The organism is Glycomyces endophyticus (assembly GCF_039531525.1).
Taxonomy (GTDB): domain Bacteria; phylum Actinomycetota; class Actinomycetes; order Mycobacteriales; family Micromonosporaceae; genus Glycomyces; species Glycomyces endophyticus.
Genome location: NZ_BAAAQF010000034.1, coordinates 57104 through 113429, shown reverse-complemented (window position 1 = coordinate 113429; position 56326 = coordinate 57104). Strand labels below are relative to the sequence as shown.

At 73.4% G+C, this 56326-nt stretch carries 51 protein-coding genes (2 of these 51 cut by a window edge); 27 read left to right on the top strand and 24 right to left on the bottom strand.

Annotation, left to right across the window (positions count from 1 at the left end):
• The 7 genes from ABD419_RS24380 to ABD419_RS24350 all read left to right on the top strand — a co-directional run.
• On the top strand, window positions 1-95 hold the end of the coding sequence (locus ABD419_RS24380; RefSeq protein WP_344492558.1) for a toxin-antitoxin system YwqK family antitoxin. 376 nt of this gene lie to the left of the window's left edge; only the last 95 of its 471 coding nucleotides appear in the window; the start codon falls outside the window, past its left edge; it ends in the stop codon at window positions 93-95.
• 264 nt (window positions 96-359) lie between these two features.
• Window positions 360-719, top strand: a complete 360-nt coding sequence (locus tag ABD419_RS24375) for a lactococcin 972 family bacteriocin (protein WP_344492555.1) — start codon at window positions 360-362, stop codon at window positions 717-719.
• A gap of 285 nt (window positions 720-1004) precedes the next feature.
• Window positions 1005-2684 carry an ABC transporter substrate-binding protein gene (locus tag ABD419_RS24370; protein ID WP_344492553.1) on the top strand — a complete coding sequence of 560 codons (1680 nt, stop codon included), beginning with the start codon at window positions 1005-1007 and terminating at the stop codon, window positions 2682-2684.
• A gap of 47 nt (window positions 2685-2731) precedes the next feature.
• Window positions 2732-3769, top strand: coding sequence for an ABC transporter permease (locus ABD419_RS24365; protein WP_344492551.1), 1038 nt, complete (start codon window positions 2732-2734; stop codon window positions 3767-3769).
• Between the two features lie 26 nt (window positions 3770-3795).
• Window positions 3796-4695, top strand: coding sequence for a carbohydrate ABC transporter permease (locus tag ABD419_RS24360; protein WP_344492704.1), 900 nt, complete (start codon window positions 3796-3798; stop codon window positions 4693-4695).
• 57 nt (window positions 4696-4752) lie between these two features.
• Complete coding sequence (locus ABD419_RS24355; protein ID WP_344492548.1) at window positions 4753-7107, top strand: beta-xylosidase/alpha-l-arabinosidase; 2355 nt, start codon at window positions 4753-4755, stop codon at window positions 7105-7107.
• Window positions 7104-7787 (top strand): hypothetical protein, encoded by a 684-nt coding sequence (locus ABD419_RS24350; RefSeq protein ID WP_344492546.1) that lies wholly within the window; start codon window positions 7104-7106, stop codon window positions 7785-7787. Before ABD419_RS24355 ends, ABD419_RS24350 begins: the two co-directional genes overlap by 4 nt.
• A 5-nt stretch (window positions 7788-7792) precedes the next feature.
• Here ABD419_RS24350 and ABD419_RS24345 read toward each other — a convergent pair whose 3' ends face one another.
• Window positions 7793-8305, bottom strand: coding sequence for a winged helix-turn-helix transcriptional regulator (locus ABD419_RS24345; protein ID WP_344492543.1), 513 nt, complete (start codon window positions 8303-8305; stop codon window positions 7793-7795).
• Window positions 8306-8387: 82 nt separating this feature from the next.
• Here ABD419_RS24345 and ABD419_RS24340 point away from each other — a divergent pair, with 82 nt between their 5' ends.
• Window positions 8388-9743 carry an MFS transporter gene (locus ABD419_RS24340; RefSeq protein ID WP_344492540.1) on the top strand — a complete coding sequence of 452 codons (1356 nt, stop codon included), beginning with the start codon at window positions 8388-8390 and terminating at the stop codon, window positions 9741-9743.
• 30 nt (window positions 9744-9773) lie between these two features.
• On the opposite strand, the gene ABD419_RS24335 is transcribed toward ABD419_RS24340, so the two are convergent.
• Window positions 9774-10871 carry a hypothetical protein gene (locus tag ABD419_RS24335; protein ID WP_344492537.1) on the bottom strand — a complete coding sequence of 366 codons (1098 nt, stop codon included), beginning with the start codon at window positions 10869-10871 and terminating at the stop codon, window positions 9774-9776.
• A gap of 179 nt (window positions 10872-11050) precedes the next feature.
• Here ABD419_RS24335 and ABD419_RS24330 point away from each other — a divergent pair, with 179 nt between their 5' ends.
• On the top strand, window positions 11051-13168 hold the full coding sequence (locus tag ABD419_RS24330) for a BTAD domain-containing putative transcriptional regulator (RefSeq protein WP_344492534.1): 2118 nt from the start codon (window positions 11051-11053) through the stop codon (window positions 13166-13168).
• Window positions 13169-13172: 4 nt separating this feature from the next.
• Here ABD419_RS24330 and ABD419_RS24325 read toward each other — a convergent pair whose 3' ends face one another.
• Together ABD419_RS24325 and ABD419_RS24320 are read right to left on the bottom strand one after the other, a co-directional pair.
• On the bottom strand, window positions 13173-14120 hold the full coding sequence (locus ABD419_RS24325; RefSeq protein ID WP_344492532.1) for a cation diffusion facilitator family transporter: 948 nt from the start codon (window positions 14118-14120) through the stop codon (window positions 13173-13175).
• Window positions 14121-14254: 134 nt separating this feature from the next.
• A complete protein-coding gene (locus ABD419_RS24320) occupies window positions 14255-15250 on the bottom strand; it encodes a LacI family DNA-binding transcriptional regulator (protein WP_344492529.1) in 996 nt (331 codons plus the stop codon).
• Window positions 15251-15353: 103 nt separating this feature from the next.
• On the opposite strand from ABD419_RS24320, the gene ABD419_RS24315 reads away from it, so the two are divergent.
• From ABD419_RS24315 to ABD419_RS24295, 5 genes are all read left to right on the top strand, one after another.
• Window positions 15354-17198: a glycoside hydrolase family 2 protein gene (locus ABD419_RS24315; RefSeq protein ID WP_344492526.1), complete on the top strand. Its 1845-nt coding sequence runs from the start codon at window positions 15354-15356 to the stop codon at window positions 17196-17198.
• 143 nt (window positions 17199-17341) lie between these two features.
• On the top strand, window positions 17342-18634 hold the full coding sequence (locus ABD419_RS24310; RefSeq protein ID WP_344492523.1) for an ABC transporter substrate-binding protein: 1293 nt from the start codon (window positions 17342-17344) through the stop codon (window positions 18632-18634).
• 66 nt (window positions 18635-18700) lie between these two features.
• A complete protein-coding gene (locus ABD419_RS24305; protein ID WP_344492520.1) occupies window positions 18701-19648 on the top strand; it encodes a carbohydrate ABC transporter permease in 948 nt (315 codons plus the stop codon).
• Window positions 19645-20559: a carbohydrate ABC transporter permease gene (locus ABD419_RS24300; protein WP_344492517.1), complete on the top strand. Its 915-nt coding sequence runs from the start codon at window positions 19645-19647 to the stop codon at window positions 20557-20559. Before ABD419_RS24305 ends, ABD419_RS24300 begins: the two co-directional genes overlap by 4 nt.
• On the top strand, window positions 20556-21161 hold the full coding sequence (locus ABD419_RS24295) for a hypothetical protein (RefSeq protein WP_344492514.1): 606 nt from the start codon (window positions 20556-20558) through the stop codon (window positions 21159-21161). The genes ABD419_RS24300 and ABD419_RS24295 overlap by 4 nt, the downstream gene beginning before the upstream one ends.
• A gap of 13 nt (window positions 21162-21174) precedes the next feature.
• On the opposite strand, the gene ABD419_RS24290 is transcribed toward ABD419_RS24295, so the two are convergent.
• On the bottom strand, window positions 21175-21633 hold the full coding sequence (locus ABD419_RS24290) for an aminoacyl-tRNA deacylase (RefSeq protein ID WP_344492511.1): 459 nt from the start codon (window positions 21631-21633) through the stop codon (window positions 21175-21177).
• Between the two features lie 24 nt (window positions 21634-21657).
• The gene (locus tag ABD419_RS24285; protein WP_344492508.1) at window positions 21658-22107 is read right to left on the bottom strand and encodes an Lrp/AsnC family transcriptional regulator; all 450 of its coding nucleotides are present in this window, start codon (window positions 22105-22107) and stop codon (window positions 21658-21660) included.
• Window positions 22108-22223: 116 nt separating this feature from the next.
• Here ABD419_RS24285 and ABD419_RS24280 point away from each other — a divergent pair, with 116 nt between their 5' ends.
• Complete coding sequence (locus tag ABD419_RS24280; protein WP_344492505.1) at window positions 22224-23606, top strand: tryptophanase; 1383 nt, start codon at window positions 22224-22226, stop codon at window positions 23604-23606.
• Here the strand turns inward: ABD419_RS24280 and ABD419_RS24275 are convergent.
• The gene (locus ABD419_RS24275; protein WP_344492502.1) at window positions 23603-24598 is read right to left on the bottom strand and encodes a helix-turn-helix transcriptional regulator; all 996 of its coding nucleotides are present in this window, start codon (window positions 24596-24598) and stop codon (window positions 23603-23605) included. The two genes, ABD419_RS24280 and ABD419_RS24275, sit on opposite strands and share 4 nt — an antisense overlap.
• Before the next feature lie 62 nt (window positions 24599-24660).
• On the opposite strand from ABD419_RS24275, the gene ABD419_RS24270 reads away from it, so the two are divergent.
• The 3 genes from ABD419_RS24270 to ABD419_RS24260 all read left to right on the top strand — a co-directional run bounded on the left by ABD419_RS24270 (window position 24661) and on the right by ABD419_RS24260 (window position 27854).
• Window positions 24661-26892, top strand: a complete 2232-nt coding sequence (locus ABD419_RS24270; protein ID WP_344492499.1) for an ATP-binding cassette domain-containing protein — start codon at window positions 24661-24663, stop codon at window positions 26890-26892.
• Between the two features lie 120 nt (window positions 26893-27012).
• Window positions 27013-27435 (top strand): hypothetical protein, encoded by a 423-nt coding sequence (locus ABD419_RS24265; protein ID WP_344492496.1) that lies wholly within the window; start codon window positions 27013-27015, stop codon window positions 27433-27435.
• Window positions 27432-27854 carry a hypothetical protein gene (locus ABD419_RS24260; protein ID WP_344492494.1) on the top strand — a complete coding sequence of 141 codons (423 nt, stop codon included), beginning with the start codon at window positions 27432-27434 and terminating at the stop codon, window positions 27852-27854. The genes ABD419_RS24265 and ABD419_RS24260 overlap by 4 nt, the downstream gene beginning before the upstream one ends.
• Here ABD419_RS24260 and ABD419_RS24255 read toward each other — a convergent pair.
• Entirely contained in the window at window positions 27843-28085 is a 243-nt protein-coding gene (locus tag ABD419_RS24255; RefSeq protein ID WP_344492491.1) for a hypothetical protein, read from the bottom strand. The two genes, ABD419_RS24260 and ABD419_RS24255, sit on opposite strands and share 12 nt — an antisense overlap.
• A gap of 129 nt (window positions 28086-28214) precedes the next feature.
• On the opposite strand from ABD419_RS24255, the gene ABD419_RS24250 reads away from it, so the two are divergent.
• Entirely contained in the window at window positions 28215-28784 is a 570-nt protein-coding gene (locus ABD419_RS24250; RefSeq protein ID WP_344492488.1) for a dihydrofolate reductase family protein, read from the top strand.
• A 31-nt stretch (window positions 28785-28815) separates the two neighbouring features.
• Here ABD419_RS24250 and ABD419_RS24245 read toward each other — a convergent pair whose 3' ends face one another.
• Window positions 28816-29289: a carboxymuconolactone decarboxylase family protein gene (locus ABD419_RS24245; RefSeq protein WP_344492485.1), complete on the bottom strand. Its 474-nt coding sequence runs from the start codon at window positions 29287-29289 to the stop codon at window positions 28816-28818.
• A gap of 211 nt (window positions 29290-29500) precedes the next feature.
• Here ABD419_RS24245 and ABD419_RS24240 point away from each other — a divergent pair, with 211 nt between their 5' ends.
• The 3 genes from ABD419_RS24240 (at window position 29501) to ABD419_RS24230 (ending at window position 33189) form a co-directional block, all read left to right on the top strand.
• Complete coding sequence (locus ABD419_RS24240; protein ID WP_344492482.1) at window positions 29501-29731, top strand: hypothetical protein; 231 nt, start codon at window positions 29501-29503, stop codon at window positions 29729-29731.
• Between the two features lie 5 nt (window positions 29732-29736).
• Window positions 29737-30495: an ABC transporter ATP-binding protein gene (locus ABD419_RS24235; RefSeq protein WP_344492701.1), complete on the top strand. Its 759-nt coding sequence runs from the start codon at window positions 29737-29739 to the stop codon at window positions 30493-30495.
• A 219-nt stretch (window positions 30496-30714) separates the two neighbouring features.
• Window positions 30715-33189 carry an ABC transporter permease gene (locus ABD419_RS24230; protein WP_344492480.1) on the top strand — a complete coding sequence of 825 codons (2475 nt, stop codon included), beginning with the start codon at window positions 30715-30717 and terminating at the stop codon, window positions 33187-33189.
• A 13-nt stretch (window positions 33190-33202) separates the two neighbouring features.
• On the opposite strand, the gene ABD419_RS24225 is transcribed toward ABD419_RS24230, so the two are convergent.
• The 4 genes from ABD419_RS24225 to ABD419_RS24210 form a co-directional block, all read right to left on the bottom strand.
• Window positions 33203-34207 carry a CobW family GTP-binding protein gene (locus tag ABD419_RS24225; protein ID WP_344492479.1) on the bottom strand — a complete coding sequence of 335 codons (1005 nt, stop codon included), beginning with the start codon at window positions 34205-34207 and terminating at the stop codon, window positions 33203-33205.
• Between the two features lie 120 nt (window positions 34208-34327).
• The gene (locus ABD419_RS24220) at window positions 34328-34594 is read right to left on the bottom strand and encodes a DUF2277 domain-containing protein (RefSeq protein ID WP_344492477.1); all 267 of its coding nucleotides are present in this window, start codon (window positions 34592-34594) and stop codon (window positions 34328-34330) included.
• A gap of 85 nt (window positions 34595-34679) precedes the next feature.
• Window positions 34680-35327, bottom strand: coding sequence for a phosphotransferase (locus ABD419_RS24215; RefSeq protein ID WP_344492475.1), 648 nt, complete (start codon window positions 35325-35327; stop codon window positions 34680-34682).
• 21 nt (window positions 35328-35348) lie between these two features.
• Window positions 35349-37859, bottom strand: coding sequence for a tetratricopeptide repeat protein (locus ABD419_RS24210; RefSeq protein WP_344492473.1), 2511 nt, complete (start codon window positions 37857-37859; stop codon window positions 35349-35351).
• Window positions 37860-38006: 147 nt separating this feature from the next.
• Here ABD419_RS24210 and ABD419_RS24205 point away from each other — a divergent pair, with 147 nt between their 5' ends.
• Entirely contained in the window at window positions 38007-39257 is a 1251-nt protein-coding gene (locus ABD419_RS24205) for an MFS transporter (protein ID WP_344492471.1), read from the top strand.
• Window positions 39258-39616: 359 nt separating this feature from the next.
• Here the strand turns inward: ABD419_RS24205 and ABD419_RS24200 are convergent, their stop codons facing one another.
• Entirely contained in the window at window positions 39617-40366 is a 750-nt protein-coding gene (locus ABD419_RS24200; protein ID WP_344492468.1) for a hypothetical protein, read from the bottom strand.
• 191 nt (window positions 40367-40557) lie between these two features.
• On the opposite strand from ABD419_RS24200, the gene ABD419_RS24195 reads away from it, so the two are divergent.
• Both ABD419_RS24195 and ABD419_RS24190 read left to right on the top strand, forming a co-directional pair.
• Complete coding sequence (locus tag ABD419_RS24195; RefSeq protein ID WP_344492466.1) at window positions 40558-43341, top strand: tetratricopeptide repeat protein; 2784 nt, start codon at window positions 40558-40560, stop codon at window positions 43339-43341.
• Entirely contained in the window at window positions 43338-44351 is a 1014-nt protein-coding gene (locus ABD419_RS24190) for a LacI family DNA-binding transcriptional regulator (protein WP_344492463.1), read from the top strand. Before ABD419_RS24195 ends, ABD419_RS24190 begins: the two co-directional genes overlap by 4 nt.
• A 189-nt stretch (window positions 44352-44540) precedes the next feature.
• Here ABD419_RS24190 and mnhG read toward each other — a convergent pair whose 3' ends face one another.
• Genes mnhG through ABD419_RS24160 form a run of 6 tightly spaced genes read right to left on the bottom strand, consistent with a single transcriptional unit; the run spans window position 44541 to window position 50550 of the window.
• On the bottom strand, window positions 44541-44945 hold the full coding sequence (mnhG, locus tag ABD419_RS24185; RefSeq protein WP_344492460.1) for a monovalent cation/H(+) antiporter subunit G: 405 nt from the start codon (window positions 44943-44945) through the stop codon (window positions 44541-44543).
• A complete protein-coding gene (locus ABD419_RS24180) occupies window positions 44942-45205 on the bottom strand; it encodes an MrpF/PhaF family protein (RefSeq protein WP_344492457.1) in 264 nt (87 codons plus the stop codon). The genes mnhG and ABD419_RS24180 overlap by 4 nt, the downstream gene beginning before the upstream one ends.
• Window positions 45202-45765 (bottom strand): Na+/H+ antiporter subunit E, encoded by a 564-nt coding sequence (locus tag ABD419_RS24175; protein ID WP_344492454.1) that lies wholly within the window; start codon window positions 45763-45765, stop codon window positions 45202-45204. The genes ABD419_RS24180 and ABD419_RS24175 overlap by 4 nt, the downstream gene beginning before the upstream one ends.
• Window positions 45762-47288, bottom strand: coding sequence for a Na+/H+ antiporter subunit D (locus ABD419_RS24170; RefSeq protein ID WP_344492451.1), 1527 nt, complete (start codon window positions 47286-47288; stop codon window positions 45762-45764). The genes ABD419_RS24175 and ABD419_RS24170 overlap by 4 nt, the downstream gene beginning before the upstream one ends.
• Entirely contained in the window at window positions 47285-47728 is a 444-nt protein-coding gene (locus ABD419_RS24165) for a Na(+)/H(+) antiporter subunit C (RefSeq protein ID WP_344492448.1), read from the bottom strand. The genes ABD419_RS24170 and ABD419_RS24165 overlap by 4 nt, the downstream gene beginning before the upstream one ends.
• The gene (locus ABD419_RS24160; protein WP_344492445.1) at window positions 47725-50550 is read right to left on the bottom strand and encodes a Na+/H+ antiporter subunit A; all 2826 of its coding nucleotides are present in this window, start codon (window positions 50548-50550) and stop codon (window positions 47725-47727) included. The genes ABD419_RS24165 and ABD419_RS24160 overlap by 4 nt, the downstream gene beginning before the upstream one ends.
• A gap of 220 nt (window positions 50551-50770) precedes the next feature.
• Here ABD419_RS24160 and ABD419_RS24155 point away from each other — a divergent pair, with 220 nt between their 5' ends.
• On the top strand, window positions 50771-53077 hold the full coding sequence (locus ABD419_RS24155; RefSeq protein WP_344492442.1) for a M28 family peptidase: 2307 nt from the start codon (window positions 50771-50773) through the stop codon (window positions 53075-53077).
• 30 nt (window positions 53078-53107) lie between these two features.
• Here the strand turns inward: ABD419_RS24155 and ABD419_RS24150 are convergent, their stop codons facing one another.
• On the bottom strand, window positions 53108-54151 hold the full coding sequence (locus tag ABD419_RS24150; protein ID WP_344492439.1) for an aldo/keto reductase: 1044 nt from the start codon (window positions 54149-54151) through the stop codon (window positions 53108-53110).
• Between the two features lie 89 nt (window positions 54152-54240).
• Here ABD419_RS24150 and ABD419_RS24145 point away from each other — a divergent pair, with 89 nt between their 5' ends.
• Window positions 54241-54849: a TetR/AcrR family transcriptional regulator gene (locus ABD419_RS24145; protein WP_344492436.1), complete on the top strand. Its 609-nt coding sequence runs from the start codon at window positions 54241-54243 to the stop codon at window positions 54847-54849.
• Between the two features lie 2 nt (window positions 54850-54851).
• Here ABD419_RS24145 and ABD419_RS24140 read toward each other — a convergent pair whose 3' ends face one another.
• The 3 genes from ABD419_RS24140 to ABD419_RS24130 all read right to left on the bottom strand — a co-directional run.
• Window positions 54852-55415, bottom strand: coding sequence for a hypothetical protein (locus ABD419_RS24140; RefSeq protein ID WP_344492433.1), 564 nt, complete (start codon window positions 55413-55415; stop codon window positions 54852-54854).
• A gap of 130 nt (window positions 55416-55545) precedes the next feature.
• Window positions 55546-55887 carry an antibiotic biosynthesis monooxygenase family protein gene (locus ABD419_RS24135; RefSeq protein ID WP_344492430.1) on the bottom strand — a complete coding sequence of 114 codons (342 nt, stop codon included), beginning with the start codon at window positions 55885-55887 and terminating at the stop codon, window positions 55546-55548.
• Window positions 55888-55990: 103 nt separating this feature from the next.
• Window positions 55991-56326, bottom strand: partial view of a MarR family winged helix-turn-helix transcriptional regulator gene (locus ABD419_RS24130; protein WP_344492427.1) — the 3' portion only. Its footprint extends 165 nt past the window's final position; only the last 336 of its 501 coding nucleotides appear in the window; its start codon lies off the right edge, out of view; the stop codon is at window positions 55991-55993.

Here is a 56326-nt window from a genome sequence, read left to right as displayed (position 1 = left end):
AGCCGATGCGCCAGACCCTGGAGGTCCTGCGCGCCCGCGTCGCCATCGGCCCGGTCCTCGGCCCCGAGCACGCCGCCGACCTGAACCGCCACTAAGGACGAGTCGAGGGCCCCGAGCGGATCGGCCGCCAGGCGCTCCGCGGGCAGGCCCGTCTCCCGCCCGAGCGCCTGCACCAGGCCGCCGCGCGTGGCGCACCCGGAGGCGCGCGCGGCCGCGGCGCCGGTGCACCCCTCGTCTTGCGCGGGTCCCAGGCCCCGTCCCGCGAATCCGTCAAATGTGAATCGACAATCATTCCCACTGCTACCGTGTCCCCGACCCCGGTCCCTCACGACCGGGGCGCATCACGAAGGGGGCGTTCCATGCGGCGCGCAATGAGGCACGCGTTCGTCGTCGCGGCGGCGGCGGCGATGCTGGTCGGCGGGGGCGGTGCGGTCCAGGCGGATCCGGGAACCGTTCCGGAAATTCCGGAAGCCGGATACACCGAGTCCTGCCAGGACATCGGCGGCGGCACCTGGTGCACGGGCACGGCTTCGGGTTCGAACCCGTTCCGCGAGATCTGCTACTCGAACTACTTCCACCCGACCAACCGGCACAGCTCGACGGCGATGATGGCCGACGGCACCGACCGGGCCGTCGCCGAGGCGGGCCAGTGGTCCTACGCCAGCGTCGAGGCCGGGGCGGGCCACACCTGCTACACCAGGTACAACCCCGACGCATAGCGGCGGGAACGAGGGGCGGACCGACCGGTCCGCCCCTTTCGCGTTGCGTCCCACAGGTTCCCCGCAGCCACATGCTCCACTCCGGACTCAGGGCCGTGTTTACCGGTCAAGGTCTCGCATCGATAACGGACATGAGTTGTTGACACCACCGCTCGGGTGAAACTATGCTCTGGAAACTATCGGAAAAACCCTCGAAACTTTCGGACTGCAGGAGTGCGCGGGCGTCGGCGACGACCGCCGCGCCGCCCCCTGCGCGGAGCCCGGGGGATCTCAAAGAGGAGAGACATGTCAGACGTTTTCGGGCGGACCCCGTTCAGACCCACCCGCCGCGGGCTCATCGGCATCTCGATCGCCGCCTCCAGTGCCCTCGCGCTGTCCGCGTGCAGCGACGACGACGGCGGCGAGGTGGACCTCGACGCCCAGAACAAGGGGGCCATGGACGACTTCGCCGCCGACATGCAGTTCAAGGCGACCGAGCCGTTCACCCTGTCGGTCCTGTGGACCGAGTGGCCCGACCTTCCCATCACCGACACGTGGCAGTTCTTCAGCGAGATCGAGAAGCGTACGAACGTCAAGATGGAGGTCACCACCATCCCGTTCAGCGACGCCACCGACAAGCGCAACCTGCTGCTCAGCGCGGGCGACGCGCCCACGGTGATCCCGCTGGTCTACACCGGCGAGGAGAGCTCGTTCGTGTCCTCGGGCGCGGTCCTCCCGATGAGCGACTACGTCGACCGCATGCCCAACTTCCAGAAGTACGTGGAGGAGTGGGACCTGGGCGGGATGATCGACAACCTGAAGCAGGCCGACGGCAAGTACTACATGGTGCCGGGCCTCCAGGAGGTCTCGGTCCCCGTCTTCACGCTGGTCGTGCGCAAGGACGTCTTCGAGTCCGTCGCCGGGGGCCTGCCCGAGACCTGGGACGAGATGCGCGAGGCGCTGGTCAAGATCAAGGCCGAGTACCCCGACTCCAAGCCCCTCGCGGACGGGTTCGAGGCCCAGTCCATGCTCAACTTCGCCTCCCACGCCTGGGGTGCGCGCGCCGGCTGGGGCTTCGGCAACGGCATGGTCGACGACGGCTCGGGCAAGCTCGAGTACACCGCCGTCACCGAGGGCTACAAGCAGATGGTCGAGTTCTTCCGCGGCCTCGTCGCGGACGGGCTGGTCGACACCGACTCGCTCACCGCCTCCAACGACGGCAGCGGCGGCGGCAGCGTCGCCGAGAAGTTCGCCAACGACCTGGTGTTCGCCGCCTCCGGCTCGGCCGGGACGGCGATCGAGTTCGCGCAGGCCCTGAGCGCGACCGCCGGCGAAGGCAACTTCGAGGTCCTCCAGATCGCGCCGCCCGGAGGCCCGTTCGGCCAGGTGGTCGAGCCGCGCAACTTCTGGAACGGCTTCATGCTCAACTCCGAGATCCAGGACTCGGAGAACTTCCTCGCGATCCTCCAGTTCCTCGACTGGCTCTACTACAACCCCGAGGCCCGCGAGCTCATCCGCTGGGGCGTGCTCGACGAGACCTACACCAAGGCCGCCGACGGGACGATCACGCTCAACCCGGAGTACTCCCTCGACGCCTACAACCTCAACCCCGGGGCCCCCACCGACATCCAGGCCGACCTCGGCTGGTCGAACTCGGTGTTCGCCGACTCCACCGAGTCGCGCGCGCTCAAGGAGTCCTACAACGCGGCGGCCTTCGTCGGCTACATCGACTCGGTGCTGTCCACCCGCACCCCGCGCGAGCCCTCCCCGCCGGCGCCGCTCGACGAGATGGAGCTGGAGCAGTCCTCACTGCTCGCCACGCCCCTCAAGGACACCGTCGACACCAACACCCTGAAGTTCATCATGGGCGAGCGCGACATCGCCGAATGGGACGACTACGTGTCCGAGCTGGAGGCCCAGGGCCTCCAGCAGTACGTCGACCTCATCAACGGCGCCCGCGAGCGCTTCGAGGAGGAGAACTCCTGATCCGCTCGCCGGGGCGCGAACCCCGGAGCGGACGGGAGGGAGAACGCATGCCTCTCACACAGAACGAGCAGTCCCCGCGGGCGTCGGCCCGCGGGGCGGGCGGGAGCGACGGGTCCGACCGGTCCGCTCGCCCCCGCGAGGGAACCCCGGTGCGGCAGCCCCGGCGGCTCGACCGCAAGCGGCGCCAGACCTGGCGCGAGGCGTTCCGGCGCGACTGGCAGCTCTACAGCCTCGCGCTGGTCCCGCTGATCTTCTTCGCGATCTTCCGGTACGGGCCGATGATCGGCAACGTCATCGCGTTCCGGAAGTTCCGCCCCGGCGGGAGCATCTTCGGCGACGAATGGGTCGGCCTGCGCTACATCGAGATGTTCATCAACGACCCGACCTTCTGGCACGTGTTCGCGAACACCGCGATCCTCGGCGGGCTGACCCTCCTGGTCTGCTTCCCGCTGCCGATCGCCCTCGCGCTCCTGCTGAACGAGGTGCGAAAGCAGCACTTCAAGAAGATCGTGCAGTCGATCTCGTACCTGCCGCACTTCCTGTCGATCGTCATCGTCGTCGGCATGGTCATGCAGCTGCTCTCGCTGGAGGGCACGGTCAACCAGATCATCGGCGCGTTCGGCGGCGAGGCCATCCCGTTCGTCCAGCGGCCCGAGTGGTTCCGCACCATCTACGTCGGGTCCGAGGCATGGCAGACCGTCGGGTGGGGCACGATCCTCTACCTGGCGGCGCTCACCACGATCGACGAGTCGCTGTACGAAGCGGCGCGGATCGACGGCGCGGGCCGGTGGCGCCAGACCTGGCACGTCACGCTGCCGGGCATCCGGCCGACCATGATCACGCTCCTGGTCCTCAACATCGGGTCGTTCCTCAACGTCGGGTTCGAGAAGGTCTTCCTGCTCTACAACCCGCTGACGTACGAGACGGCCGACGTCATCTCGACCTACCTCTACCGGGTCGGCCTGATGTCGAACAATCTCAGCTACGCGGCGGCGATCGGCCTGTTCCAGGCCGTGATCGGCCTCGTGATGGTGCTTTCCGCGAACCTGGTCTCGCGGCGGATAACGGGGACGAGCCTGTGGTGACCGAGATCAAAGCCGACGACGCGGCCATGACCGCGCGGCGGCGCCCGCGGCGGCTGGAGTCGCGCGGGAGCCGCGTGTTCGGCGCCTGCAACGCCGTCTTCCTCGTCCTGCTGTGCCTGCTCATGCTCTACCCGTTCATCACGGTGCTCGCGCAGTCCTTCAGCGCGGCGGAGGCGATCAAGGCCGGCCAGGTCAGCTTCTGGCCCGTCGGATTCAACATCGACACCTACACCGCGGTGGCCAAGAACGAGCAGTTCTGGCGCAACTACGGCAACACGGTGCTGTACACCGTGGTCGGCACGGCGATCGCCATGACCCTGACCACGACCTACGCGTACGTGCTGTCGAAGAAGCACCTCAAGGGACGCAAGGCCCTCATCGGCATCGCCGTGTTCACGATGTTCTTCAACGGCGGCCTCGTGCCGAACTACGTGCTCATCTCCGGGCTCGGGATGAAGAACACCATGTGGGCCATCGTGCTCCCGGGCGCGATCTCGGTGTTCAACCTGCTGGTCATGAAGTCGTTCTTCGAGAGCCTGCCGACCGAACTGGAGGAGGCCGCGCAGATCGACGGGCTCGGCTGGTACGGCATCTTCGGGCGGATCGTGCTGCCGCTGTCCAAGGCGGTCATCGCCACGATGGTGCTGTTCTACTCGGTCGCGTTCTGGAACGACTGGTTCGCCGCGTTCCTGTACCTCGACAAGAGCGAGCTGTTCCCCGTCACGCTGTTCCTTCGCAACCTCATCGCGGGAGCCTCGACCTCGGCGTCCGAGGGCGCGGCGGCGGCGGGGACGACCACCGCGTCGGTCTCGGCCAACATCCAGGCGGTGACGATGATCCTCACCGTCATCCCGATCCTGTGCATCTACCCCTTCGTGCAGCGCTACTTCGTGTCCGGCGTCATGCTGGGCTCGGTCAAGGGATGACGCGGACCGGGGCCCGCCGTCGAGCCCGCGTCCTCTAGCAAAGGGAAACACCACATAATGACCATCCGCACCAACACCGCCGCGCCCGCCGGGACCGGCCTCCTGCCGTGGCACGACCACCGCCTCGGCCGGGCCGAGCGAGCGGCCGCCCTCATCGCCGCGATGACCCTGGAGGAGAAGGCGGGGCAGCTCGTCGGCCTCTGGGTCGGCGCCGACGCCTCCGGCGGCGACGTCGCCCCCCACCAGAGCGACATGAGCCGGGACGCCCCCGCGTTCGACGACGTCATCGCCGACGGCCTCGGGCAGCTCACCCGCCCGTTCGGCACCAGGCCCGTCGCGCCCGAGCCCGGCGCGCGGTCCCTCGAACGCGCCCAGCGCGCCGTCATGGCCGCCAACCGATTCGGCATCCCCGCGCAGGTCCACGAGGAGTGCCTCGCCGGCTTCGCCGCCTGGGGCGCGACCGCGTACCCGGTGCCGCTCTCGTGGGGCGCGAGCTTCGACCCCGACCTGGTGCGCGAGGTCGCCGGGCGCATCGCCCGGTCCATGCGCGCCGTCGGCGTGCACCAGGGCCTCGCGCCCGTCCTCGACGTCGTCCGCGACTACCGGTGGGGGCGCGTCGAGGAGTCGATCGGCGAGGACCCGTACCTCGTCGCCACCATCGGCGCGTCCTATGTGGCCGGCATCGAGGGCGAGGGCGTCGTCGCGACCCTCAAGCATTTCGCCGGGTACTCCGGCTCGCGCGCCGGGCGCAACCACGCCCCCGTCTCCGCCGGGCCGCGCGAGATGGCCGAGGTCTTCCTGCCGCCGTTCGAGACCGCGCTGCGCCACGGCCGCGCCCGCTCGGTCATGAACTCGTACGCCGAGGTCGACGGGATGCCCGCGGCCGGCGACCGCCGCCTCCTCACCGACCTGCTCCGCGGCACGCTCGGCTTCGAGGGCGTCGTGGTCGCCGACTACTTCGCCGTCGCGTTCCTGCGCACGCTCCAGCGCGTCGCCGCGACCGACGGCGAGGCCGCCGCCCGCGCGCTCTGGGCCGGCATCGACGTCGAGCTCCCCTCGGTCGCCGCGTTCGGCGCCCCGCTCATCGAGGCCGTCCGCTCCGGCGACCTCGACGAGGCGCTCGTCGACCGCGCGCTCCAGCGCGTGCTCGAGCAGAAGATCGAACTCGGCCTCATCGAGGCCGACTACGACCCCGCCCCCGCGGGCGGCGCGCCCTTCGACGACGCCGAGTCCCGCGGCCTGGCGCTGCGCCTCGCCCGCGAGGCCGTCGTCCTGGTCGACAACGACGGCACGCTCCCGCTCGCCGCCGGCACCCGCGTCGCCGTCGTCGGCCCGCTCGCCGACGACCCGATGGCCATGCTCGGCTGCTACTCGTTCCCCGCGCACGTCGGCGTCCACCACCCCGAGACGGGCCTGGGCATCGACATCCCGACCCTCCTCGACGAACTGTCCGCGCGCCGCGAGGTCGCCGCGACCGCCCCCGGCTGCGACGTCATGGCACCGGGCCGGGACGGCTTCGCCGCCGCGACCGCCGCCGCCCGCGGCGCCGACGCCGTCGTCGTCGCCCTCGGCGACCGGGCCGGGCTCTTCGGCAGGGGCACTTCCGGAGAGGGCTGCGACGCCGCCGACCTGCGGCTCCCGGGGGAGCAGCAGGCGCTCCTCGAAGCGCTCCTCGACACCGGCACGCCCGTCGTGCTCGTCCTGCTCACCGGCCGCCCCTACGCGCTCGGCGCCGTGGCCGACCGGTGCGCCGCGATCGTGCAGGCGTTCTTCCCCGGGCAGCGGGGCGCGCGGGCGCTCGCCGAAGTCCTCGCCGGCGAGGTCAACCCCAGCGGGCACCTGCCCGTCGGCATCCCGCGCGACCCCGGCGGCCAGCCGTCCACGTACCTCGCGCCCCCGCTCGGCCGCGCCAACGACGTGTCCAACATCGACCCGACGCCGCTCTACCCGTTCGGGCACGGGCGCTCCTACGCCGAGCCCACCTGGCTGCCGGTCGCGGCCGACGCCGAGGACTGGGCCGGCGACGGCGCCACCGCCGTCTCGGTGGTCCTCGCCAACGAGACCGGCGTGCGCGCCGACGACGTCGTCCAGGTCTACCTCCACGACCCGGTCGCGCAGGTGACCCGCCCCGAGCACCGGCTCATCGCCTACCGGCGGGTCTCGCTCGCACCGGGGGAGCGCGCCGAGGTCCGGTTCCGCCTCCACGCCGACCTGACCTCGTTCGTCGGCGTCGAAGGCCACCGGATCGTCGAGCCCGGCGCAGTCGAGCTCCGCATCGCCCGGTCCAGCGCCGACGTGCACGCCGCCGTTCCGCGGCGGATCACCGGACCGGAGCGCCGCGTCGGCGCCGACCGGACCCTGATCGCCGACGTCGAGGTGCGCCTTTCGCAAGCGACAGAGGAGGACTCATGACCCCGACCTACGCCGGCGAGATCGGCCCGGGCGCGCTGTCCCGGCTCACCGCCGCGGTCTACCGGTACCTCGTCCTAGGCGTGTTCCTCGCGCTGGCGGGCCTGCCGACCCTCGCGTTCTGGACGGTCCTCGCGCCCGAGCCCGCGAACACGGCGCTGTTCACCGCCGCGCTCCTGCCCGTCGCGCCCGCGCTCTCGGCGGCGCTGTACGCGCAGCGGGCCTGGGCCGCCGAACCGGACCTGCGCCCGGCGAAGCCGCTCCTGCGCGGACTCCGGCTCAACCTGCGCGACACCCTCATGTGGTGGGTCCCGGTCCTCGCGGTCGCGACGGTCCTCGCGGTGAACCTCGTGTTCGCCGGCCAGATCGCCGGGGGCGCGGCCCTGCGGCCGGTCAGCGCCGTCCTGCTGGCCGCCCTCGCCGTGTGGTCGGGCCATCTGCTGGTGGTGACGTCGTTCTTCTCGTTCCGGTTCAGGGACGTCCTGCGCGTGGCGGCCGCCGAGTGCTTCCTCGCCTGGAAGTCCTCGCTCGGCGTCCTCTCGGTGGTCTTGGTCGCGGCGGCCGTGGTCGCCGCGGCCTCCGAGGCCGTGCTGCTCCTGCTCGGCTGGGCGTTCGCGGGCCTGCTGTGGCTGGTCGTGAAGCCCGTCGCCGCCGACGTGACGAGGCGCTTCACCGCCGGGTGAGCCCCTTACTCGGGGACGACCGGCTCCAGGAGCCGGCGCGGGCGGTTCATGGCCCGGCTGACCGGGTCGGTGCGCTTGGGGCCGGGGCCGGGGTACATCTCGACCTCGCCCGGCGCGACCTGCCCGCACTGCGGGCAGTCGCTCGACGGCAGCAGGCCGCTGCCGCACTCGGCGTGGCGGAACAGCCGCGGCGGCTCGCCGCCGATGTTGCGGTGGCTCCACACGCTGAGCGAGTAGATCACCGGCCACAGCTCCACGCCCGCGTCGGTGAGCAGGTACTCGTACCGCGGCGGCGACGGCTGGTACTGGCGCTTGCGGAGCACCCCGCCCTCGGTCAGCCGGGTGAGCCGGTCGGAGAGGACCGCCTTGGGGATGTCGAGGCGAACCTGGAAGTCGCTGAAGCGCCGCACGCCGTACAGCGCGTTCTGCACGACCAGCAGCGTCCACCGCTCGCCGAGCAGCTCGAGGCCGCGCGAGAGCGAGCAGTCCTGCCCCAGGTAGTCCTTGCCGAGTGCCACCACCGCATCCTACCCCGGTTCGTTCATTGAACCAACACTGCTACGCTCCGGTGAGTTCACTGAACGAACCTAGGAGCGCCCCATGACGACCACCCTCGCCGCACCCAAGGCCCCCGCCCGCACCGGCCCGCTCCTCGCGGTCCTCTGCGCGGCCCCGCTGCTGGTCATCCTCAACTACTCGACCCCGCTCATCCTCGCCCCGCAGACCGCCGCCCACCTGCACGCCGGCGCCACCGGCCAGACCTGGATCATCAACGCCGTCTCGCTCGGCCTCGCCGTTCCCCTCCTCACCTCCGGCAGCCTCGCCGACAACCACGGCCGCCGCAAGGTCCTCACCGCCGGCGCCTGGCTCTTCGCCGCCGCGATCCTCCTCGCCGCCCTCGCCCCCAGCACGCTCGTCTTCGCCGTCGCCCGCGTCGTCCAGGGCGCCGCCTCCGCCGCCCTCCTCACCGCCAGCCTCGGCATCATGGGCGCGGTCTTCACCGCCCCCGACGAGCGCCGCCGGGCCACCGCCGCCTACGGCGCCATGATGGGCCTCGGCGTGGGCGCCGGCGCCGTCCTCGCCGCCCTCCTCGACGCCGCCCTCGGCTGGAACGGCCCCTACTGGCTCTACGCCGCGGCCGCCGCCGCGCTCGCCGTCGCCGCCCGCGCCGTCCTCCCCGAGTCCCGCGCCGAGCACCCCCGCCGCGCCGACGTCGCCGGGACCCTCACCCTCGGCCTCGGCGTCGCCGCCCTCATGTCCGGGCTGACGCTCGGCCGCCAGGACTGGAGCGACCCCCTCGTCATCGCGCTCCTCGCCACCGCGGCGGTCGCCTCGGCCGCGTTCGTCCTCGTCCAGTTCCGCAGCCGCGAGCCCATGCTCGACCCGGCCCTGTTCGCCCGCCCCGCGTTCCTCGTCGCCTCGCTCGGCGCCCTCGTCACCGGCATCGCCGTCATCAGCATGATGAGCTACCTCCCGACCGTGTTCCAGGCCGAGACCCACCTCGGGCCCGTCGCGACCGCCGCGGTGGTCGCGATCTGGTCCACCGCCGCCTTCGCGATCTCCTTGCAGGTCAAGCGCTTCGCGCTCAGCCCCGGCGTGCTCCTCACCCTCGCGCTGACCGTCGCCGGCGCGGGCTCCGCGCTCATGGTCGGCCTCGTCGACGGCTGGTCCTGGTGGCACGCCGTCCCCGCCCTCCTGGTCGCCGGCGCCGGCTACGGCGCGGCCAACCCCGCCCTGACCCGCCTCAGCATCGACAGCGTCCCCGCCGACCGCGGCGGCATGGGCTCGGGCGTCAACAACACCATGCGCTACATCGGCACCGCCGCGGGCATCCCCGTGGTCGCGACCTTCGTCGACGCCGTCGGCGCCGACGGCGCACTGTGGATCTGCGCCGCCCTCGCCGCCGTAGCGGCCGCCGGCTTCGCCCTCCTCACCCGCCGCGCGGACCGCTCGTGATCCACTGCCGCGGATCGCGACCGCACCGAGTCAGGCCGCGCCCACACACTCGGGGTGAACCGGCCCGCTCCGACAGTCGTACTTCGCATATGCGCCGTTGCTCGGGGCGTAGACCATCTGGAATCCGCTTTGCGGGTAACCGACCACCGGTATCGCGGCCTCCCCCTCCGCCGGCACCGCCAAGGTCTGCCACTCGTTGTCGTGTGAGTACTCGATGAGGGTCCGCACCAGGCACAGGCATTCGCCGGGCCAGAGGTTGACGGTGAGGAGCTCGTTGCCCCCCGGGGGGATCCCGATGTGGTTGGCGTCGAAGTAGCGACCCGGAAGCACGCATCCGCTCACCATCGTCGCGGCCTCGGGCGCGGCCTGGTTCAGGTCGAACGACAGGATCGTGTTCGGGTAGCCCGGTGTGCCGTGATTGAAGGGGATCCACACCGTTCCTGCCGGCATCGGCTGCCGGTCGACCTCGAGCGCCATGCCCTCCACGAGCACGGCGTGGTCGGTCGGGTTGCTGATGACGATGTCCAATGAGACCAGACCGGTCGTGTACGAGCCGGCAGCCGCGGCCGTGGTCGTGATCGTCGCGGGGTCCTGGTCGACCACCTCGGGATGGACCTGGTAGTGCAGGGGTCCGTATTCCCAGGTGAGCGCCGTTGCCGGCGAGTCGGCGGCATCCTCGGCCACCGCGGGCCCGGTCTCCTCGTCGCAGTCGACGGCCTGGCCGACCTCCCCGGGGCCCCCGGCCGGAGCCTCGGTGGGCTCCTCGGTCCCGGTCGCCTCCGGGTCCGCACCGTCCACGGCAGGTGTCTCCAACCGATACGTCGCTTCGACCGACGGTTCCTCGGCGGTGACCTCGCCGAAGTTCTTGACCGCGTCGTAGGCGTCGTTGGCGAACGCGACGGTCGCGGGGACGGCGACCGCGAGGGCGATGGCGCCCGCCACGATGATCCGCCTCCGGCTCTTTCTGCTGGTCGTCGTCTCCTTCGCGCGCCGGCGCATGCGCTTCGCGCCCGACAGACGCCCGCCGCTGGACACCGAAGCCGGTCTCCAGCGGGTTCGCCCGCGCTTGGTCCTGGTTCTCATTCGGTTGCCGCGGCGCTCTCCGCCTGCTCTGTTGGCTTCCGGCATGGCACTCCTCTGCATGCGATCACGACAGTCTACGAAGTGCACCGTGAGCACCGAGGACAGGCGGTGACCGGCCCTTCGGATCAGCGTCCTCCGATCCTTCGCGGGACCTGCGGATAAGCGGTCTTCGATACCCTGAGTTCAGGACCCCCTTGAGTCCCAGGGCATCGGGAGGCACAGGCTTGGAGTTTCGGATCCTCGGCGCGCTCGAAGTACTGCACGACGGCAGCGAAGTGCCGATCAGCGGCGCCCACCAGCGCAAGGCGCTCGCGCTGCTCCTGCTCGAATCGGGCCGAACCGTGTCGCTGCAGCGGCTCATCGAGGCCCTCTGGGACGGCGAGCCGCCCGCCACGGCGCGGCGGCAGGTCCGCAACATCGTCGCGGCCGTGCGCCGCGACATGGCCGCCGACGACCCGATCGAGCGCTCGGGCGACGGCTACCGGCTCTGCACCGACGCCACCGACTGGAACGAGTTCCGTGCCGAAGTGGCCCAGGCGAAAGCGTGCCGTGATCAAGCCGCGGCCCACCGCATCCTGGGTCGGGCCCTGCGGCGCTGGCGCGGCCCCGCGCTGGCCGGGCTCGACTGCGAGCTGATCGCCGCGGCGGTGCTCGGCATGGAGGAGCAGCGGCTCACCGCCCTGGAGGACTTCTACGAGGCGGGCCTCGCCATGGGCCTGCACCGCGAGACCGCGGGCGAGATCCAGTCCCTCGCGGCCGAGCACCCCTACCGGCCGCGCCTCAACGGCGTCCTGATGCTCGCCCTGTACCGCTCCGGCAACAGCGCGGCCGCCCTGCGGGTCTACACCGACCTGCGGGCGGAGCTCGCCGATGAACTCGGCATCGAGCCCGACCGCCGCCTCCGGGAGCTCTACGTCGCCATCCTCCGCGAGGAGCCCTCGCTGGACCTCGAACCGGTCGAGGGGCCGCGGCCCGCGGCCGTCCCGGCTCGGCCCCGTCCGGCTCCGGCGCGCACCGCGGCCGAGCCCCGCTCGCGCGCCCTGTCCCGCCTGCTGGTGCTCGCCCTCATGCTGCTCCTGGCCGGATTCGGGGCCGCCCGCGACGCGCCGCCGCCCCAGGCGCCCCCGGAGCGCCGATCCCCGAGCGCGAAGGCCGACGGCCTCACCGCTCCCCTGTGGACCTTCCCCGCACTGGAGCCCGGGAGTACCGCGACGCCCGTGGACGCGGGCATGCTCGTCCTCGACCACGACGAGCTCCGCCTCGAAGCGGACGGCGGCCTGGTCTGGTCGGCGTACCTCGACCCGCAGACGACCTCTGACCTGACCGTCGTGGACGGCATGGCGATCCTCAGCGTCTGCTCCCCGGGCGGGCAGCCGTGGAACGCGAGTTCGATGTCCGCCATCGACATCGCGACCGGAGAGGAGGCATGGCGGGAGTCCGACCGCTCGGTCGTCGGCGTCACCGGCGACGCGGTGATCACCCTCGGCTGCGCGCGGCTCGACGGCTCGGGCGACCTCACGCTCCGCGCCGTGGACCCCCGCTCCGGGGCCGAACTGTGGGAGGTCCCGCTCCCGGAGCAGATGCTGCCCCTGGACGCCGCGACCGCGCCCGCGGGCGCGCTGGACGAGGCCGTCCCCGCCGAGGTCCTGCTCCTGCGGACCTACGGGGACCTGCACCACGGCGCGGGGGACCTCCTGTACGCCTACGACGCGTCGACCGGCGCGCTGCTCAGCGAGTTCGAGTACGAAGGCGTCGTCGACCAGCGGGTCAGCGGCGGCGTGCTGCTGCTCCGGCAGCAGGCCCAGCGGGTCGAGGAGCAGTGCACGGCGTTCGTGACGGCCTACGACGTGGCGTCGGGCCGCCCGCTCTGGGGCCAGGCCGCCGACCTCCCCGCCGCCGGGGCCGCGGGATGCCGGGAGACGCCCGTCCTCGACCCGGTGAACGGCATGCTCCCCGTGACCAGCGGCGGCGTCGCGTCGCTGTTCCGGCTCCAGAGCGGCCAGATCGAATGGCGCGCGACCGAGCCCTCGGCGGCGCTCGCGGCCTCCGGCGACTGGATCGTGGCCGAGACCGCGACCGGCGACCTGTCGGTCTGGGACCGGCGGAGCGGCGAGCCGCAGTGGACGGTCGGCGCGGGCGAGGCGATGTGGGTGCGCGGCTCCACTCTCTGGGTCCTGGACGGCACCGCCGCCGGAGGCGGCTGCGGCGGCCTGATCGCCTACGACCTTGGCTCCCGTCGGGCGGCGTGCGCGCCCGGCGCCTTCGAGTACGCGGCCGAGGACGTGGTCGTCACCTCGCAGGACGGCGTCTGGCAGGCCTGGGACGCCGACCCCTGGGGCTGATCCGTCAGTCCGCCCGCGCCGCGGCGTCGCCGCCCGCCGGTGCGGGGCAGCGGCCCGGTTCGTCGCAGCCGGCGTGGACGGCCGGCTCGAGCTGGACGGTGGCGTGGGCGATGCCGTGGTCGTCGCGCATGAGGCGCTGGGCGCGGTCGAGGACGGCGTGGTCGTCGGCGCCGGGGGTCGTGACCAGGTGCGCGGTGGCGACGTTCATGCCGGAGGTGAGCGTCCACAGGTGCACGTCGTGGACGCCGCCGACGCCCTCGATCGCGGCGAGGTCGGCGGCCACCCGGGCCGGGTCGATCCCGCGGGGGGCGTGCTGGGCGAGCACGGCGAGGACCTGGCGGCCCAGCGGCAGGGCCCGGACCACCACGAACAGGCCGATGGCGAGGGCGATCGCGGTGTCCCACAGGGCGTCGCCGGTGACGGCGACGAGGACGCCCGCGACGACGACGCCGACCGATCCGGCGGTGTCGGCGACGACCTCCATGTAGGCGCCCTTGACGTTCAGGCTCTCGGCGGCCCCGGCGAGCAGGAGCCGCATGGCGATCAGGTTCACGGCCAGGCCGAGTGCGCCGACGACGAGCATCGGGCCGACCTGGAGCTCCGGCTGCCCGCCGATGCGGCCGATCGCCGCGGCGACGATGTAGACGGCCATGCCGAGCATGACCAGGACGGCGAACCCGGAGGCGAAGACCTCGGCCCGGTAGGAGCCGTAGGTGCGCCGCCCGGTGGTGTCCGGGCGGGTCGCCAGGCGGGTGGCGACGAGGGCGGTCGCGAGGGTGACGACGTCGGCGGCCATGTGGCCCGCGTCCGACAGCAGCGAGAGCGACCCCGACAGCAGCCCGGCGACCAGCTCGACGACGAAGAACCCGCCGACGAGCACCAGGGCGACGCGCAGCCGCCACGCGTGGCGGCCGCCCGCGTGCCCGGCGGCGTGGTCGTGACCGTGTCCCATTGCAACCCACTTTCAAAACCAATAATACATTGCAATCACTGCATGTATGGCCCGAACGGTACTCGACGGCCCGCGGCCCGTCAAGCCGGGGGTGTCGGAGGCCTCGCCGACCTGCGGTCGCGCCGCGGGCGGCGCTACCGCAGCACCAGCGAGAACGGGACCTCGTGGTGCCCGGGCGGGGTGCCGGGGTCGGCGATGATGTCGAGGACCCGGTTGGCGAGCGCCTCGCGGCCGGGCGCCACGGTGGAGAACGGCGGCATGGAGTAGCGGCCGTCGGCGATGTCGTCGAAGCCCATGACCCGCACCTGGTCCGGCACGGCCAGGCCCCTGACGCCCAGCGTGTACAGGGCGCCGAGGGCGAGCGAGTCGTTGAAGCACAGGAGGCCGTCGAACGCCGCCCCGGCGTCGACGAGGCGCTGCGCCGCGATCGCGCCCTCGGTGCGGTTGAACTCGCGCACGTGGCCGGTGAGGGCGTCGTCCATGGCGATGCCCGCCTCCCGCAAGGCGATCGCGTAGCCGTCGAAGCGGTCGCGGGAGGTCTCGGTCGCGCCCGCGTCCTGGACGCCGATCGTCGCGATCCGCCTGCACCCCTGGGCGATCAGCTCTGCGGTGGCCGCGATCGCGGCGGCGACGTTGTCGATGCCGACGTGGTGCTCGCGGTCCCCGGCGACGCGCTCGCCGTGCTCCCCGACGAGGACGAGCGGCACGTCCCGGCGGCGCTCCTCCACGTCGGGGGCCTCCAGGCCGAGCGGGCTCATGATGAGGCCGTCGATCGCGGGGAGGCGGAGCCCGTCGAGGGCCTCGACCTCGCGTTCGCGCTCGCCGCCGGTCTGGGAGACGAGCACGGTGAGGTTCCGGTCGTGCGCGACGTCGACGAACACCGAGGCCAGCTCGGCGAAGTACGGCTCGGCGAGGGTCGGCAGCGCGAGCGCGAGCACCCCGCTCGACCCCCGGCGCAGCTGGCGCGCGGCGAGGTTGGGGCGGTAGCCGAGCTCGTCGATGGCGGCGAGCACCTTCTCGCGGACCTCCGCGCCGACCCAGCCGGTGCCGTTCACGACGTTGGAGACGGTCTTGGCGCTGACGCCGACGCGTGCGCCTATGTCTGCGAGGGTGACTCGGGCTCGCGCCAACGGGGGCTCCCTGTGCTGGAGGGCGGCGATTACAGGCTCGATCATAGCCGCGACGGCTGGTACATTCAACGTTGAATCATACGCCTATGAGGGAGTTTCCAGCATGAGCAGCACGCCCCCCGTATTCGGCCTCCGCGCGAGCGCGCAGGAGGTCGCGCGCCCCCGCCCGCAGATGCTGCGGGAGTCCTTCCTCGACCTGAGCGGGACGTGGGGCTTCGCGCACGACGACGCCGACCTGGGCCTCGCCGAGCGCTGGTCGGACGGCCGCGCGCTCCCGCGCGAGATCACCGTGCCCTACCCGCCGGAGTCCCCGGCCTCGGGCATCGGCGAGACCGGCTTCCACCCCGTCGTCTGGTATCGCCGCGAGCTCACCGCCGCCGACCTCGCCGCCGCGGGCCACGCGCCCGGGCGGCGTCTGGTCATCCACTTCGGAGCGGTCGACTACCGGGCCCGCGTGTGGCTCGACGGCGCGGCCGTCGGCGCGCACGAGGGCGGCCACACCCCCTTCGCGATCGACCTCACCGACGCCCTCGACGGGGACGGCCCCCACGTGCTCGTCGTCCGCGCCGAGGACGACCCGCACGACGTCGCCCAGCCCCGCGGCAAGCAGGAGTGGCGCGAGTCCCCGCACGCGATCTGGTACCACCGCACCACCGGCATCTGGCAGCCCGTGTGGCTGGAGTCGGTGGCGCCCCTGCACATCCGGCGGCTCACGTGGACCAGCGACCTCACCCGCGGCACCGCGACCGCGCTGGTCGAGCTGAGCCGCCGCGCGGACGCGCGGGTGCGCGTGCGCATCGCCCACGAGGGCGCCGTGCTCGGCGAGGCCGAGGCGCACGCCGCCGGCACCGAGGTGAGCGTGACCGTGCCGCTGACAGGCCAGGAGAACGACCAGGAGTACGACGCGCTGCTGTGGCGCCCCGGCAAGCCGACCCTGCTCGACGCCTGGGCGAGCGTCGAGGCCGACGGCGGCGCCGAGGATGCCGTCGCCTCCTACCTCGGGCTCCGCTCGGTCCGCACCGAGCGCGGCCGGTTCCTGCTCAACGAGCGCCCGGTCGTCCTCCGCTCGGTCCTGAGCCAGGGCTACTGGCCCGAGTCGCACCTGGCCGCCTCCGAGGCGGAGCTGCGGCGCGAGGCCGAGCTCATCGGCGAACTCGGCTTCAACTCCGTGCGCGTGCACCAGAAGATCGAGGACCCGCGCTTCCTGTACCACGCCGACCGGCTCGGCCTGCTGGTCTGGGGCGAGATGCCCGCGGCCTACCGCTACTCGGCGACGGCGGTGCTGCGCACGACGGCGGAGTGGACCGAGGCCGTGCGCCGCGACGCGAGCCACCCCTCGATCGTGACCTGGGTGCCGCTCAACGAGAGCTGGGGCGTCCAGCACCTGGCGACGCGCGCCGACCAGCGCGCCTTCGCCGAGGCCCTGTACCACCTCACCAAGGCCCTCGACCCGACCCGGCCCGTGGTCTCCAACGACGGCTGGGAGCTCGGCACCTCGGACCTGTGGACGATCCACGACTACGAGTCCGACGGCGCCGTCCTCACCGGCCGGTACGACCTGTCCGAAGCGGACCTGCGCGCCTCCCTGGAGGACATCGGCCCGTCCGGGCGTCGCCTGCGCCTCGACGGGACCGCCGACGCGGGGGAGCCGGTGATGCTCACCGAGTTCGGCGGCGTCAAGTGGACGACCGGCCCCGCCGCGGCCGACGCCTGGGGCTACTCCGAGGCCGGCAGCGCCGAGGACTACGACCGCCGCGTCGGCGACATCCTCGGCGCCGTCCAGCGGGCCTCGATCGGCCACGGCGGCCGTCCGCACGGCCTCGCCGGATGGTGCTGGACCCAGCTGACCGACACGCTCCAGGAGACCAACGGCCTCCTCACCGAGCACCGCGAGCCGAAGCTCCCGATCGCCCGCCTGCGCGAGCTCGTGCGCGGCGACCAGGACTGACGCCCCCGAAAACCACGCCATTGCCCCATTCGCGGGGCCTGTGATAGCGTTCGCCAATAGTTCAGCGTTGAACTGGAGTCGCTAGTTCAACGCTGAACTAACCCCGGTCGGGCCCTCGCCCGACCATGCGACCAGGAGGATCCATGAGCAGCACCAAGCCGGCGGCGGCCCTCGCCGCGGCCGCACTCCTCGGACTCGCCGCCTGCGGAGGCGGCGGCACCCCGCACGAGGCGGCCACCGAGTTCGCCCCCGACACCGAAGCCGAGATCACCTTCACCTGGTGGGGCAACGACGAGCGCGCCGACTGGATGAACCAGGCCCTCGACCTGTTCAACCAGGAGTACCCGAACGTCGAGGTGGTCCGGAACTTCAACGCCTGGGCCGACTACTGGACCGCCCGCAACACCGAGGCCGCCGGCCAGGCCCTCCCCGACGTCCTCATGATGGACGCCGGCTACCTCGGCGAGTACGCCGACAAGGGCCTCTTCCTCGACCTCGGCGCCTACGAGGGCGGCCTCCTCGACACCGCCGGCTACGCCGACACCCTCCTGGAGTCCGGCACCGTGAACGACCAGCTCGTCGGCGTCCCCATGGGCTACAACGCCTGGTCCATGATGTACAACAAGGACCTCCTCGACGAACTCGGCGTCCCCTACCCGACTGCCGACATGACCCTCGACGACCTCGAGGCCTACGTCCTCCAGGTCAACCAGGCCGGCGCCGCCCAGGACCCGCCCGTCTACGGCGCCTCCGACTACACCGGCAGCTTCCCCGGGTTCATCTACTCCCGCATGCAGGAAGGCGAACCCGTCTTCACCGAGGACGGCCGCCCCGCCTTCGAAGAGGACGACGTCGTCGACTACCTCGACTCCGTCGCCGGCCTCCGCGACGCCGGCGACTTCTACCCCGTCGAACGCACCGTCGCCCTCGACCCGCTCGGCGGCTTCCTCGGCGGCGAGGCCGCCCTCTGGTTCAACTTCTCCACCACCGTCGCCCAGGCCATGAGCGACATCGGCACCGAGAACATCGGCATGGTCCAGGCCCCCACCGCGGACGGCACCCACGTCCTCGCCGACCACCCGAGCATGCTCCTCTCCGTCGCCGCCAACACCGACCAGCCCGACGCCGCCGCCGTCCTCGTCGACTTCCTCGCCAACTCGCCCGAGGTCAAGGCGATCTTCGGCGCCTCCCTCGGCGCGCCGCCCACCGAGGAAGGCCGCGCCGCCGTCGAGCAGTCCGCCTCCGACGGCGTCGACTTCGCCTACCTCGACGCCATCGACGCCGAGATCACCGAGAGCTACCCGCTCCTGCCCTCCGGCTACGGCTCCATCGAGGCCAAGTGGGGCGAGCTGCACGAGCAGCTCCTCTACGGCGACATCGACACCGAGCAGCTCGCACAGGAGCTCTTCTCCGAGATGGACATGCTCCTCGGATGACCGCCAGCGCGGCCCGGGCGACCGCCCGGGCCGCCCCGAACCCTTCGCCTCAGAGGAGATCGGCACATGGCCGACACCACGATCGCGCGAGACCCCGTCCGCGCCCGGGCGCGCCGCCGCAGCCGGGACCGCTCGACCCGGGCCGGGTACGCCTTCCTGTCCCCGTGGCTCATCGGATTCCTCGGCCTCACCGCCGGGCCGATGATCGCCTCGCTCTACCTGTCCTTCACCGACTACAACCTCTTCACGCCGCCGGTTTTCACCGGACTGGAGAACTACCAGCGGCTCCTGACCGACTCCAACTTCCTCCAGTCCGCCAAGGTCACCGCCCTCTACGTCGTCTTCGGCACCCCGGTCAAGCTGGCCGCCGCGCTCGCGGTCGCCATGCTGCTCCACAGCTCCCGCCGCGGCCAGGGCTTCTACCGCTCCGCGTACTACCTGCCCTCGCTCATCGGCGGCAGCGTCTCCATCGCGATCGTGTGGAAGGCGATGTTCATCGACGAGGGCATCGTGGCCCGGATCGGCGCCGTCTTCGGCGGCCCCGACGCCGCCGCGGCTGGCTGGGTCGGCGACCCCGGCCGCACCCTGCCCATGCTCGTCTTGCTCACCGTGTGGCAGTTCGGCGCGCCCATGGTCATCTTCCTCGCCGGCCTCAAGCAGGTCCCCGCCGAGATGTACGAGGCGGCCGAAGTGGACGGCGCCGGCCCCGTCCGCCGGTTCTGGAGCATCACGATCCCGCTCCTGTCGCCGGTGCTGTTCTTCAACCTGCTGCTGGAGACGATCCACGCGTTCCAGATCTTCAACTCCGCGTTCATCATCTCCAACGGCTCGGGCGGACCCGCCCAGTCGACCCTGTTCTACACGCTGTACCTCTACTTCCGCGGCTTCCGCGACTTCCAGATGGGGTACGCGTCGGCGATGGCCTGGGTCCTGGTGGTCGTGGTCGGCCTCATCAGCCTGCTGCTGTTCCGCAGCTCGAAATCGTGGGTGCACTACTCGGGAGACGACAAATGACCCAGACCCTCGACACCCCCGCCCTCCGGACCGAGCGCGAGGCCCGATCGGCCCGGCTCCGCAAGCGCGCCCGGGCCCGCCGCACCGGCGGCTCGATCCTCTTCCACGCCTTCGCGATCGCCGTGCTCGTCGTCATCCTCTACCCCGCGGTGTGGATGCTCATGAGCTCCTTCAAGCCCGGCAACGAGATCATCGGCTCCGTGAGCCTCCTCCCGACCGGGGGCGGCCTCCAGAACTACGCCACCGCACTCGAGGGCATCGGCGGGATCTCCTTCTGGACCTTCGTCCTCAACTCGCTGATCCTCGCCGCCGGGTCGGTGGTCGGCATCCTGCTCTCGTGCTCGCTCGCGGCCTACGCGTTCGCGCGCGTGCGGTTCCGCGGCCGGAACGTCTTCTTCGTGTGCATGATCGCCACGATGCTCCTGCCGTTCCACGTCGTCATCATCCCGCAGTACATCGTGTTCAACGAGCTGGGCATGATCAACACCTACTGGCCGCTGCTGCTGGGCAAGTTCCTCGCCACCGAGTCCTTCTTCGTGTTCCTCATGATCCAGTTCATCCGCGGCCTGCCGCGCGAACTCGACGAGGCCGCCGTCATCGACGGCGCCGGGCACCCGCGGATCTTCTTCTCGATCATCCTGCCGCTCATGAAGCCCGCCCTCGTCACCAGCGCGATCTTCGCGTTCATCTGGTCCTGGAACGACTTCTTCGGCCCGCTCCTCTACCTCAAGGAACCCGGCATGTACACCATGCCGCTCGCCCTGCGGCTCTACGTGGACCAGACCTCGACCAGCGACTACGGCGCCCAGATGGCCATGGCGATCCTCGCCCTCGTGCCGGTGCTCCTGTTCTTCTTCGCCTTCCAGCGCCAGCTCGTCGGCGGCGTCGCCACCCAGGGGCTCAAGGGATGAGCGCCCGCACCGCCCGCCGGACGCCCCCGGCCGACCACCTGGTCCGCTTCGGCGGCGGCGGCCTCGGCCTGTTCGGCGAGATGATCGTCGTCGGGCTCGTGACCACGGCGCTCTCGCTGCTCCTGGTGACGGCCCTCCCCGCGCTCGCCGCCGGGACCCGCCACCTCGACCGGCACGCCGACGACCGCAGCGACGGCCTCCGCGACCTGCTGCGCGCGACGTGGCGCGCCTGCCGCGGCGGCTGGCCCGCGGGCGCCCTGGCCGCCCTCGTCACGGGCCTCCTCGGCCTCAACGTGGCCCTCGGCGTCCAGGGCCTGGTGCCCGGCGGCACCGCGCTGGCGGTCGTCAGCGCGGTCCTCGCGGCGGCCGTGCTCGCCGTCGCGGTCCGCGCCGCCGCGCTGTGGGAGCCGGACGCCGACTGGCGCGAGCTGCTGCGCGACGCCGCCCACCTGACCACCGCCGACCCCGCCGGCACCGCGTACGTCCTGACCGGACTCGGCGCCGCCGCCGTCGTGGCCTGGATGTTCCTGCCGCTCATCGTCATCGCCCCCGGGATGCTCGCGGTCGCGCTCCTCGTCGCGCGCCGCCGCGCCCTTCGCTGACGGCGCCGGGGGACTACTCCGGCGCCAGGTCCACCACGTCGGCGCCGTACACGCGGATCAGCTCGTCCGCGTCCACCAGCGCCGCGAACGCGTGGGAACCGGAGCCGACGACGATCGCCCGCCCGCGCAGCCGCTCGTCGGCCAGCACCGGGAACGCCTCGGCCGCGCCCAGCGGCGTGATCGTGCCGCGCTCGTAGCCCGTGGCCGCGAACGCCTCCTCGGCCGTCGGCAGCTTCAGCTTGTTCACGCCCAGCACGGCCCGCAGCTTCGGCCACGAGAACCGGTCCTCGTACGGCACCAGCACGAACACGAACCCGTCCCGGTGGCGCAGCACGACCGTCTTCACGCCCGTCACCGCGCCCTCTCGCACGATCGGCGCGCCGGTATCGGAGTCGCGCGGCACGAACGCCACGTCCAGGCCGCGCGCGGCCGCGTCCGCCGCCGCCCGTTCGGGAACCGCCTCGTCGCTCATGGGCGCAAGGCTATCCCGGCAGCCTCACCCGTCGCGCCGTTCCGGCTCCGCGACCGGCGACCACGCCACCGGCTGCGACAGGATCATGCTGCTGCTCGGCCTCCCGTACCGGGCCAGGCGGTCGATGAACGACTCGAACTCGGCCATCGACGGCACCGCCGCCACCAGCACCGAGCAGCCGTCCCCGGTGATGCGGAACAGCTGCCGGATCTGCGGCCACGACGCCACCTCGGGGTCGCGCAGCAGGCAGCTGGGCCCGTAGCAGTCCATCACGACCACCGCCTGCACCGGGAACCCGGCCGCCTCCGGCGCCACGTGCGCGTGGTACCCGCCGATCACCCCGTCCGCCTCCAGCCGCCGCACCCGCTCGGCCACGGCCGGCGCCGACAGGTGCACCCGCCGCGACAGCTCGTTGAAGGAGAGCCGGGCGTCGGCCTGCAGCTCCTGGAGCAGCCGCCAGTCCATGCGATCCATGCGGGTTTCCGTTCATAAGGCCGTCTCGCGAATCAGATCGTGATCGTAACCCCGCGCGCGCGAACCGGGTCGCGTTCGCCCTTCCCGCCCGCCCCGGAAGCGACGACGATGTGGACATGGACGAGCCCGCATTCCGCACCATCATCGAACCCTTCCGCATCCACTCGGTCGAGCCGATCCGGATGACCACCGCCGCCGAGCGCGCCGACCGCATCGCCGGCGCCGCGTACAACCTCTTCCAGCTCCACGCGGACGACGTCCTCATCGACCTCCTCACCGACTCCGGCACCGGCGCGATGAGCCGCGACCAGTGGGCCGCCATCCAGCGCGGCGACGAGTCCTACGCCGGGTCCCCCTCCTACTTCGTGTTCCGCGACGCCGTGCGCGACCTCTTCGACTTCGAGCACGTCATCCCCGTCCACCAGGGACGCGCCGCCGAGCGCATCCTCTTCTCCGTCCTCGGCGGCCCGGGCAGGGTCGTCCCGAACAACACCCACTTCGACACCACCCGCGCCAACGTCGAGGCCACCGGCGCCGAGGCCGTCGACCTCGTCATCGCCGAGGGCCGCGACCCCGCCTCGCACCACCCCTTCAAAGGGAACATGGACCTCGACGCCCTCGACGCGCTGCTCACCGAGCGCGGCGCCGACGTGCCGTGCGTCTTCGTCACCGTCACCAACAACAGCGGCGGGGGACAACCGGTCTCGCTGGCGAACCTGCGCGGCGTGCGCGCCCTCTGCGACACGCACGGCAAGCCCCTGTTCCTCGACGCCTGCCGCTTCGCCGAGAACGCCTGGTTCATCCGCGAACGCGAAGCGGGCCAAGGCGAGCGCGACGTGGTCGACATCGTGCGCGACATGGCCGCGCTCGCCGACGGGATGACCATGAGCGCCAAGAAGGACCCGATGGGCAACATCGGCGGCTGGCTCGCCCTCGACGACCCGGACCTCGCGCAGGAGTGCCGGAACATGCTCATCCTCACCGAGGGCTTCCCGACCTACGGCGGCCTCGCCGGGCGCGACCTGGAGGCGCTGGCCCAGGGCCTCAAGGAGGTCGTGCAGCACGACTACCTGCGCTACCGGATCACCGCCACCGCGTACCTCGGCGAGGCGCTCCAGAAGGCCGGGATACCGGTGCTCAGCCCCATCGGCGGCCACGCGGTCTACATCGACGCCCGCGCGCTCCTCCCGCACCTCGACCCGCTCCACTACCCGGGGCAGGCCGTCGCCGTGGCCCTGTACGAACTCGGCGGGGTCCGCTCCTGCGAGATCGGCACCGTCATGTTCGGCCGCCGCCCCGACGGCGCCGAGGTCCCCGCGCCGATGGACCTGGTGCGCCTGGCGATCCCGCGCCGCACGTACACGCAGAGCCACATGGACTACGTCATCGAGGTCTGCCAGCGCCTGGCCGAGCGCGCCCACCGGCTCCCCGGCTACCGCATCGTCGACGAGCCGAACGCATTGCGCCACTTCACGGCCCGCTTCGAGCCGATCCACTAGGGTTCGCCCGGGCCGGCCCTCCGGGCGGGCCCGGCGCCCGAACGGGCCGCCGCGGCCCGCAGCCGCTCGGCGAACCCCCGATATCCGTCCATGAAGGACTCGGGCGCCTCGATCGTGAAGCCCGCGTCCAGGGACGCCAGCGCGGCCAGCGGCCACTCCCACGACTCCTGGTGCAGCACGACGCGGGTGCGGCCGCCGTCGAGCGCCGTCACCTCCGCGGTGTCGTGCCGGAACGCCTCCGCGACCGGCCCGGCCGCCTCCTCGACCGTGAACGCCACGACCTCCCGGTTCCGCCTGATCCCCGTCACCAGGTAGTCCAGCGCCGGCGGCGCCGACCGGGACTCGAACCGGTTGGTGGACAGGCGGAGCGCGTCGATCCGGTCGGTGCGGAACACCCGCCAGTCGCCCTTGCCGAGGTCCCACGCCAGCAGGTACCACCGCTGCAGGTGGTGCACCTGCCGGTGCGGCTCGACCCAGCGCGAGGAGGCCGCCCCGTTCGCCCGCCGGTAGTCGAACGCGACGATCTGCCGGTTCGCGATGGCGTCCGCCAGCTCGCCCAGGTACCCGGCGCTCGTGCTCGGGGCCCCCACCTCCCCGGTGTCCAGGCTCGCGCGCAGCCGCGCGATCCGGTGGCGCAGCCGTTTAGGCAGGTACTGCTCGACCTTCCCGTACGCGCGGGTCGCCGCCTCGTCCACCGAGCCCTCGACCGCGCTGCCCGTGGAGGCGAGCGCCGCCAGGCCGAGGAGGATCGCCACCGCCTCGTCGTCCTCCAGCATGAGCGGCGGCATCGCGGCCCCCGCGGTGAGTCGGTAGTGGCCGCCCGGCCCCGGCCGCGTCTCGACCGGGTACCCGTACTCGCGGAGCCGGTCGACGTCGCGGCGCAGCGTGCGCGGGCTGACCCCGATCCGCGCGGCGAGGTCGCCGCCCGCGAACGAGCGGCCGGTCTGGAGCGTCGCCAGGAGTGAGAGCATGCGGCGGGTGACATCGGACATGCCCTCAGTCTGCCCCGAATTGCGGTCAGGATACGACCGCATCTCCGCATAGCGTCGACGCCATGAACGAGCGAATGATCCGCATCCGCGGCGCCAGGTCCAACAACCTCGACTCGATCGACCTCGACGTGCCCCGCGGCGCCCTCACCGTCTTCGCGGGCGTCTCCGGCTCCGGCAAGTCCTCGCTGGTGTTCGACACGATCGCCGCCGAAGCCGGGCACCAGGTCAACGAGACGTACCCGCCGTTCCTGCGCAACCGCCTCCCGAAGTGGACCCGGCCCGAGGCCGACGAGCTCGCGGGGCTCTCGCCGGTCGTCGTCATCGACCAGCGCCGCCTCGGCGGCAACGCCCGCTCCACCGTCGGCACCGTCACCGACGCCTGGACCTACCTGCGGCTCCTGTACTCCCGCATCGGGACCCCGCACCTCGGCGAGTCCAACCGGTTCTCCTTCAACGAGCCCGCGGGCATGTGCCCCGCCTGCTCGGGCCTCGGCGAGACCGTCGCCCTCGCCACCGACCGCTTCCTCGACCTCGACCGGTCCCTGCGCGGCGGCGCGATCCTCCTGCCCGGCTTCGTCGACGGCGGCTACTGGCACGCCAAGTACACCGACATCGGCTCGTTCGACCCCGACACGCCCCTGCGCGAGTGGACCGAGGACCAGCGCCTCGCCCTCCTGCACGGTGGCGCGCACGCCTCCCGCCTCGACCCGCGCCCGCCCGCCTCCTACGAGAGCCTCACCGCCTGGTTCGAGCGGATCTACCTGCGCACCTCCGACGACCTCTCCGATCAGAAGCGCCAGGCCATCGACCGGTTCACCCGCTCCGGCACCTGCCCCGAGTGCGGCGGCGAGCGCCTGAACGCCGAGGCCCGCGCCGTCCGCGTCCTCGGCCGCACCATCGGCGAACTCGCCCTCATGGAGGTCGCCGAACTCGCCGCGCACGTCGCGGCCGTCCACGACCCCGCCGTCGCCCCCGTCGTCGCCGCCCTCGTCGAGCGCCTGCGCGCGATGGACGCCATCGGCCTCGGCTACCTCCACCTCGGCCGCGCCACCGCCAGCCTCTCCGGCGGCGAGTCCCAGCGCATCAAGACCGTCAAGCACCTGGGCTCCAGCCTCATCGAGCTGCTGTACATCTTCGACGAGCCCACCGTCGGCCTCCACCCGCACGACGTCGACGCCATGACCGGCCTCCTGAAGCGCCTGCGCGACAAGGGCAACACCGTCCTCGTCGTCGAGCACGACCCCGCCGTCATGGCCGCCGCCGACCAGATCGTGGAGATCGGCCCCGACGCGGGCGCCGCCGGCGGCCGCGTGGTCTTCCAAGGCACGTACGCGCAGCTCCTCCGCGCCGACACGCCCACCGCGAAGGCCCTCGCCGCCCGCACCCCGGCCCCGCGCACGCCGCGCGAGCCCGCCGGCACCGTCACCGTCGCGCACGCCGCCCGCAACAACCTCCGCGACCTCACCGTCGACGTCCCCACCGGCGTGCTCACCGTCCTCACCGGCGTCGCCGGCTCCGGGAAGTCGAGCCTCGCCGCCGAACTCGTCGCCCAGCACGGCGCGATCGTCGTCGACCAGAAGCCCGTCGGCGCCAACCGCCGCTCGACCCCCGTCACCTACACCGGGATCGCCGCGCCGATCCGCCGGCTCTTCGCCAAGGCCAGCGGCCTGCCCGCCAAGTACTTCAGCGCCAACTCCGAAGGCGCCTGCCCCGACTGCAAGGGCCTCGGCATCGTCTATACCGACCTCGCCTTCATGGACGGCCAGGAGACCGTCTGCGAGACCTGCGGCGGCCGCCGCTTCACCGCCGAGGCGCTGCGCCACCGCGTCGACGGGCTCACCGTCGCCGACGTCGACGCCCTCACCATCGCCGACGCCCTCGACCGGCTCCCCGACCCCGCCATCCGCAAGGGCCTGCGCGACCTCGACCGGGTCGGCCTCGGCTACCTGCGCCTGGGCCAGCCCCTCACCACCCTCTCCGGCGGCGAGTGCCAGCGCGTCAAGATCGCCAAAGAGCTGCGCGAGGCCGCCGCACCGTCCGTGTACGTCCTCGACGAGCCCACCACCGGACTCCACCTGCGCGACGTCGATACGCTCCTCGACGTCATGTCCCAGCTCGTCGACCGCGGCCACACCGTCGTCGTCATCGAGCACCACCTCGACGTGATCCGCAGCGCCGACTGGGTCGTCGACCTCGGCCCCGGCGCGGGCCGCCACGGCGGCCGCGTCCTCTACGAAGGCCCGGTCGCCGGCCTCCGCGACACCCCCACCGCGGCCGCACTCGGCCACCCCTAGCGCCGGTCCCTAGCACCCCGCGGGAGGTACGCGCGGATCGGCCCGTACCTCCCGCGGAGTACGGCGATCGCCCTCTCCGGGCCGATCCGCGCACGAGGCCCCGGCGGCACACTGGCCCGCATGAAAGGGTTCTTCCTGGGGTGGACGCGCTTCGTCGCCGTGCTCCTCGTCCTCCAGATCGCCTTCGCCGGATGGGGCGCCGTCTCCGTGGGCGAGGACCGCACCATGCGCTTCATCGTCCACGTCGCCAACGGCGGCATGATCCTGTTCTGGCTCCTGCTCTCGCTCGTCTTCGCCCTCATCGCCCGGCCCGGCTGGAAGGCCGTCCTCCTGACCGCCCTCTCGCTGTTCATGGTCTTCGCGCAGGGCGCGTTCGCCCACGGCTTCGGCTCCTCCGGCACCCTCGGCGGCGTCGGCATCGCCCTCCACGCCGCCAACGGCCTCGGCATCCTCGCCGTCCAACTGGTCGTCGCCCGCCTCGCCAAGCGGGCCGCCGACGCCAAGCGCGCCGAGTGCGCCGCCCGAATCGAGGTCCCCGCGTGAACACCGCCCTCGCACGAGCCCTGCGCGTCTGGCTGCTGCTCCTGCTCCTGCTGCTCGTCGTCCAGTTCGCGCTGGCGGGCTTCGGGATCGGCTACGGCGGCGGCGTGGGCGACGGCTTCCGCCTCCACTTCCTCAACGGCGACGTGCTCCTCTACGGCTCCGCCGCGGCCGTCGTCCTCGCCCTCGCGGCCAGGACCGGCCGCCGCATCGTGCTGCTGACCGCCCTCGGCACGCTCCTCGTGGCGCTCCAGCACCTCATGGGCCTGCTCAGCGTCCCCGGGACGCCCTGGGGCCAGTCGCTGTTCCTCGTCCACGCCCTGAACGGCCTGGCGCTCATCTTCCTCACGCTCCGGACCGGCCACCTGGTCCGCGACCGCCTCCGCGAGGCCGCGGCCGCCCGCGCCGGATCACTCCACTGAGTCCCAGTGCCGCCGGTGCGCCGACACCGACCACGCCGAGACGCGCTCGGCGTCGGGCTCCGGCGGCAGCGGCGTCCGGCCCGCGTCCAGCAGCGACTCGATCCGGTCCCGCGCGGCTGTGATCTCGGCGAGCACGACGTCGAGGTCCGGCTCGCCGCCCGACTTCACCCGCAGCACCCGCTCGCGGTCGGCCGCGGGCATCGGCAGCGTGAGCGTCGCGTGCTCGGTCATCTCCAGTCCCTGCAACCCGAGCCGGAGCGCATGGGACGCGACCTGGTTTGCGGCCGCGAACGCGGGCCCGGTGTCGGCCCGGTCTGCGAGACTCGCTGGAACGCGCATTCGAGACGACGGAGCCCAGCCATGCGGACACTCATCGCCACGGTCTTCAACTACTCCCTCGACGGCCTCCTGGCCGACGAGGGCACCGCCTTCTGGGACTTCTGCTTCAGCCTGCCCGAGAACGAGCACCCGGACGACCCGGGCCAGCTCGAGTTCCTGCGGAACGCGCACGCGATCGTGCTGGGCCGCACCGCGTACGAGGGCATCGCCGCCGCCATGACGACCTCGAACGCCGACCACCCGTTCGCGCGGGTCCTCACCGCCCAGCGCAAGATCGTCTTCTCCACGACCATGGCGACCGCCGACTGGGCGAACACCTCGATCGCCTCGGGCGACACCGCGGAGGAGGTCGACCGGCTGCGCCGGGGCGGCGACGGCTACCTGGTCGTCATGGGCGGCGTGGCCCTCTGGCGCTCGCTCATGGCCCTGGACCTGCTCGACGAGCTGCATGTGAGCATGTTCCCGTACATCGCGGGGGAGGGCACCCGCCTCTTCGACGGCGTGCCGGCGTCCTACCGCCTCGACCTGATGTCCAGCAGCGCCTCGGGCAACGGGATCGTCGAACTCCGCTACGGCAGGCACCGCGGTTGAAGGCCCGCCCGGACCGGGCGGGCCGCGCCGCTCAGGCGTACTGCCCGGCCGTGTAGCCGCCCGCCGGGCTGCCCGCGAGGACGTTGAGCCGGTTGTAGGCGTTGATGACGGCGATGACGGAGATGAGCCCGGCGAGCTGGTCGTCGTCGAACTCCTCGCGCGCGGCGTCCCAGACGCCCGCGTCGATCCCGGTCTGCGCGTCCGCGATGCGCGTGCCCTCCTCGGTCAGCGCCAGCGCGGCCCGCTCGGCGCCGGTGAACGGCACCGCCTCGCGCCAGGCGGCGACGAGGTTGAGGCGGACCGGGTCCTCGCCGGCGTGGACGGCGTCCTTGTAGTGCATGTCGGTGCAGAAGCCGCACCCGTTGATCTGGCTGGCGCGCAGCAGGACCAGGTTCGGGATCTCGGCGGGCAGGCCCGCGCCCTCGACGGCCTTCGCGGCGGAGTTGATGAACTTGACGACCTTCCCGGCGACGGGGCTGGCGTAGAAATTGAAACGCGGTTCCATGTGGCTCTCCTTCTCGGTGGTTCCAGAGGCCTGACGGATCCCGCGGGCCTCGTGTGACCGGAGGTGCCACGCGTCACTTTTCGGGTGGTACAGCCTGCTGCACCGCCCGCCGGACCCCTGGACCCACCCCGGACCCGCCAGGTGACTGCATTGGGGCAGAGGGCGATCGGCCATAGCGTTGAGGGTGTCCGACAAGCACCGAGGAGCCGTCATGAACGACCACCCGCCCACCACCACCGCCCCCGCGCCGCACCAGGTCGCGGGCGGCCACTACAAACTCACCACCACCGTGCTGTGGATCGCCCTCGCCGGGGGGATGGTGCTCAACATCGGGCTCCAGTCCGCCGGCCTGTGGGTCCTCGCGGTCCCGTTCGGCCTCCTGGCCCTCGGCAGCGCCGCGGGCCTCGTCGCCCGCGCGATCGTGACCGGCAAGCGCCGGTGAAGGGCCTGACCGCACTGCGCGGCGAGCGCCGGGCGGACCCGACCAGGGCGCCGGCGCTCGAACTCCGCGAGGTCACCAAGACCTACGACGGCGCGCACACCGTCCTCGACCGCGTCTCCCTCGAGGTCCGGCGCGGCTCGTTCCTCGCGATCATGGGCCCTTCGGGGTCCGGCAAGTCGACCCTGCTGCACTGCGCGTCCGGCATGGACGACCCCACGAGCGGGGAGGTGCGCGTCGGCGGCCGCCGCCTCTCCGGCCTCAACGAGACCAAACGGACCCTGCTGCGCCGCAAGCACATCGGGTTCGTCTTCCAGTCGTACAACCTCATGCCCTCGCTCACCGTCGAGGAGAACCTGACGCTCCCGCTGCGCCTGTCCGGCGCGACCGCCGACGGCGGCTGGCTGGGGCACCTGGTCGAGCGGGTCGGCCTCGCCGGGCTCCTCGACCGCCGGCCCGCCGAGCTCTCCGGCGGCCAGCAGCAGCGCGCCGCCATCGCCCGGTCCCTCGCCGCCCGGCCCGACGTCCTCTTCGCCGACGAGCCGACCGGCGCGCTCGACCTCGACACCGCCGCCGACGTCCTCGACCTGCTCCGCGAGCTCGCCGACGAGTGGGAGCAGACCGTCGTCATGGTCACCCACGACCCGGCCGCCGCCGCCCGCGCCCACGCCGCCTGCGTCGTCGCCGACGGCCGCATCGACGCCTACCTGGACCACCCCACCGCCGACGACCTCGCCCACCGCCTCACCGCCCTCGGCCGGCGCTGACACCGCAGGAACCCTCCGCGGCACGCCGTCTCGCCGCACTGCCGCGCTCGCGCCCACTCAGATCCGCACCCGACGACACCGGCGCGGCCCCGCACCCGGCTCGGACTTCCGCACCACCCGAGCCGACCCCGCCGGCATCGCCACCGACCGCGATCCCGACCCGCCGCCGCCCCATGCCGCACACCCGTTCACCACCACCCCAGGAAGGCGCTGACGATCATGCCCGCAACCCTCCCCACGGGCCGCCTCGGCATGGCCGGGCCCTCGCTCCGCATGGCCCGGCGCCGCCTCCCCGGCCTCGTCGCCGTCGGCCTCGCCGTCGCCGGCGGCGCCGCGCTGCTCACCGTCGCCGCCGTCCTCGCCCAGACCGGCCTCACCTCCCACCTCGGCCCCCAGCGCCTCGCCGACGCCGACATCCTCGTCGCCGCCACCCAGACCCACCCCGTCCCCGAGGACGTCGACCTGGCGCTCCCCGAGCGCGAGACCGTCGACGCGGGCCTCCTCGACACCGTCGCCGCCGTCCCCGGCGTCGAAGCGGCCGTCGCCGACGTCGCCTTCGCCGCCCGCATCGACGAGCCCGCCCTCGGCGCCGCCGACGGCCACGCCTGGGACACCGCCGCGCTCACCGGCGCGGCCCTCGACGGCCGCGCGCCCGGCCCCGACGAGGCCGTCCTCGACACCGCGACCGCCGACGCAGCAGGCCTCACGATCGGCGACACCCTCCAGGTCACCACCCCCACCGGCACGACCGGCCTCCGCGTCACCGGCCTCACCGACGCCCCCGGCCTCCACACCGACGCCGCCACCGCCCGCGCCCTCGCCGGACTCGACGCCGACGAAGCCGACTTCATCGCCGTGCGCGCCGAACCCGGCGCCGACGCCGAGACCGTCGCCGCGGCACTGCGCGACGCCCTCCCCGCACTCGACGTCGCCACCGGCGACGCCCGCGGCGACGTCGAACGGCTCGCCGAGGCCACCGCCACCGGCGACCTCGTCGCCCTCGCCTTCTCCATGGGGGGCACCATCGTCCTCCTCGTCGGCTTCATCACCGCCGGAGCGCTCGGCGTCGCCGTCGCCGGCCAGCGCCGCGACCTCGCCCTCCTGCGCGCCGTCGGCGCCACCCCGCGCCAGGTCCGCCGCCTCATCGCCGCCCAGGCCAGCGCCGCCGCCGCGGTCGCCCTCGTTCCCGGCATCGCCGCCGGCCACCTCCTCGCCGGAGCCTTCACCGGCTTCCTCGCCGACTCCGGGATGCTCCCCGCCGGACTCCCGCTGGCGCGCGGACCGATCGGCCCCCTCGCCGTCGCCGCCGTCCTCCTCCTCACCGTCCAGGTCGCCGCCCGCGGCGCCGCCCGGCGCACCTCCCGCCTGCCCGCCACCGCCGCGGTCGCCGAGTCCCGCGTGGAGCCCGCGGCCCCCGGCCCGGTCCGCACCACGATCGGCTTCATCCTGCTCATCGCCGCCGCCGCGCAGTCGATCCTGCCGCTCGCCGTCCCCGGCGAGACCGCCTTCATCGCCGCCGTCACCGCCACGCTCACCGCCGTCATCGGCTTCGCCCTCGCCGGCCCGGTCCTCGTCGGCCTCCTCACCCGCCGCGCCGCGAAGCGCCTCGACGCGCACACGCCCGCACCGATGTGGCTGGCGGTCAAGAACAACCGCGCGTATGCCCGCCGCACCGCCGGGGCCGTGGCGGTCCTCGCGCTGGCCGTGGGCCTCACCATCACGCAGGTGTTCTCGCAGACCACGTACACCGCGGTCACCGCCGCGGAGATCGAGGCGGGCGCGACCGCCGACGCCACCGTCACCGGCCCCGTGTCCGCCGCCGACCTCGCCGCCCTGGGGGAGGAGCCGGGCGTGGACGCCGCCGTCGGCGTCGCGCAGACGACCGTCCTGCGCGCCCTCGGCGACGGCGGCGTCGAGTCCTTCCCCGCGCTCGCCTTCACCCCCGGCGTGGGCGCCGTCGCCGACCTCGGCGCCGCCGCAGGCGACCTCGCGGACCTGCGCGGCGACACCGTCGCCGTCAGCGCCGCCTCCGCTCGCCTCTGGGGCGTCGACGTCGGCGACCGCGTCGACCTCGTCCTCCCGAACGGCACCGAGGCGAGCCCCGAGGTCGTCGCGACCTACGAGCGCGGCTTCGGGTTCGGCTCGATCGTGCTGGCCGCCGACCTCCTCGACGGGCCCCGCTTCTACGACGCGGCCCTCGTCGCGGGCGACGCCGGCGCCGTGTCCGCCTGGGCCGCAGCCGTACCCGGCCTCGCCGTCGCGACCGGCGCGGCGGTCCCGCAGGCCCCCGCCGGGATGACGCCCGACCAGTGGATCAGCCTCATGGCGACGCTCGCCATGACCGGCTACGTGCTCCTCGGCACCGCCAACGGCCTCGTCGCGGCCACCTCCCGCCGCCGCACCGAGTTCGCGTCGCTGCGCGCCGTCGGGGCCACGCCCCGCCAGGTCCAGGCCATGGTCACCCGCGAGGCGCTCGTGACGGCCGCCGTCGCGGTCGGCGCGGGACTCGCGTTCTCGGTGCTGCCCATGGCGATCCTCGGCCTGGGCTTCCTCGGGAAGCCGTGGCCGCAGGGACCCCTGTGGGTCATCCCCGCGACGGTCGCCGTCGCGGTCCTCATCGCCTGGGCCGCCACGGCGATCCCGACGCGCCGGGCTCTGGCGGGCCCGCCGACGGCGGCGCTGGCGGTGGACTAGCGGCGCGCTTCGGCTACCGCTGGTACTTGAGCAGCCGCTTCAGCCCCGCGGGGTCGCGCTGCGCCGGCACCGCCAGCGCGGCCTCGATCCGGGGCCGCGCGGCGTCGACGTCGAGGTGCGCGCCGATCGCGACCAGCTCGCCGCCGCCCTCGACGGGGTGCGCGGCGAGGTCGATCCGGTCGCCCACCACGTGGACCACGAAGCCGCGCAGCCGGTCTCCCGATGCCACGGTGAACGTGCCCTTCATCCGGTACGCGCCCGGCGGCGGGTCCTCCAGCAGCGCGAGCAGCGCCCCGGGGTCGACGGGCCCGGCCGCCCGGACCGTCACGGCCCGCGCGTGCGCGTGATCGCCCGCGTGCGCGTGCGCCTCCCGTGCCAGCGCGGCGAGCGGCAGCTCGTCCTCGGGGTCGGTGACCGAGGCGGTGTCGTAGACCAGCGCCGGGTCGACCCGGCCGTTCGAGGTGCGCACCAGGTGGATCTCGGGGTTGACGGCGAGGATGCGCGCCTCGATCGCCGCGATCGCGTCCTCGGCCCCCGCCTCGGGCAGCCGGTCGATCTTGTTGACGACCGCGAGCGTCGCGGCCTTGAACCGGACCGGCGGCTGGTCGCTGCGGTCGACGGTGTTGAAGTACTCGACGGCGTCGACCACGTCGACCACGCCGCCCGCGCGGATGCGCTCGGCCTCGCTGAAGTGGATCATCTTCGCGATGACCCCGGGCTCGGCGATCCCGCTCGCCTCGACGATGACCACGTCGAGGCCGAACCTCGGATCGGTGAGCTTCTCCAGAGCCGCGTCGAGCCCGCTCAGGTCCTCGATGCAGCACAGGCACCCGCCCGCGATCGACACCGGCTCGTCGATCTGCCCGGTCACGAGCCCCGCGTCGACGTTCACCTCGCCGAAGTCGTTGACGATCACCCCGACCCGCGCCCCCGGCTGGCACAGCAGGTGGTTGAGCAGCGTCGTCTTCCCCGCGCCCAGGTACCCCGTCAGCACCACCACCGGCACCCGCTTCTCCACGCCCGCCCCCTCGTTCCGCCGACTCCAGAGCGACATGGGACCACACGCCCCGCGCCCGCCCGCCATCGGCCGGGGCCGCGAGTCGGCCCGGCGACGATTCGCGCGCCTCCTCGCGACCGATCAGCCGAAGCGCTCGGCCGCCCTGGCCTTCGCCTTGGCGGCCTCCTCTTCGCGGTCCTTCGGCGCCGCCGTGGTGACCAGGGCGTCGAGGAGCTCCCTGGTGGCCTCGGCGACCGCCGCCACCGCCTTGTCGAAGGCCTCCTCGTTGGCCTTCGAAGGATGGGTCGAACCACTGAGCTTGCGCACGTACTGCAAGGCGGCGGCCTCGACCTCCTCGTCGGTGGCGGGCGGCTCGAAGTTGAACAGGGTCTTGATACTGCGGCACATGCCCCTAACATGCCACGGCGCACCGACATTCGGGCCCGGTGCGAGAGCATCCGCCGCCGCGGCGGCGATCCTGATCCTGCGCCGCTCACTCCGACCACGCCGACGTCGCCGCGATCAGCCCCTCCCAGCGCCGGACGCCGCTCCCGCCGGCCGCCCAGCGCTCGTTGAAGTCCCGGTACGCCTCGCAGCGCGCGACCATCGCGGCCCGCCGCACGGGCCACGCCGGGACCGGGAGGCCCCAGGCGGCGTGCAGCTCGGGGATCGCGGCGACGTCCTCCGCGTGGTGGGTCCGCACGACCCATTCGCACCACGCCAGGTCGGTGACCGGGTCGCCGTAGTACGAGAACTCCCAGTCCAGGACCGCCGTCACCGTGAACGCCACCGGATCGATCAGCACGTTGTTCGGCCCGAAGTCGCCGTGCACGAGCCCGGTCCCGGCGGGTGCGGGGGCGTCGCGCATCAGCCGCAGCACCTCGCCGCAGGCCCGCATGACCCCGACGGCGCGCCCCGCCTTCATCAGCTCCTGGCCGTGCACGCCGGCGACGAAGCCCATCCGCACCGACTCCGCATCGGACCCCAGCAGCGGCGGCACCGGCACCACGCCGGCGAGCTCCCCGAGCATCCGCCGCTCCCGCTGGCACCGCGCCGCCGCGTCCGGGCCGTCGTATCGCTTGACCACGGTCCGGCCGTCGCCGACCGTGCGATTGGTGTATCCGTGTCGAAGCGGCTCCATCCCGCCATCCTCGCCGCGCCGTCAAGCCGATTCGGCGTCCAGGTCCGCGAGCTTGCCCCGGACGTCGGCCGCAGCGGTGTGCCCGAGGTCGGTGAGGATAGCGAGGGCGTCGCGCCATGCCTCGCGGGCGGCGTCCGGGTCGCCGGAGGAGCGGTGGAGGTCGCCCAGGCACGCGAGCGCCTCGCCCTCGCCGATCCGGTCGCGGAGCTCGCGGTTGCGGTCGAGGGTCAGGCGGTAGTAGCCGCGGGCCCGCGCGAAGTCGCCGAGCCGGTGGTGGACGAGGCCGAGGCTGTCCCACACCTTCGGCTCCAGGACGCCGCGCTCCCTGGGGTCGAGGTCCCGGCACGCCTCGAGCGCCCTCTCGCAGTAGACGAGCGCCTCGTCGTACTCCCCGAGCATCGCGTGGAACCAGCCGACGACGTTCAGTCCGCGGGCCACCCCGGTCCGGTTGCCCGCCGTCTCGAAGAGCGCCAGGAACCGCCGCGAGTGGTCGAGGGCCTCGGCGTACCGCTCCTGCTGCCCGTCGAGGACGGCCAGGCTGTTGTACGTCGCCGCCTGCCCCACGAGATCGCCGGTCTGCAAGGACAGCTCCAGCGACCGCAGCAGGTGCGTACGGCTGTCGTCGAACCTGCCCATCCTGGTGGCGCTCCACGAGAGGGCGCGGTGCATGTGGGCCTGCGCGGTGGGTGCTCCCAGCCGCTCCGCCGCGGCCAGGGCGGCGCGCTGGAGGCCGCCGTGCTCGCCCAGGCGGCCCTCGGCGGTGAAGAACCCGAACAGCGCCCACGCCGCCTGCCAGACCCGCACGTCGAACTCGCCGGGCGCCTGGTTGACGGCAATCGCGCTCATGCCCGCGTGCTCCGCCTCGAACCACGCCAGCGCCGCACCTCGCTCCGCCAGGCGTTCGGGGGAGGACCCGGGGCACGGTTCGCCGAGCGGCAGGGCCAGCTCGTGCGTACTGGGCCGGAGCAGGTTCGCCGCCGGGTATGCGGTGTGCACGTAGTGGTCGAGCAGGCGCCGCACCGCCTCGCGGCGCTCGTCGGCGGTGTCGGTGCGCGCGGCCAGCGCCGCGGCGTGGTCGCGGGCGAGGTCGTGGAAGGCGTACCGCCCGTGGGCGTCCTCCGCGAGCAGGTTGGCGCGGACCAGTTCCAAGAGCGGTCCGCGGAGGCCGTCGGCGTCGAGGCCGGTGAGCGCGGCCGCGAGTGCGGCCGAGGCGTCCGGCCCGGGGTGCAGGCCGAGGAGCCGGTAGGTCCGCTGCGCCGCCGCGGTGAGGTGCCGGTAGGACCAGTCCATCACGGTGGCGACCGAAGTGGACGGATCGGCCGGTCCGGCGTGCAGGTGCCCCAATCGGTCCCCGCCGAGGACCCGGGCGTACTCGCCGATCGAGGACGTGCGGGCGTGGTGGGTGCGGAAGTTCGCCGCCGCGATGCGGATCGCCAGCGGTAGCCGCCCGCAGGCCGCGGTGAACGCGGCGACCGGCGCCTCCTCGGCGCCCCGCGACAGGCCCAGCAGGTGCCGTGCCAGCGACGCGGCCTCGCCCGCGGTGAGCGCGTCGAGCGCGATCCCGGTGATGCCGGAGTGCGTGGCGCGCAGCCCGTCCAGCCGGTTGCGGCTGGTGACGACCACCAGGCAGCTCGGCTCGTCCGGCAGGAGCGGACGGACCTGCGGCTCGGCGTGCGCGTTGTCGAGGACCACGAGCAGCCGGCGTCCGCGGAGCCCCTCCCGGTACCTCGCGGCGAGTGCCTCCGGTGCGGCGGGCAGCGTCTCGGGGTCGGCGCCGAGCTGCTCGAGCAGCCGGGCCATCGCCTGCTCGGGGCCGAGCGGTGGCGCCTCGGCGTACCCGTTCAGGTTCACGTAGAGGCATCCCTCGGCGAACCGCGACCGCGCGGCCCGGCTCCGGGCCCAGTGGACGGCCAACGCGGTCTTCCCCACGCCGCCGATGCCGGTGAGCGCGGCGATGACGACCGCGCGGCCGCGATGGTGCTCGCGCAGCAGGCGGTCGAGTCGCCGCAGCTCCTCGCCCCGGCCGGTGAACGCCCGGTCGCCCGGCGGCAGGGCGCGGTCGGGCCAGTCGGCGACGGGCGGGGGCGCGTTGAGCGAGGTGCCGGTCAGGCGCCGGCGCACCTCGTCGAGCTCGACGCGCTGGCGCAGTGTCAACCCCAGCCGCGGGTTGCTCAGGAGCAGGTCGAACCGGTCGGGCTCGTCCCCGGTCGGGGGCCGGGGGAGGTGCTCGCCCTTGAGCCAGTAGTAGACCGTCACACGGCTGACGTGCTCGGTGGACTCCGCGAGCTCCCGCACGGTGCAGCCGGAGTCGGCGATGCGTGCTCGCAGCCACGCGCCGAGCCGGGCGGGGGTGTCGAGCCGCGCGAACTCCCCGTCCCCGGAGCCGCGCCCGGCGAGCCAGGACCGCACGACCTCCTCGCCGACGCCCAGTTCGCGCGCGACCTGGGCGACCGACCGGCCGGTGCCGGCGAGGTGGGCCGCGAGCCAGGAGCCGAGCCTGGCGGCGGTGTCGTGTGCGGGACGCGACGTCACTGAACGTGCCTCCGTCGGGGCGGGCGCCGGTGCGCCGAGAACGGGTTCAACGTAGTTCAACGGACTCTACTCGCGAACGCCCGCAGCGGGTTCAATGGCGCAGTCCGCTTTCCCCCCTTGCGGACCGGGACGATCCAGAGGAGACGCATGCCAGAGCAGGCCGCCAGGTTCCGCGACGTGTTCTCCGTCGGCGAGTTCAGGGTGCTCTGGATCGCCCAGACCCAGTCGCGCATCGGCGACCAGTTCGCCCGCGTGGCGCTGGCGCTGCTGGTCTTCGACCGCACCTCCTCGGCTGCCCTCACCGCGCTCGTGTACGCCTCCACGTACCTGCCGCCGCTGCTCACCGCGCCTTTGCTGGCCGGTCTCGCGGACCGGTACTCGCGGCGCACCGTCATGGTCGCCGTCGAACTGATCCGCGCCGTCCTCATCGGACTCATGGCGGTCCCCGCCGTGCCGCTGCCGCTGCTCGCCGTCCTCGTGGTCGCGGTGTCGTGCCCCGACCCGCTGTTCTCCGCCGCCCGCATCGCGACCCTCCCTCAGGTGCTGCCCGGGGCGAAGTACCAGGTCGGCATGAGCATCGCCTCCTCCACCGACGGCATCGCGCAGATCGCTGGGTTCGCCCTCGGCGGCGTCATCGTGGCGGCCACCGGTAGCCCCCACCTGGTGCTCGCGATCGACGCCGCCTCGTTTCTGGTCTCGGCCGCGCTCCTGCGCTGGGGCCTCGGTCCCCACCGGCCCGAGACCGACGGGAACGCCGCGCCTCGGAGGGAGTTCGCGTTCGCCGGGATCAGGCTCGTGGCGCGGGACCGGAACCTCATGGGCCTGGCCGCGCTGGTGTGGATGTTCGGGCTGTTCGTCGTCCCCGAGGCGATGGCCGCCCCGTATGCCGCCGAGATCGGTGCGGGGGAGGCCGCCGTCGGCATGCTCATGGCCGCCGACGTGGTCGGCATGGTGATCGGCGGGCTGCTGGTCGCCCGGCTCGGCACGGACCTGCGGCGGCGGCTGACGGTGCCGCTCGCGTTCGCCGCCGGGCTCCCACTGGTCGCCACGCTCCTCTCCCCGGGCCTGCCGGTCACGGTCGGCCTCTGGGCCCTCTCCGGTCTGGCGTCGAGCTACCTCGTGCTCGCGCAGGTCAGGTTCGTGCAGCGGGTGCCCGACGGCATGCGCGCCCGAGCGGTCGGCTTCGCCGCCGCGGGTCTCCAGACCGCCCAGGGCCTCGGGATGGCGACCGCGGGCGCCCTCGGCGAGGCGGTGGCCCCGTCCGCGGCGATCGCGGCCTGCGGCGCCGCGGGCTCGGTGGGCGCGCTCGTCGTCGCCCTCGCATTCGGTCTCGTCGGACGGGACGGGACGCACACGCCCGAGCGGTCTCAGGACCGCGCGGAACCGAGCCGGATCTGAGAGAGGAGGAGCCATGACGAACAACCACGTGCAGAAGGACAGCGCCTGGAGCTAGGGCCTGCGTGCGCGAGAGGGGCCCCGCCGCGCGGCGGGGCCCCTCTCGTCCATCCTTGTCGAACCGGGCGTCGCGGGGGAGTGGTGCGCGGCGCCCGCACGGGCTAACGCCCAGTCACGAATCCTCATGTCGACTCCTTTCCACCGGGGCGCCAAGGGAAACGGGCGCCCGGTCCCCTGATACTGCCGGGCCCCGCGCCCCCGGAGCGGTTTCCGAACGAAACCGAACGGCGCGCCGCCTCGCGGCGACGAGGACGGCCGGCGCCCCAGGCGAGAGGCGCCGGCCGGTCCTTCCTCAGGGAGTGTCAGTTCGTGACGATCGCGGCGGCGGGCAGCAGCTCCAAGACGCCGCCCTGGATCGAGTTGTCCGGGCTCTCGCCCTGGATCGAGTTGTCGGGAGCGCCCGGCGGGGCCTCGCCGACCACCGCGGTCGCCGGGGAGCCGTCCGGGTTCAGGACCGCCGCTCCCGAGGCGTCGAGGACGCCGACCGTGTCGCCCGCGCTCGGGAACGCGGCGGGCGCGGCGGCGGCGCTGAGGGAGTAGTCCGGCAGCCAGTGGTGGCCCGACCAGAGCGAGCCGCCGAACCAGTTGTTGTTCCACGCGTAGCCGGTGCCCATGGTGCCGTACCAGCCGGTGCCGCAGTAGGGGAGCCCGGGCATCCACGCCTCGATGATGAACTGGTTCGTCGAGCCCTGGTTGTACGCCCAGTCGGTGTAGGCGCACAGGTACCAGGCGCTGCCGTTCCACGCGTAGATCTCGATCTTCGCGGCGATGTAGCCGCCGGGCCGGTCGTGCGTCTTCGCGCACGGGTAGGAGCCCCACGGAGTGCCCAGGACCGTGTAGGTCTTGGTGTCCACCCGCGAGTAGCCGCCGCCGTCGCCGTGCGAGATCTCCGCCCGCACGTTCGTGCACAGGTCGTTGCTGCGGTAGACCTCGCCCTCCTGGTACACGTAGTGCGCCGACGCCGGCGACGCCGCGAGCAGGACGAACGCCATCGCGCCCGCGGCGGCCGCCGTCAGCGCCCGCACGGGCCGGGCCCAGTCTCGAATGCTCATGTCACATCCTTTCCGTCAGGGCGCCAAGGGGACTGTCTGCGCCCGACCCGTCGAGCGTGCGCCCGGTCCCGCGCCTCCTGGCGGTTCCCGAACGAAACCGAACGGCCGCCTCGCGCACGCGGCCCCGTCGCAGGGGCGGGATACGATCGCAGCTCCCGAAGCGCGCTCGCGCGAGGTCTCGAGGAGGCGTGGTGGCACGGGAACGGACCGACCCGAGGTCGATCCAGGTCCTCGACGACCTGGCCGGGTACCTGCGCGAACTCCGCGCGGACGCGGGAGGCACGCCCTTCCGCAAGATCCGCGCCGACATCCGCGCGCTCAACCGGCGACGGTCCCTTCCGGACGAACCGCCGTCGCTGTCGGCCCTCCACGGCTACTTCCAGAACGGCCGCGTGCGCATGGACCCCGGCACCGTCCTCGACGTCGCCCGCGTCCTCGGCCTCGACGCCGAGGGACTCGACGCCCTCGAACAGGCCTGCCGCCGCGTCCTCGACCGCGCCAACCGCTCGCACATCGTCGCCACCCGCGGCGCCGTCCCCGCCCCGACCGCCCGCTTCACCGGCCGCCGCGCCGAACGCGACCGCATCGCCGCCCTCGTCGACGCCGCCCGCGCCCGCGGCGAGGCCGCCGTCGTCGCCATCGAGGGCATGGCCGGCATCGGCAAGACCGAACTCGTCCACCAGACCGCCCGCGACCTCATCGACGCCGGCCGCACCGACGGCACCCACCTCTACGCCGACCTCCGCGGCTACGACCCCCTCGAACCGCCCGCCGCACCCGACGCCGTCGTCCGCGGCCTCCTCGGCCACCTCGGCGTCCCCGGCCGCCGCATCGACACCCTCACCCCCGCCGCCCGCGCCGCGCTCCTCCACCGCGAACTCGCCCCCCGCCGCGCGCTCATCGTCCTCGACGACGCCGCCGACGCCGCGCAGCTGCGCCCCCTCCTCCCCAAGGCCCCCGGCTGCATCGCCCTCGTCACCAGCCGCCGCCGCCTCACCGACCTCGCCGCCGCCCGCCTCCCGCTCGACACCGTCGCCCCGCGCGAAGCCCTCGACCTGCTCAGGCGCTACGACCCCACCGGCCGCCTCGACGCCTCCCCGGCCGACGCCGCCGCGCTCATCGACCTGTGCCGCAGCCTCCCCCTGGAACTCGCCGCCGTCGGCCGCCAGCTCGCCAACAAGCCCGACTGGGAGCTCGGCGACCACGTCGAGCGCCTGCGCCGCGTCCCGCCCCACGAGCACAGCGGCCCCGTCCTCGCCCTCTCCTACGCCGGACTCCCCGAACCCGCCCAGCGGCTCTTCCGCCTCCTCGCCGTCCACCCCGGACGCCGCTTCACCGGCGCCGACGCCGCCGCCCTCGCCGGCGACGACGTCGACGGCGCCCTCGCCCGCCTCTACGACGAGAGCCTCCTCCTGCGCCGCGGCGACGGCCCCTACGAGTTCCACGACTCCGTGCGCGCCTACGCCACCGAACTCGCCCACCGCGAAGACCCCGCCAGCCGCCAGCGCGCCGCCGTCGGCCGCCTCCTCCGCCACTACCGCGACCGCCTCGACGCCTCCGGCGACGCCGCGACCGCCTGGGCCGGCGCCGAACGCGCCGACCTCCTCGCCTGCCTCCACACCGGCGGCCACGATGAAGCCGTCGCCGCGCTCGCCGGCCTCCTCAACCGCCGCCTCCGCCTCCTCGGCCACTACGGCGACGCCCGCATCTGCAACCGCCGCCTCCTGCTCGTCGCCCGCCGCGCCGGCAACGCCGCATGGGAGGCCGACGCCCTCGCGGGCCTGGCCGAGATCGACCGCCTCACCGGCCGGTTCAGCGCCGCCACCGACGGCTTCACGGCCGCGCTGCGCCTGCGCCGCCGCCTCGGCGACCGCGCGGGCGAGGCCGACGCGCTCCGCGGGCTCGCCCAGGCCGCGTCCAACCACGACTACCCGGCCGCCGCGCGCCGCTACCGCGCCGCGCTGGCGATCCACCGGGACCTCGGGAACCGGGTCGGCGAGGCCGAGGCGCTGTGGGGCCTGGCCGAGATCGCGATGTCCGTGGGGCACTTCAGCGCCGCCGGGACCCACGCGGCGGCCGTCGCCGCCATCTGCCGCGACATCGGCAACCGGGTCGGCGAGGCGTACGGCCTGCGGGCGCTCGGCGACGTGGCCGTCGAGGTGGGCGAGTTCGACACGGCGCGGGACCACTACCGGCGCTCGCTGGCGCTCTGCCGCCGCACCGGCAACCGACGCGGGTCTGCTAACGCCCTGCGCGGCTTGGGGACCGCCGCGTTCCGCGCGGGCCGCACCGACCGGTCCGAGACGCTGCTGCGCCGGGCCCTCGACCGCTACCGGGCCATCGGCGACGTCGCGGGGGAGGCCGACGCGCTCCGCGGCCTCGCCGAGACCGCCGTCGCCCGCGGCGACGCCGACGCCGCCGAGCGCGGGTTCCGCCGGGCCCTGGCGATCTACCGCGAGACCGGCGACCGCCACGGCCAGGCGCACGTCCTCGCCGGCCTGGGCCACTGCGCCCGCCTCGCCGCCCGCCCCGCGCGCGCCGACCAGTACTGGCGCCAGGCGCTCGCCCTCGCCGAGCGCCACGGCCTGCTCCTGGCCGCCGAGATGCGCCGGGCCCTCGCCGACCCCGCCCCGAGCGCACCCGTCCCGTTACTTTCCACAGGGGAGACGCGCGTCCTGCTCCCCGCCACCGCCTCCTCTCCAGCGGGCCCGCGCTGCGCCTCGGTGCCCGATCGGGGCGAAGCCGAGACCCGGGAGCGGACCGGCGGCGCGGGGCGCGGTCCGTCCGGACGCGCCTTCGGTCCGCCCCCTTCGTCTCGCTCAGTCCCGCATCCCCGCCCAGCCGACCCTGGTCCGCTCCCTTCGCTTCGCGCAGTCCCCGCGTCCCCGCCCGGCCGCCCCCTCGCCGCCGGGAGAGTGAACGTTCATCCTTGTGCCAAGATGGTCTCCAGTCGAGAAAGGAGGCCCGCCGGATGACCGAGGTCCCGAGCGCCCGCAGGCGGCCGACGATCCGGGAGGTCGCGCGCCTCGCGGGAGTGTCCCACCAGACCGTCTCGCGCTACCTGCGGTCGAGGGAGGGGCTCAAGCCCGGCACCCTCGAACGCATCGACGCGGCCGTGCGCGAACTCGACTACCGTCCCAACCTGCTCGCGAGGTCCATGCGCACCAAGCGGACCGGGCGTCTCGCGGTGCTCATGCCGAACATGGTGAACAACCCCGCGCCCCTGCTCCGCGGCGCCGCGGGCGCGGCGCACGAGGCGGGGTTCACCGTCGAGGTCGTCGCCCCCGAGGGCGGCGCCGAGGAGCGCACCGCGCGCCTGCTCGAACTCGCCGACTCCGGGCAGGTCGAGGGCATCCTGGCACTGGCCCCGATCCTGCCCGCCGCTGAGACGCGGCTCCACGGCGACGCGACCGTCATCGTCTCGGCCGACTTCGACGACGAGATGCGCGGCCTCGGCGAGCTGTCCGAGGCCGGGCCCGTCTACGAACTGGTCCAGGGCCTGGCCGAACTCGGCCACCGCCGCCTGTTCCACGTCGCGGGCGACCTCGGATTCGCCTCGGCCCGAGCGAGGAAGGCCGCCTACCTCGACGCCGTCGAGCGGCTCGGCCTCGAATCGGTCGGCGTCTACGACGGCGGGTACCGGGCCGAGGCCGGCGTCGAGGCCATGCGCTCCCTCCCTGCCGGCCGCCTCCCGACGGCCGTGATCGCCGCCAGCGACGGCATCGCCGCGGGCGTGATCCGCGGGGCCCGGGACCGCGGCCTCGAAGTGCCGCGCGACCTCAGCGTCACCGGCTGGGACGACCTCGAGATCGGCCGCTTCATGCCGCCCTCGCTCACCACCGTCCACGTCGACCTCGAAGGACTCGGCCGCCGCGCCATGATCCGCCTGGTCGCGGCCCTCTCCGGCCGTGAACTCGCGCCGCCCCCGCGCCCGCTCAACCAGGTGGTCTGGCGCGAGTCGACGGCCGTCGCCCGCACGGTCTGAGCCCGTCCGGGCAAGCGCCGCATTGACAATGCGCGGCGATGTCACTAGTTTGAGCGGAACGCGATAGTGAACGATCACTAAAGACGTCGATCCGAACGACCTCGACCGAGGTCCGAGGCGGGATCGACGCGGCGAAGCGACTTGACGCAGTGAGGGATGGCCCGCGCGCCCGGTACCGGGCGCGCGGGTTCACTCGGCGGCGGGCGGGTCGGCCGCGAACCGGCCGCGCTTCTCGGCCGGCCGCTCCTCGAACCGCTCCAGGTGCGGGGCGAGCTCGTCGGTGAGCAGGAGGTCGGACCGGGTCTGGCCGTCGCGGTAGGCCGCGCGGCCGACCATGTGCGCGGCGACGGGCGCGGTGGCGAGCTGGAAGAACGCGATGAGGACCATGGTCGTGACGTCGACGACCGTGGCGATCCGGATCGCGCAGCCGGTGAGCATCAGCAGCAGGCCGAGGACCTGCGGCTTGGCCGCGGCGTGCATGCGGCTGAGCAGGTCCGGGAACCGGAGCAGGGCCACACCGGCGGCCAGGCTGAGGAGGGCCCCGGTGACCATGCAGACCGCGGCGACGGCGTCGAGGACCCCTTGGAGCGTCACTGCTGGCGCTCCTTGGTGACGAAGCGGGCCACGCTGACCGCGCCCGTGAAGCCCAGCAGCGACACCACCACCAGGACCGGGAGGGCCGTGGGGTCGCGGGTGAACGCGGCCTCGGCGGCGATCGCGGTGACGGTGACGGCGAGGAGCACGTCCGTGGCGACGATCCGGTCCAGTGTGGTCGGTCCGCGCACGATCCGGACGAGCGTCATGGCGCAGGCGGCGGTGAGCAGGACGGCGATGGCGACGGCGGCGACGGTCATGTCGCGGGCTCCTCTCGGGGGGCGTTCACCGCGCGCAGCTCGGCGTCGGAGCCGACGGCCCGGATGAGCCGCGCCTCCAGGCGCAGGACCTCGGCGCGGAGGTGTTCGAGGTGCTCGGCGTCGCGGACGCCGAGCATGTGGATGTACAGGGTCCCGGTCTGCTGGTCGGCCTCGGCGATGAGGCTGCCGGGCACGAGCGAGACGGCCTCGGCGACGAGCGTCATGTTCAGGTCGGTCGTGACCCGCAGCCGCACTGCGACGATGGCGCTCTTCGGCTCCCCGGGCCGGAACGCGAGGAACGCGACCTGGAAGCTCGCGACCACGAGGTCGGCGAAGAACCGCGCGAAGAACCGGACGGCGCCGAGCGGGCGGATGCGCCCGCCGAACGTCACCGCCGGCAGCGGGAACACGACCAGGAGCGCGACGGCGACCAGCGCCCCGGAGATGGTGTTCAGCCAGGTGAAGGCGCCCCACAGGAGGTTCCACACCAGGACGAGGCCGACGACGGCGGTGATCCGGGAGCGCAGCCGCTGGCGCCGGGTCGGCGCGGGCCCGTTCACGGCGCACCGTCCGGGAAGACCGCCTCGATGTACGGGGTCCGCAGGAGCAGGTCGCCCGCGGCCTCCGAGGTGAGGTCGAACAGGGGCCCGGCGACCACGGTCAGCGCGATGCCGAAGGCCACCAGCGCGAACGTGGGCGCGAGCATGAGCTTGGGCAGGAGCACCGTGGACCCGTCGGCCTCGTCGGCGGCCGTCGGCATGTCCGGGTGCGGGGTGCGCCAGAACGCGAGGTTCCAGACGCGCCCGATCGCGTACAGCGTCAGCAGACTGGTGACGACGCCGCCCGCGACGACGGCCCACGCGAGCGGCCCGGCGTCGTCGACCCCGGCCTGAAGCAGGCCGAGTTTCCCGAGGAACCCGGAGAACGGCGGGATGCCGGCGAGGTTGAGCGCGGGGATGAAGAACAGGACCGCGAGCACCGGCGCGAGCCTCCCGAGGCCGCCGAGCCGGTCGAGCGCGGTCGAGCCGCCGCGGCGCTCCATGAGCCCGGCGGCGAGGAACAGCGTCGTCTGGATCGTGATGTGGTGCGCGATGTAGAAGATCGCGCCCGACAGTCCGGCCTCCGACGCGAGCGCCACCCCGAACAGCATGTACCCGATGTGGCTGATGAGCGTGAAGGACAGGAGCCGCTTGACGTCCGACTGCGCGACCGCGCCGAGGATGCCCACGACCATCGTCAGGAGCGAGACCACCAGCAGCACGTCGCCGATCCGCCCGTCGGGGAACAGGAGCGTCTCGGTGCGGATGACCGCGTAGACGCCGACCTTCGTCAGGAGGCCCGCGAACACGGCGGTGACGGGCGCGGGCGCGGTCGGGTAGCTGTCGGGCAGCCACGCCCCGAGCGGGAACACCGCGGCCTTGATCCCGAAGGCCAGCAGCAGCATCCCCTGGAGGAGCAGCCGCAGGTTGTCCGGGAGGGCGTCGAACCGCCCGGCGAGCTGCGCCATGTTCAGGGTGCCCGTGGCGGCGTACACGAGGCCGAGGGCGCTCAGGAAGATCACCGAGGACAGCAGGCTCACCACGACGTACGTGGTGCCGGCCCGGATGCGGTTCTCGGTGCTGCCCAGGGTGAGCAGCACGTAGCTGGCGACCAGGAGCACCTCGAAGCCGACGTAGAGGTTGAACAGGTCCCCGGACAGGAACGCGTTCGTGACGCCGGCGGTGAGCGCCAGGTACGTCGGGTGGTACACCGACAGCGGCGTCTCGGTGTCGCCGTCGGCCGCGCCCTGCCCGATCGAGTAGACCAGGACGCACAGCGTGACCGCGGTGGAGACCACGAGCATGAGCGCGGCGAGCTTGTCGGCGATGAGGACGATCCCCAGCGGCGGCGGCCAGCCGCCGACGGCGACCACCTGCGGGCCCTCGGTCACCGTGAGCGCCAGCAGCATCGCGGACACCGCGAGCGTGGCGGCGAGCGCGGTGAGGCTGACGGTCCGCTGGGCGGTCGGGCGGCGCGCCATCATCAGCGTCAGCGCGGCCCCCAGGAGCGGGACGACGACGGGGAGCGGGACGAGCCAGGTCATCGGCGCTCCTTCCCGGGCTCGCAGGAGTACACCGGGTTCGGGAGGTCCTCGGCGTCGTCCTCCTTGGCGCGCGGGCCCTCGTCGCGGTCGGCGAGGCCGATGATGCGGGTGTCCTCGTCGTCGTCCTGGACCTCGTCGTGGCCGAGCAGCTGCCAGCTGCGGTAGGCCATGGCGAGGAGGAACGCGGTGATGCCGAGCGTGATGACGATGGCGGTCAGGATCATCGCCTGCGGCAGCGGGTCGCTCAGGTCCGCGTCGGGGCCGTCGCCGACGATCGGGGGCGCGCCGAACGCGCCGCCCATGAGGATGAGGACGTTGACGCCGTTGCCGATGAGGACCACGCCGATGATGATCCGGGTGAGCGTGCGTTCGAGCAGCAGCGACACGCCCGCGCCGACGAGGACGCCGACGACGATCACGTACACCAGGTTCGGGGTCATGCGGCCTCCTTCTCGGGCAGCGGCAGGGCGTCGGACTCGCGGTGCCGGTCGATCTCCGCGCCGAGGCTGCGCAGGATGTCCAGGACCAGGCCGACCACGATCAGGTAGACGCCGATGTCGAAGCACGTGGAGGTGACGAAGTGGACGTGGCCGACGACCGGCAGGTCGAAGTCGAGGACGGCGCTCTGGAGGACCCGTCCGCCCAGGAGCATCGAGGCCGCGCCGGTGCCGACCGAGACCAGCAGGCCGGTGCCCAGGAGCTTGCCCGCGTCCACCGGCGCGGCGGCGTTGAGCTCGGCGCGCCCGCCCGCGAGGTAGCGGATGGCGAGCGCGAGCCCGGCGACGAGGCCGCCGGCGAACCCGCCGCCGGGATGGTTGTGGCCTGTGAACAGCAGGTAGATCGAGAACAGGACGATGGTGTGGAACAGCAGGCGCGTCACGACCTGGAGGATGATCGCCTGGTGGCTGCCGTCCGACTCCGGGCGCGACAGCCACGTGACGTGCTCGCCCGTGGCGGGCGGTGCGGGCCGCGAGCCGCCGCGGCGGTGCATGAGCCGGTCGCGGCCGAAGATCAGGCTCGCGACGCCGGTCGCGGCCACGAGCAGGACCGCGATCTCGCCCATGGTGTCCCAGGCGCGGATGTCGACGAGGATGACGTTGACGATGTTGTGCCCGCCGCCGTAGGACACCGCGAGCTCGGGGAAGTCCACCGAGACCGGCTCGGCGGTGCGCCCGCCGACGGCCACGTAGGCCATGCCCGCGGCGACGACGCCGACCGCGACGCCGATCGCGACCCGGAACCGCCGCACCTTCTTGAGCGGCCGCTCGGAGAACCCGGCCGGCAGGCGGCGCAGCACCAGCACGAACATGACGATGGTGACCGTCTCGACCAGGAACTGCGTGAGCGCCAGGTCGGGTGCGCCGTGGAAGATGAACAGCGAGGCCACGCCGTACCCGGAGACGCCGGTGAGGACCATCGCCGTCAGGCGGCGCTTCGCGGTGGCGGCCGCGACGGCCGCCGCCACGATGATGCCCCCGGCGGCGAGCTGGAGCGGCGTGTCGAACGGCTTGAGCCCCACGGGCCAGGGGCCGGCGAAGACGAGCACGCCGCCCGCGAAGAGCACCAGCGTCACGAGGATGACGCCGAGGTAGAACGGCAGCGAGCCGCGCTGGGTGCGCCCGGTCAGCTCGACCGCGAGCCGGTCGACGCCGCCGAGGAGGCCCTTGTAGACCGTCCCGGACTTCACGGGGAGCTGCACCGACCGCCACGCGCTGGTGCGGCGGGTCGCCAGGTAGATGCCCGCGCCGGTCGCGAGCGCGACCGCCGAGAACCCCAGCGCGGGCGTGAACCCGTGCCACAGCCCCAGGTGGTAGTCGTGCCCGGTCGCCGGATAGGCCTCCGCGTACGGGGACAGGAGCCCGTCGACGCCCGGTGCGAGGAGCCCGGCGGCGAGGCCCGTGAGCGCCAGCAGCACCGGCGCGGCGACGAATCCCGCCCCCACGGGCGCGAACCCGCAGTCGTCCACTTCGGGCTTGCGGGCGAACGCGCCCCACAGGAACCGCAGGCCGTACCCGACGGTGAGCGCGGACCCGGCGACGAGGACCGCGAGCATCGCCCGCGACCAGGGGCCGCCGTCCCAGAACGCGGCGAGCATCGCCTCCTTGGCGACGAACCCGAGCGTCGGCGGGAACCCGATCATCGAGGCGACCGCCGTGACCGCGACGGCGGCGAGGACCGGCCTGCGGGCGCCGAGGCCGCTGAGCGAGTAGATCTCGCGGGTGCCGGTGGTCTTGTCCACGATGCCCACGACCAGGAACAGCGCGGCCTTGAACAGGGCGTGCCCGGCCAGGAGCGCGGCCCCGGCGAGCGCGGCGGTGCGCGTCCCGGCGCCGAGCACGATCGCGATCATGCCGAGCTGGCTGACGGTGCCGTACGCGAGCATGAGCTTCAGGTCGGTCTGCCGGAGCGCCGTCCACCCTCCGAACAGGAACGTCAGCGCGCCGCAGGCCCAGATCACCTGCTGCCACGGCGGATCGGCGGCGAACGCGGGCGTGAGCATCCCGATGAGGAACACGCCGGCCTTGACCATCGCCGCGGCGTGGAGGTACGCGCTGACCGGCGTCGGCGCGGCCATGGCGCTCGGCAGCCAGAAGCTGAACGGGAACACCGCCGACTTCGACAGGGCCCCGAGCAGGACCAGCACCAGCGCGACCACGAGGTACGCGCCGCCGGGCAGGTCCGCGGCGACCTCCGAGAGCCGGTACGTCCCGGCGTGCTCGCCGAGCATGATGAATCCGGTGAGCATCCCGAGCCCGCCGAAGGTGGTCACCAGCAGCGCCTGCATCGCGGCCCAGCGGCTCGCGCCCTTCGCCGGGTCGTGTCCGATGAGCAGGTAGGAGAAGACCGAGGTCAGCTCCCAGAAGACGTACAGCAGGAGCAGGTCGTCGGCGACCACGAGCCCGAACATGGCGCCCGCGAACGCGCAGAACACGGCGGCGAACCGGCCGAGGCCGTCCTCGCCGGGGGAGAAGTAGTGGGCGCTGTAGGCCAGCACGAGCGCGCCGACGCCGCCGACGAGCAGCACCATGACCCACGGGAACGCGTCCATCCGGAACGCCAGCTCGAGCCCCAGCCGCGGCACCCACGCGACGGTCTCGGCGACCGCGCCGCCCGAGCGCACCGTCCCCGTCTGCGCCACCGCCCACGCGACGGTCGCGGCCGGGACGAGGGCGACGACGTAGAGGGCCTTGGGGCCGAGCGCGCGGACGAGTGCGGGGGCGAGCATCGCCATGACGGCGTAGCAGGCAAGCAGTACCAGCAAACGACCCCCCGGGAACACGACCACGCCGACTTGGCACCGACCCTATCCGCTCGACAGGGGTCCGCGCCAAATACGACGCTCCGAAACTCATATTGTCTACAATGCTCACGTTCTGGCCCCACCTCAGCCGACAGTGATCGAACCCCGTCGATGGTGATCCCCATTACCCGGCAGTAGAGTGAGGGCGCCCACCAGAGCCCGACATCTCCGAGGACCGAACATGCGCGGCCGCATCCTGCACCTTCCCGAGCGGCCCTGGGCCGCGCTCGCCGTCCTGATCGCCTTGACGCTCATCGGGATCGCCAACTGGGCCGTCGACGCCACCCCGCCCGCGCCCGCCCCCGCCGACGCCCCCGCGGACGAGTTCAGCGCCGACCGCGCCTGGGCCACCGTCGAGGCCATGGCCGTCGAACCCCACCCGATGGGCACCCCCGAGCACGACCGCGTCCGCGACCTCCTCGTCGGCGAGCTCGCGGCGCTCGGCTTCGCGACCGAGGTCCAGACCGAGCTCGCCCGCGACTCCGGCGAAGGCGAGGCCCTCGTCCGCTTCGGCGTCGTCGACAACATCGTCGCCACCCTCCCCGGCACCGACCCCACCGGCACGGTCCTCCTCACCTCCCACTACGACTCCGTCCCCTCCGGACCCGGCGCCGCCGACGCCGCCTCCGGCGTCGCCGCGATCATCGAGTCCGCCCGCGCGCTCAGCCTCGAAGGGCCCCACCGCAACGACGTCGTCGTCCTCATCACCGACGGCGAGGAGATGGGCCTGTTCGGCGCCGAGGCCTACGCCCGCACCCACCCCGCGGCCGACGCCCCCACCGTCGTGTTCAACCTCGAGGCCCGCGGCGTCTCCGGCCCCTCCCTCATGTTCGAGACCTCCACCGAGAACGCCGCCCTCATCGACGTCTTCGCCGACGCCGCGCCCCACCCCTACGGCGACTCCTCCGCCATCGAGGCCTACCGCCAGCTCCCCAACGACACCGACTTCACCCGCTTCCAGGAGGCCGGCTACATCGGACTCAACAACGCCTTCATCGGCGGCGCCGCCTGGTACCACACCCCCCACGACGACACCGACCACCTCGACCCCGCCAGCCTCCAGCACCACGGCGCGAACACCCTCGGCACCGCCCGCGCCCTCGCCGCGATGGACCTCGCCGACCTCGAGACCGGCCACGACCAGACCTTCTTCGGCTTCCTCGGCCTGTTCGTCCACTACGACGACACCTGGAACCTCCCCGTCGCCCTCCTCGGCTTCGCCGCCGTCATCGCCGCCGCCGCGCTCGCCCGCGCCCGCCGCGTGCTCAGCCTCCCGCGGCTCACCCTCGCGATCCTCACCTTCACCGCGCCCGTCGCCCTCGCCGCGGCCGCCGCGGTCGGCCTGTGGCCGCTCCTCCAGGCCCTGCGGCCCGGCTACGGCGACCAGTACGGCCTCCTGTTCAACCGCACGTTCTACTTCCTCGCGCTCCTCGTCTTCGCCGTCGCCGCGCTCACCGCCTGGTACGCCGCCGTGTGCCGCCGCCTCGGCGAGGCCGCCGCCGCGCTCGCGCCCCTCGCCTGGCTCGCCGTCCTCGGCACCGCCACCGCCGTCGCCGTCCCCGGCCTGTCCTTCGTGTTCGCGCTCCCCGCGCTCGCCGCCGCCGGCCTCCTCGTCGCGATGCTCCTCCACGACCGCTCCCGGCCCGTCCGCCTCATCGGCTACGGCTGCTTCGCGATCGCGCTCGTCCCGGCCGCCGTCCAGCTCGCCTGGACCTCCAGCCTCATGGAGGCCTTCGGCCTCGAGCTCGCCGCCGTCCCCGCGGTCCTCATCGTCCTCTTCGCCGCCCCCGCGCTCCCGCTCCTGACGATGCTCCGCCTCCGGCTCCGCCTCGTCCCGGCCGCCGCCGCAGCCGCCGCGCTCGCCCTCGTCGGCGCCGGACTCGCCGTCGACCGCTTCGACGCCGACCACCCCCGCCAGGCCTACCTCTCCTACGTGCTCGACGCCGACACCGGCACGGCCGCATGGGTCTCCACCGACCGCGACCGCTCCGACTGGACCGCCCGGTACGTCACCGAGGACGACCTCGACGAGTCCGAACTCCCCGAGGCCTACCGCGACGCCGCCGACCCCGGCACCGGCTCCGGCACCGCCGTGCCGATCGACCTCCCCGCCCCCACCGCGGTCTTCACCGCCCGCACCGCCGACGCCGCGACCCTCCAGGTCGCCTCCCCTCGCGGCGCCGACACCATGTGGCTCGCCGTCTACGGGACCGTCGACCGCGCCGAGGCCGTCCTCGCCGACGGCACCGCCGCCGAGGTCCCGGTCGCCGCGCCCGCCGAACCCGGCGACCCGGCCCTGATCTGGTTCTACAACGTCCCCGCGGAGGGCTTCACGCTCACCCTCCACGGGGACGTCGCCGAGGCCACCGTCTTCGACCAGACCCACGGCATCGACGGCCTCGACGGCTACACCGACCGCCCCGAGGGCCTCATGCGCTCGCGGGACCGCCTGTCCGACACCGTGACCGTCGCGGCCGCCGCCGTCTGAGCCCGGCCCCGCGGACCCCCGATCCGGGCCCTACGCCACCGGGACCGCGGGCGGGTTCAGCCGCGCGAAGCCCTCCTGGCGCTCGTACGGGTAGTACGGGTAGGGGGCGGGCTTCGCGCTGGCCTTGTCGAGCCGCGCGACCTGCTCGGCGTCGAGCTCCCAGCCGAGGGCGCCGAGGTTCTGCCGCAGCTGGTCCTCGTCCCGCGCGCCCACGATCACCGAGGCGACGGTGGGCCGCCGCAGCAGCCAGTTGAGCGCGATCTGGGGCACCGTGCGCCCGGTCTCGGCGGCCAGCTCGTCGAGGACGTCGACGATCCGGTACAGCGCCTCGTCCTCGACCGGCGGCCCGAACTGCGCGGTCTGGTGCAGCCGGCTGCCCTCGGGGACGGGGGCGCCGCGGCGGATCCTCCCCGTCAGCCGCCCCCAGCCGAGCGGGCTCCACACCAGGGCCCCGACGCCCTGGTCGATCCCCAACGGCATGAGCTCCCACTCGTAGTCGCGGCCCACGAGCGAGTAGTAGACCTGGTGCGCGGCGAACCGCGGCCGTCCGAGGCGGTCGGCCGCGTCGAGGCTCTTCTGGAGCTGCCAGCCCGCGTAGTTCGAGGCGCCGACGTACCGGATCTTCCCGGCCCGCACCAGGTCCTCGAGGACCGCGAGGGTCTCCTCCACCGGGGTGCGGGCGTCGAAGGCGTGCAGCTGGAACAGGTCGATGTAGTCGGTGTCCAGGCGGCGCAGGGCGCCGTCGACGGCGCGCACGAGGTGGGCGCGCGAGGCCCCGGCGTCGTTGGGGCCCTCGCCGATCGGCAGGCCGGCCTTGGTCGAGATCAGCGCCCGGTCGCGCCGGCCCTTGAGCGCGGCCCCGAGCACCTCCTCGGAGGCGCCGTCGGAGTACACGTCGGCGGTGTCGAACATCGACATCCCCGCGTCCAAAGCGATGTCGACCATGCGGCGGGCCTGCGCCACGCCCGTGTCGCCCCAGGCGCCGAAGAGCGGCCCGGAGCCGCCGAAGGTGCCGGCGCCGAAGGACAGGGCGGGGACGAGGAGGCCGGAGCGGCCGAGGCGGCGGTGTTCCATGGGAGATCCCTTCTAAAGGAACTTCAGTTCCGTTAATCTGGGGTCTAAGCTAGCTCATGCACACCACTTAACGCAACTGGAGTCCCGTTATGAATCAGGCCACTGGCGCCCCGGGCACGTCCCGCCCCGGCGGGCGCACCGCCCGCGTCCGCGAGGCCGTCCTCCGCGCCGCCGGAGACGCGCTGGCCGACAAGGGGATCGGCGGGGTGGACCTCGCCGAGGTCGCGCGCCTCGCCGGGGTCGGCAAGACCACCGTCTACCGCCGCTGGGGCACCGTCCCGGGCCTGGTCGCCGACCTGCTCGCCGAGATGGCCGAGTCCTCGCTCCCGCGCGCGCGCACCGGCGCTTTGGAGACCGACCTGGCCGCGCTCGCCGGGCTCATCCTCAAGACCCTCACCGACGAGCGCCAGGGGCCCCTGTTCAAAGCGGTCATCGCGGCCGCCGCCTCCGACCCCCAGACCGCCGCGGCCCTGCACCGCTTCTACCGCGTGCGCATCGACGAATGGGCCCCGTGCGTCGCCGAGGCCGCCGCGCGCGGCGACGTGCCCGCCGGCACCGACGCCGACGAGGTCGTCCGGGCCCTCTCTGCCCCGCTCTACTACCGCTTCCTCGTCAGCGGCGACCCGCTCGACCCGGATACCGCCGCCCGCGCCGCCGCGGCCGCTGCGGCCGCCGCGCGCGCGGGCGCGTACGCCTGACCTCAGACGGCCGGCATCACTCCGAGCGCCGACAGCGCCCGCGGCGCGACCGTCAAGACCGCGACGAGCAGCACCGGCGCCCCGGCCGCGCCGACGAGGACGGGCGCGGCGCCGGGTCGGAACCGCCGCCAGTGCGCGACCGCCACGACCCCGAACCCGCACGCGCCCAGCACGAAGAACAGCAGATAGCCGACGCTCGCGGCGGTGGCCTGGTCGGACCCGGTCGCGACGAGCGCCGCGCCCTTCGCCACCCCGGCCGCGGCGTAGACGCCGAGGGTCGCGAAGGCCCCGAACGCGAGCACCGAGGTCCACCAGGGGCCGATGAGTCGCGGTCGGTCGGCCACCGCGAGCAGCATGACTGCGGCGCCGAGCAGCTTCAGCGCGAACACCAGCACGTTCATGACCAGGAACCCGCGCGCGTACGCCGCGTACGGCCCGTCGTCGAGCCGGCCGCTGAGTTCGAGCCACACGTTGGCGACTGCGAAGCCGACGCACCACAGCGCCATGAGGACGCCCGCGACGACGGCGCGCCGGTCGGTTCGGCAAGGGGCGGAAGCGATGTCCATGGTCCGAATCCTCCGCCCGCGCGGGCGCGCCCGACTCCCTCGCGCGGGGGAGCGGCCTCCCTCGCGCGCGGGGCATCGCCCTCGCCGCAGTCGCCGGACGAGTCGGCGGCCTCCCCTGCGGGCGAGGGCCTCAGCCCGCGGTCGTGCCGGGCTCGGCGAGCAGGTCGGCGACGATCTCCAGGTGCATGACCGGCAGGGACTCCTCGACCGAGACCGACATCATCGCCGCGCCCTCGGCGTCCTCCTGCCCGCCCCGGTCGCCGGCCTCCTTGTCGGGCCAGCGCGCGTACGACATCCAGACGCCGTCCTCGGCGCGGTGCAGCCGCGACCCGTACCCGCCGCTGAACCGGTGCGCGGCGTGGGCCACCCGGGTCCACCCCTCCACGAACAGGTCCTCGTACCCGGGGCGCACGCGCCACCGGTGAACGACCGCGTACCCGCCCTCGTGCTGCGGCACCCCGTTCACTGCCATCGCCACGCCTCCAAGAAGTCTCAACGTCGAGACAAATTATGGACAATGGACTGCCTCAATGTAAAGCAAGTGAACGTTGAAATATTCGAAGGCCGTACCGCTCTCAGTCCGGGAAGCGCTCCTCGAAGGATTCGAGCAGCTCGGAGAGGTGTCCGATGAGGAGCTTCCGCTCGGCCGCCGACAGGCGCTCCAGGAACGACGCCTGGTTCTCCACGTGCTTCGGGTAGACCTCCTCGACGACCTGCATCCCCTTGGCCGTCAACCTGATCCGCACCACCCGCCGGTCCTCGGTCCCCCTGACCCGCTCCACCAGGCCCTTGCGCTCCATCCGGTCGATCCGGTTGGTGATCGCGCCCGAGGTCACCAGGGCCGTGCGCATGAACTCGGTCGCCGTCAGCTCGTGCGGCGCGTCCGTGCGCCGCAGCGAGCACAGGACGTC

Coding starts and splice junctions, on each gene's coding strand:
- ABD419_RS24255 (WP_344492491.1), bottom strand. CDS start 28,085: ATGACCGAGCACGCGACGCTCACGCTGCCGATGCCCGCGGCCGACCGC.
- ABD419_RS24265 (WP_344492496.1), top strand. CDS start 27,013: ATGAAAGGGTTCTTCCTGGGGTGGACGCGCTTCGTCGCCGTGCTCCTC.
- ABD419_RS24340 (WP_344492540.1), top strand. CDS start 8,388: ATGACGACCACCCTCGCCGCACCCAAGGCCCCCGCCCGCACCGGCCCG.
- ABD419_RS24350 (WP_344492546.1), top strand. CDS start 7,104: ATGACCCCGACCTACGCCGGCGAGATCGGCCCGGGCGCGCTGTCCCGG.
- ABD419_RS24150 (WP_344492439.1), bottom strand. CDS start 54,151: ATGGAACACCGCCGCCTCGGCCGCTCCGGCCTCCTCGTCCCCGCCCTG.
- ABD419_RS24230 (WP_344492480.1), top strand. CDS start 30,715: ATGCCCGCAACCCTCCCCACGGGCCGCCTCGGCATGGCCGGGCCCTCG.
- ABD419_RS24300 (WP_344492517.1), top strand. CDS start 19,645: ATGACCCAGACCCTCGACACCCCCGCCCTCCGGACCGAGCGCGAGGCC.
- ABD419_RS24290 (WP_344492511.1), bottom strand. CDS start 21,633: ATGAGCGACGAGGCGGTTCCCGAACGGGCGGCGGCGGACGCGGCCGCG.
- ABD419_RS24285 (WP_344492508.1), bottom strand. CDS start 22,107: ATGGATCGCATGGACTGGCGGCTGCTCCAGGAGCTGCAGGCCGACGCC.
- ABD419_RS24275 (WP_344492502.1), bottom strand. CDS start 24,598: ATGTCCGATGTCACCCGCCGCATGCTCTCACTCCTGGCGACGCTCCAG.
- ABD419_RS24165 (WP_344492448.1), bottom strand. CDS start 47,728: ATGACCCCGAACCTGGTGTACGTGATCGTCGTCGGCGTCCTCGTCGGC.
- ABD419_RS24295 (WP_344492514.1), top strand. CDS start 20,556: ATGAGCGCCCGCACCGCCCGCCGGACGCCCCCGGCCGACCACCTGGTC.
- ABD419_RS24310 (WP_344492523.1), top strand. CDS start 17,342: ATGAGCAGCACCAAGCCGGCGGCGGCCCTCGCCGCGGCCGCACTCCTC.
- ABD419_RS24325 (WP_344492532.1), bottom strand. CDS start 14,120: ATGGGACACGGTCACGACCACGCCGCCGGGCACGCGGGCGGCCGCCAC.
- ABD419_RS24170 (WP_344492451.1), bottom strand. CDS start 47,288: ATGACCTGGCTCGTCCCGCTCCCCGTCGTCGTCCCGCTCCTGGGGGCC.
- ABD419_RS24220 (WP_344492477.1), bottom strand. CDS start 34,594: ATGTGCCGCAGTATCAAGACCCTGTTCAACTTCGAGCCGCCCGCCACC.
- ABD419_RS24305 (WP_344492520.1), top strand. CDS start 18,701: ATGGCCGACACCACGATCGCGCGAGACCCCGTCCGCGCCCGGGCGCGC.
- ABD419_RS24200 (WP_344492468.1), bottom strand. CDS start 40,366: ATGAGCATTCGAGACTGGGCCCGGCCCGTGCGGGCGCTGACGGCGGCC.
- ABD419_RS24140 (WP_344492433.1), bottom strand. CDS start 55,415: ATGGACATCGCTTCCGCCCCTTGCCGAACCGACCGGCGCGCCGTCGTC.
- ABD419_RS24365 (WP_344492551.1), top strand. CDS start 2,732: ATGCCTCTCACACAGAACGAGCAGTCCCCGCGGGCGTCGGCCCGCGGG.
- ABD419_RS24240 (WP_344492482.1), top strand. CDS start 29,501: ATGAACGACCACCCGCCCACCACCACCGCCCCCGCGCCGCACCAGGTC.
- ABD419_RS24280 (WP_344492505.1), top strand. CDS start 22,224: ATGGACGAGCCCGCATTCCGCACCATCATCGAACCCTTCCGCATCCAC.
- ABD419_RS24250 (WP_344492488.1), top strand. CDS start 28,215: ATGCGGACACTCATCGCCACGGTCTTCAACTACTCCCTCGACGGCCTC.
- ABD419_RS24205 (WP_344492471.1), top strand. CDS start 38,007: ATGCCAGAGCAGGCCGCCAGGTTCCGCGACGTGTTCTCCGTCGGCGAG.
- ABD419_RS24355 (WP_344492548.1), top strand. CDS start 4,753: ATGACCATCCGCACCAACACCGCCGCGCCCGCCGGGACCGGCCTCCTG.
- ABD419_RS24315 (WP_344492526.1), top strand. CDS start 15,354: ATGAGCAGCACGCCCCCCGTATTCGGCCTCCGCGCGAGCGCGCAGGAG.
- ABD419_RS24215 (WP_344492475.1), bottom strand. CDS start 35,327: ATGGAGCCGCTTCGACACGGATACACCAATCGCACGGTCGGCGACGGC.
- ABD419_RS24360 (WP_344492704.1), top strand. CDS start 3,796: ATGACCGCGCGGCGGCGCCCGCGGCGGCTGGAGTCGCGCGGGAGCCGC.
- ABD419_RS24190 (WP_344492463.1), top strand. CDS start 43,338: ATGACCGAGGTCCCGAGCGCCCGCAGGCGGCCGACGATCCGGGAGGTC.
- ABD419_RS24180 (WP_344492457.1), bottom strand. CDS start 45,205: ATGACCGTCGCCGCCGTCGCCATCGCCGTCCTGCTCACCGCCGCCTGC.
- ABD419_RS24335 (WP_344492537.1), bottom strand. CDS start 10,871: ATGCCGGAAGCCAACAGAGCAGGCGGAGAGCGCCGCGGCAACCGAATG.
- ABD419_RS24370 (WP_344492553.1), top strand. CDS start 1,005: ATGTCAGACGTTTTCGGGCGGACCCCGTTCAGACCCACCCGCCGCGGG.
- ABD419_RS24155 (WP_344492442.1), top strand. CDS start 50,771: ATGCGCGGCCGCATCCTGCACCTTCCCGAGCGGCCCTGGGCCGCGCTC.
- ABD419_RS24270 (WP_344492499.1), top strand. CDS start 24,661: ATGAACGAGCGAATGATCCGCATCCGCGGCGCCAGGTCCAACAACCTC.
- ABD419_RS24245 (WP_344492485.1), bottom strand. CDS start 29,289: ATGGAACCGCGTTTCAATTTCTACGCCAGCCCCGTCGCCGGGAAGGTC.
- ABD419_RS24135 (WP_344492430.1), bottom strand. CDS start 55,887: ATGGCAGTGAACGGGGTGCCGCAGCACGAGGGCGGGTACGCGGTCGTT.
- ABD419_RS24375 (WP_344492555.1), top strand. CDS start 360: ATGCGGCGCGCAATGAGGCACGCGTTCGTCGTCGCGGCGGCGGCGGCG.
- ABD419_RS24145 (WP_344492436.1), top strand. CDS start 54,241: ATGAATCAGGCCACTGGCGCCCCGGGCACGTCCCGCCCCGGCGGGCGC.